We start from the raw sequence: 56,123 nt of genomic DNA on the forward strand, positions 1-56,123 counted from the left end.
GCGGCCCAGCGCCGAGCACACCGCCGCCAGTTCGGCCGAACCCAGGTACACATTGGTTTCGATACCGAGACGGTTAGGGAAGTTACGGGTCGAGGTCGACATGACGGTGGCGCCCTTGCGGATCTGCGCCTGGTTACCCATGCACAGCGAGCAGCCCGGCATTTCCATGCGGGCGCCGGTGCGGCCCAGCGTGCCGTAGTGGCCTTCGGCGGTCAGCTGCTGCGCGTCCATCTTGGTCGGCGGCGCGATCCACAGGCGCACCGGGATATCCGACTTGCCTTCCAGGACCTTCGAGGCGGCGCGGAAGTGACCGATGTTGGTCATGCACGAGCCAACGAAGACGTCGTCGATCTTCGCGCCGGCCACGTCAGCCAGGGTTTTCACATCGTCCGGATCGTTCGGGCAGGCCACGATAGGCTCGTGGATGTCGGCCAGGTCGATCTCGATGACGGCGGCGTACTCGGCGTCAGCATCCGGCGACAGCAGTTCCGGATTGGCCAGCCAGGCTTCCATCGACTTGATGCGGCGTTCCAGCGTGCGCTTGTCGTGGTAGTTGTTGGCGATCATCCACTTCATCAGCGTGATGTTCGAGGTCATGTACTCGATGATCGGCGCCTTGTCGAGGTGCACGGTGCAGCCGGCGGCCGAGCGTTCAGCCGACGCGTCCGACAGCTCGAACGCTTGCTCAACCTTCAGGTTCGGCAGGCCTTCGATTTCCAGGATGCGGCCCGAGAAGATGTTCTTCTTGCCTTTCTTGTCGACCGTCAGCAGGCCTTGCTGGATGGCGTACAGCGGAATCGCGTTGACCAGGTCGCGCAGCGTGACGCCCGGCTGCATTTCGCCCTTGAAGCGCACCAGCACCGATTCAGGCATGTCCAGCGGCATCACGCCGGTGGCGGCGGCGAACGCCACCAGGCCCGAGCCCGCAGGGAACGAGATGCCGATCGGGAAACGGGTGTGCGAGTCGCCGCCGGTGCCAACGGTGTCCGGCATCAGCAGGCGGTTCAGCCACGAGTGGATCACGCCGTCGCCCGGACGCAGCGCCACGCCGCCACGGTTTTCGATGAAGGTCGGCAGTTCGCGGTGCATCTTGACGTCCACCACTTTCGGATAAGCGGCGGTGTGGCAGAACGATTGCATCACCAGGTCGGCCGAGAAGCCGAGGCAAGCCAGGTCTTTCAGCTCGTCGCGGGTCATCGGGCCGGTGGTGTCCTGCGAGCCCACGGTGGTCATCTTCGGTTCGCAGTAGGTGCCAGGGCGGATGCCCTTGCCTTCCGGCAGGCCGCAAGCGCGGCCGACCATCTTCTGCGCCAGCGAGTAGCCCTTGCCGGTGTCGGCCGGGTTCTGCGGCAGGCGGAACAGTTCCGATGCCGGCAGGCCCAGCGCTTCACGCGCCTTGGCGGTCAGGCCGCGGCCGATGATCAGCGGAATCCGGCCGCCGGCGCGCACTTCGTCGAACAGCACGTCGGACTTGACCTTGAATTCAGCGATGACGTTGCCGTTTTTCAGCGCCTTGCCATCGTATGGGCGCAGCTCGATGACGTCGCCCATTTCCATTTGCGTCACATCGAGCTCGATCGGCAGCGCGCCGGCGTCTTCCATGGTGTTGTAGAAGATCGGGGCGATCTTGGTGCCCAGGCAAACGCCGCCGAAACGCTTGTTCGGGATGAACGGGATGTCTTCGCCGGTGAACCACAGCACCGAGTTGGTGGCCGACTTGCGCGACGAGCCGGTGCCCACCACGTCGCCCACGTAGGCGACCAGGTTGCCCTTGGCTTTCAGCGCTTCGATCTGTTTCAGCGGGCCGACTTTGCCCGGCTCTTCAGGATTGATGCCTGGACGCGGATTCTTCAGCATCGCCAGCGCGTGCATCGGGATGTCCGGGCGGGTGGTGGCGTCCGGGGCCGGCGAAAGATCGTCGGTGTTGGTTTCGCCGGACACCTTGAACACGGTCAGGGTCAGGCTTTGCGGCACCTCGGGACGCGAGGTGAACCACTCGGCGTCGGCCCACGATTGCAGCACGGCCTTGGCGCGGGCGTTGCCGTTGTCGGCCAGTTCCTTGACGTCGTGGAAGTAATCAAACATCAGCAGGGTTTTCTTCAGGCCTTCGGCGGCCACGTCGCCCACCACGTCATCGGCCAGCAGGTCGATCATCGGCTTGATGTTGAAGCCGCCCAGCATGGTGCCCAGCAGCTTGGTCGCCAGTTCGCGCGATACCAGCGGCGAGCTTTCCGCGCCCTTGGCCACGGCGGTCAGGAAGGCGGCTTTCACCTTGGCGGCATCATCCACGCCGGCAGGAACGCGGTTGGTGATCAGGTCGACCAGGAATTCTTCTTCACCGGCTGGCGGGTTCTTCAGGAGTTCGACCAGGTCGGCAGTCTGGGCGGCCGACAACGGCAGCGGAGGGATACCAAGGGTTGCACGTTCGGCAACGTGGGCGCGGTAAGCAGCTAGCATGAGAGTTCTCGTCAGGGTTGATTGCAGGGCAGGCAAGATCGACCGCCTGTTCTGACCGCTATTGTACACCAACAACTCTTATATAAGACATATAATAGGAGACGTTGGGTATTTTTTGCCACAGAGACACAAATTCAGCCCGGTTCAGGCGCCAGCCAGACCAGGTTCCACAGGTGGCCGTCGGGGTCCTCGAAGCCCTGGTCGTACATAAAACCATGATCTTCGGGCGGATGCGGAATGCGCGCGCCGCCGGCGACGGCCCTGGCGATCAGGCTATCAACCTCTTCCCTGCTCTCGCAGCTCAGGCAGATGATCACTTCGTTGCCCTTCTTGGCCTGCGCCAGCGGCTTGTCGATCAGCGAGCGGAAGAAGTCTTCGGTCAGCAGCATGACGTAGATGCTGCCCTCGACCACGGCCATGTAAGCCGAGCTATCGCCGCTGAAGCGGCCATCGAGGGTAAAGCCCAGGCCGGTAAAAAAGGCCTTGGAACGCTCCAGGTCCTTGACCGCCAGGTTGAAGATGATCCGCTTGTTCATCATGCCTCCATCGATGTGCCGACACCTAAAAATACTACGCAAATGGCGGTTAATAAACCCAAACCTGCGATTACATCGAGCAATCCGGCAAAATTGGGCATTGAAGGCAACGCTATTATCCTGAAACACACCAGCACGAAAGCGTACACCAGCAGCAGGACCCGCGACTGCGGGCTGGGGCGGCGCAATGCGCGGATCGCCACGCCGACTGTCGCCAGCGTGCCGCCCACAACAATGCCGAAGAACAGTACGCCGTCGCCGACGCAGCGCAGGAAGTTGCCGTTGTCGCAAACCACCAGCACCGGCAACAAGCCAGCCAACAAAGCCACCAGCACCATGCAGGCCAACATGAGCCAATGGATCGTCAGCAACAGCCAGGTTGCCGCATTGCGTACCTTCACCGGTGGCCATCTGCTCATGGTTTCATCCTGAAATTGACGCCAGCGCGGCTGGCCCTATGGCCGATTGACGTGCTTGCGTGAGTTGGTAGACTGCGGGTCCTTAATCATCGCACAGGATATTGAATGCAGAAAGTGAGCATCGCCCGATTGTTGTCCATAGCCCTGACGGCAGCGCTGTTCAGCGGCGCGGGGACGCCGGCCGCGCACGCCGCAGAACCGGAATTCGCCATCCGCAACGCCATGCGTCCGGGCGCGACAGCGCCGCACTGCCCGGCGCGCGGCGAAACGCCGGACGGCTGCACCTTCCACACGCTGCAAGATGGCGCGAACCGCGCGCGCCTGCCGCTCACCGGCGGCGCGTCCTGGACCGCCCATGCCTCCGAGCCGGCGCTGGTGACGATCCGCCACGGCGGCGAGGAAGCCGGCGCCGACGGCGTGCGCTACCAGCTGTTCGACATCGTCCCAACCAGGCCCGAAGACGCCGATATCACCGTCACCTTCGACAAGCTGACCGCAGCGCCGGCGAAGGTGGTCGAACGCCGCCGCGTGACTGTGATGAAGCACAGCCACGCGAGCTGGCACGAGCACTAGCCGCAGGCAGGCCGTGGATTGCGCGGCGCGCAATTGAGAATTGTCGCCAGCAGCCTGCCAGCGTTGCCGCATCGCGCCTACACTGGCCGCTGACAAACCACTCCCAAGGAGGCAGCATGAGTTCCACCAGCGCAGCGCGTCCGCCGCTCCCACCATTCACCCGCGAATCGGCCACCGAGAAAGTCCGCCTGGCGGAAGACGGCTGGAACTCGCGCAATCCGGAAAAGGTCAGCCTGGCCTACACGCCGGACAGCAGCTGGCGCAACCGCGCCGAATTCGCTACCGGCCGTCACGCCATCGTGCAATTCCTCGCGCGCAAATGGGCGCGCGAGCTGGATTACCGGCTGATCAAGGAATTGTGGGCGTTCGAGGGCAACCGCATCGCCGTCCGCTACGCCTATGAATGGCATGACGACTCCGGCAACTGGTTCCGCTCCTACGGCAACGAAAACTGGGAGTTCGACGGGCAAGGCCTGATGCAGCGCCGCTTCGCCTGCATCAACGACCTGCCCATCGCCGAAGCTGACCGCAAGTTCCACTGGCCGCTGGGCCGGCGCCCGGATGACCATCCCGGCCTGAGCGAACTGGGCCTGTGAACCACTCAGCATTCTGATTACATGGCGCCGGGGAATTGACACCATATGGCGGAATCCCGATACTCGGACTCACACCAAGACGGAGATCCGCCATTGAACCAGTTTGAACCGATCCTGCTGGCCCTGACGCTGACGCTGGCCGGCGCCAGCAGCGCCGCGTACGCTGCGCACGCGGCGCCCGGCCTCTGGCGCTTTACCTTCGACGCTGCACAGCAGGCGGCCGGCGGCACGCTGGTGCGGCCCGACATGCAATACAGCAGCGCGCGCGGCTTCGGCTTTGAACCGGGCGCCGCCGTGCGTATCGCGGCCGACAACGGCCGCCCCGCCTACCTCACCAGCGACAGGCCATTCTTCTTTTCGGCCGACCTCCCGGAGGGCAACTACAACGTCACCGTCACCCTCGGCGGCGCGCAGGCGGCCACCACCACCGTCAAGGCCGAACTGCGGCGGCTGATGCTGGAACAGGTTGCCACTGCCCCCGGCGCCACCGTCACCCGCAGCTTCACCGTCAACATCCGCACGCCGCGCATCCCCGCCGTTGGCGGCATCGCGGCCGGCCGCGTCCAGCTCAAGGAGCCGCGCGAAACGGTGCAGGAAGCCTGGGCCTGGGACAAGCGGCTGACACTGGAATTCAACGGCGAGCGCCCCGCCATCCGCGCGATCGACATCACGCCGGTGCAGGCCCCAACCATCTTCGTGCTGGGCGACTCCACCGTCTGCGACCAGCCGGGCGAACCGTACAACAGTTGGGGCCAGATGCTGCCGCGCTTTTTAAAGCCCGGTGTAGCCGTGGCCAACCATGGCGAATCGGGCGAGACTTACCGCGACTCGCTGGCGCGCCGCCGGCTGGACAAAATCCTCAGCGCCATGCGGCCGGGCGACACGGTGCTGATGCAGTTCGGCCACAACGACCAGAAGCAGATCAAGGACGGCAAAGGCGGCCCCTTCACCACCTACAAGGACGAAATCCGCGCCCACGTCGAGGCCATCCGCGCCCATGGCGGCACGCCGGTGATTATCTCGCCGATGGAGCGCCGCCGCTTCGACGACAGCGGCAAGATCGTGCCGTCGCTGGCCGACTACGCCGAGGCCGCGCGCCAGTCCGCGCAGGAATTGCAGGCGGCCTTCATCGACCTCAACGCGATGAGCAAGCCCTTCTATGAAGCGCTGGGACCGGAACTGTCGCAGCACGCCTTTGCCGAACGCGAACCGGGCCGCATCGACAACACGCACCACAGCAATTACGGCAGCTACGAGCTGGCGCAGGCGGTGCTGACCGGCATGCGCAAGGCCGGCGTGCCGGCGGCCGCGCTGATTGCCGACGGCTACGGCAACTTCGAGCCGTCGCGCCCTGATCCGGTGGCGGCCTTTGCCGTGCCGCCGAGTCCGCAATTCAGCAACGACACACCGCTCGGCGACGATAACGTCGGCCAGCGCGGCCAGCCATGATGGCGCCGAAGCGCGCGTGGCGACCGGTGGCGCTGGCCGCCGCCCTGCTGGCGTGCGGCGACGCCGCGCTGGCTGCGGTGCGGCTGCCGGCCATTTTATCGGACCACATGGTGCTGCTGCGCGCCCCGCAAGTGCGGGTGTGGGGCTGGGCCGATCCGCAGGAGGCGGTGCGGGTGGAGATCGGCGGCCTCAGGGGCGCGGCGCAGGCGGACAGCCAGGGCCGCTGGTCGGTGCTGCTGGATACCACGGCATTGCCGCGCCAGCCGCTGACCATGACCGTGCACGGCCGCGACAACACGCTGACCGTCAACGACGTGCTGGCCGGCGAAGTATGGCTGGGTTCCGGCCAGTCGAATATGGAAAAGGCGCTGGTTGAGCAGCGCGGCAGGCGCGCCGCCGACAACTTCCGCGAGGAGATCGCGGCGGCCGACTATCCCGAATTGCGGCTGTTCCTGGTGCCGAAAAACGTGCCGCGCAACCGGCCGCGGACGTCGATGGGCGCTGGGTGATATGCAGCCCGGAGTCGATCGCAGCGACCGAGTTTTCCGCCACCGCCTACTACTTCGGCCGGCGCTTGCATCAGGCGTTGCAAACGCCGGTCGGCATGATCGCGTCCAGCTACGGCGGAACGCGCATCGAGCCGTGGACCGAGGCTGGCGCCGCCACCACGGCGATCCCCGCCGCGCCGCAAGGCCATGCCGATGACGGCCAGAAGGAGCCGCAGGCGGGCGGCTTGTACAACGCCATGATCGCGCCGCTGACGCCGTACGCGATACGCGGCGTCATCTGGTATCAGGGCGAGTCGAATGTGATCGGCGGCGAGCAGATGGCGCTGTACGCCACCAAGATGGAGGACCTGGTGCGAAGCTGGCGCCAGCAATGGGGCGCGCAATTGCCGTTCTACTATGTGCAGGTGGCGCCGCATTCCTACAGCGTTATACGCAAGGCGCGCGTGCCTGATCCGCACACGCTGCCGGAATTGTGGGAAGCGCAGGCTGACGCCCGGCGCATTCCGGGCAGCGCCATGATCGTCACCACCGATCTGGCGGACGACCTGGCTGATATCCATCCGCGCGACAAAACGCAGGTCGGGCGGCGGCTGGCCAACCTGGCGTTGCGCAAGACCTACGGCCAGGCTGGCGCCGAAGTCGATAGCCCGAGCTACCGTGGCATGGAGATCCGTGGCGCGACCTTGACGCTGTCCTTCGACCACGCCGCCGGACTGCGTACACGCGACGGCAAGCCGCCCAGCCATTTCGAACTGGCCGGGGCCGACGGCGTCTACCATCCGGCGCAGGCCACGCTGCGGGGCGAGCAGGTACAACTGGCCAGCGCCGCCGTGGCCGCGCCGGTGGCCGCGCGTTTCGCCTGGCATGAAGATGCGCAACCCAATCTGATCAACAGTGCCGGCCTGCCAGCAGTGCCCTTCCGCACGCAGCGCCCCGCCGCGCCACCGCGCTGAAGCGCGCCCTGCTCAGGCAGGCGCGGCTTACGATGCCGCCGGCCCGGCTGCTGGCGCCGGGCGCGCTGTTTAGTTCAGTTCGCCATTATGGATCACGCCGGAGCATCGATCCAGATGGTTTTGACTTCGGTGTACTGGTCGTGCGCCCACTGCGACTTGTCGCGGCCGCCGAAGCCGGACTCCTTGTAGCCGCCGAACGGCGTCGTCACGTCGCCCTCGCAGAAGCAATTGACGGTGACCACGCCGGCGCGGATAGCCCGCGATAGCTTCAGCGCGTTGCGCAGGTCGTCCGTGTATACCGAGGCGGGTGTTCTGGCATTCGCGGATCGGCTTGCCGCTGTCCAGGCTTTCCATCACGGCCAGTTCATGCGCGTGCTGTTCCAGCAGGCCGGTGAAGCGCAGCAGCGTGTGCTTGCGCTCGTTCGGCGACAGCCGCGGCCAGCGGCCATCCTCATCGGCCGCCTTGGCGTTGGCCACGGCGACATCCACGTCTTCCGGACCGCAGGCGGCGATGTGGGTCAGCACCTTGCCGGTGGCCGGGTTGGTGGTCTCGAAGGTTTTGCCCGATAGCGCCGCCGCGGGACCGCACTGTTCGACCGGGTCGGCCGCTCGGTCAGGCTGACCGCGGCCGGGTCGATCTTCTTCGAGGCGGCGCAGCTGTCCTTCCTGAATATCGCCCAGGCTGCCGCGCGGGTGCGCAAGGACTACGGCGGAAATTCGCGCCTCACGGTGGTGGTGTGCTGCTCGCCGGCGTTTTCGGCGCTATGGATGTCGCACCGGCTGCCGAGCTTTTTCAGCGCCAATCCGGACATCGACCTCGACCTGGTGACGACGCAGAACTTCCTGTCGCTGGAACCGGGCATGCATCCGGACATCTTCATCACCAAGATGCCGCGCGTGCGCGACGGCTATGTCAGCCTGCCGCTATTCCACGACCGCATCTATCCGGTGTGCACGCCGGCCTATCTGGCCGCGCATCCCGACCTCCGCACGCTGGAGGGATTGCGCAACGGTGTGCTGCTCAACCTGAGCCCGTACGGCCGGTCGCAGGTGGCCGAGCACGTGGACTGGGCGGTATGGCTGGCGATCCACCGGCTCGACATCGAAGAGCGCCCGCAGCACGGCGCGCACTACTTCAACGCCAACGACTACAACCTGCTGATCCAGATGGTGCTGAGCGACCTGGGCGTGGCGCTGGGCTTCGACCAATTGGTGAGTCCGCTGATTGAAAAAGGCTGCTGACGCGCCCGGTCGAGCAGGAACTGGTGCTGGAGGACACGCACCATTACTTCGCCTGCCGCGAGGACAAGACGGAAGACAACGCCATGCAACGCTTCCGCCGCTGGTTCTTCGAGCAAAGCGGCATAGCGGACGGCAACGCCCGCGCTAACTGAAACCGGACGCGGCGCTGACGCTAAACCGTACCGCCGTGCCGCGCTCCCCTTCCCGTCCGATACTGAGCACGCCGCTCAGGGCCGCCACGCGTTCGCGCATGCCGACTATGCCCCAATGGCCGGCGACGCCCGCTTCGGCCACGTCCGCCGCAATGCCGACACCGTTATCGACGATGGCCACCACGATCCCGCCGGCGCGCACCTCGAGTGTGGCCGCAATCGCGCTGGCGCCCGAATGGCGCGCCGCGTTGACGACGGCCTCCTTGATGACCTGGCAAATCTCGCACGCGACATAGGGACGGATGCGCTCGACGCCATCCGACACGCGCAGCGTCAGCCGGCCTTGCAGCAGCGGCTCCATCGCCGCCAGCTGGTCGCGCAGCGCCGCCACCGCCTGGCTGGCGCTCTGGTTGTCGCGCAAGCCCATCACCTCGTCGCGGGTATGGTCGATCAGGCGGTCGGCGCGGTCCAGCGCCTCTTCCAGTATGCGCTTTTCCTGGCTCTCCGGCGGCAGCCGCTTGAGGATGGTGCTGCAACGCAGGATCAACGCATACACGCCTTGCAGCAGGTTATCGTGCAGATTGCGGGCGATGCGCTCGCGCTCATCGAGCCGCGCCGCCAGCCTTTCGGCCGAGCGCGCCTCTACCGCCGCGATGCGCCAGCGGTGCAGGGCCAGCGCGGCCAGCAGCACCAGCGCCGCCACGGCTGCGCGGAACCACGTGGTCTGCCACAGCTGCGGCAAAATCTCGATCTGCTGCGTCGCGCCTTGATTATTCCAGACGCCGTCCTCATTGGCGGCGATCACCTGGAACACATACTGGCCCGGCGCCAGATTGGTATAGCGGGCGATGCGCTCGCCACCCGGCTCCTGCCAGCCGCTGTCGACGCCACTGAGCTTGTACCTGATCTTGACCTTTTCCGGAATCGACAGCGCCGTTGCCGCATACCGGATCTCGACCGCGGTGGTTCCCGGCGCCAGGCGCAGCACGCCGCGCGGCTGGAACTGCCGGTCGCCGGCGCGGATCGATTGCACCATCACATGCGGCGCCAGCGCGTTGCGGCGCACGTGCAGCGGGTCGATCCATCCGACCTGCGTGTTGGTGGCATAGAACACCCTGCCGTCATTCCCCGCCACCAGGCTTGGCAGCGGACGGATCTGCGCCGCGTTGCCGCGCACGCCGTCGGTCAGGTTGAACACCTCCCACTTCAGCGGCTGCTGCGGCTGCGCCCAGAAACGCGCCAGCTCGTCCCTGGTAATATGGAACACGCCATCGGCGCCATGCGCCCACAGGTCGCCGCGCCGGTCCAGCGCCAGGCCGGACACGCCAAGCAGCGCCTTCATCTGCTCGGGCTGGAATGCCCTGCTGCCCTGCGGCCCGACCCAGGCCATGCCCAACTCGCCGCCCGCCAGCAGATGGCCATCCACTTCCAGCAGACTGAGCACATGGCCGATATCGACCGCGCTGGTCGGCAGAGCGCGCAGCACGCCGCCCACCAGTTCACCGATGCGGTTCTTGGTAAAGCCCATGAAGACGCGCCCGGCTTTGTTGACATACAGAAAGATCGGCGTGGCGTCCTTGCCCATCATGGCGGTATCGAAATGCTGCCACGCGCCGCCGGCGAAACGGTACAGGCCGGAGCGAACCAGCGATACCCACACCACGCCATCCTTGCCGACCACCAGCGACTGCACCCCGCCCCTGCCGACGGCCTCCGCCGGCAACGCCCAGCGCGTCATGCCCTGGCGCGTCAGGTGGAACAGGCCGGTGGCCGAGCCGGCCCACAGGCTGCCGGCGTTTCGCGCCATAGCGCGGCAACTTCGGGCAGGTTCCATTGCGTGGTGAAGCCGGTGTCGGTCAGGCGCAGCACGCTGCCGGCGGCCTGTCCGGCCACCAGCATGCTGTCGTCCAGCCCCTGCTGGACGTAGAAGTTGAACATGGTTCCCGGCAGGGCGATCTCGTGAATGCGCTGCGCGCGGTAGCGCTCGACACCGTTGAAGGTGCACAGCCACAAATTGTCTTCGCGGTCGAGGTAGGCGCTGACCACCACGCTCTTGTCGGTACGGCCGCTTTCAAACGAGCGCGCCACTTCATAGCGTCCGTTCTTTCCGGGACGCAGCAGGACCAGGCCCTTGTCCTCGCCCAGCCAGCCCCATACCGTCGACAGCGGGCCGTTATAAATCCCCTCGTAAATGGAGCCGACCTTGTCGAGCACCACCTTTTTCGGCTTGCCGTATTCAAACTGGACCAGCGAGTGATCCGGGGCGGTCACGGTCAGCTTGCCGTCGACCAGTTCCGGCCGCCCGCGCACCAGGATGTCGCTGACGTATTCATAGCGGCTCACCGCGCGCGGACGCGCATACAGTTCCGTGTCGGTCGATACCCAGGTGGTGCCCTGATGGTCCACCACAACGTCGCTGAAAGGACCGCTTGGGAAAGACGGGTCTGCCGTCCTGCGCCATACGCCGCCCTCCAGAACCGATGCGCCGGACGACGTTCCGGCGTGCAGCCGGCCGTCCTCGTCAAACCACGCGCCCTGTATCACGCCCGGCGGCAGGCCGCCGCCGACGTCGTAGTGCTGTGCCGCGTCGCGGCTGAACACCGACAGGCCGCCAAACTGGTACATGACGATCAGCCGCCCGCGCGCCGCCACCACGCTAGCTACATTATGCGAGCGCAAGGGATAGCCGTAGACCGCGTCGACGCGCTGGAACTGTTCGCCGTCAAAACGGAACAAGCCGTTGGGCGAGGCAAACCACAGCATGCCATCGTCGCCCTGCGTGATGCGCCATGCGCCGGTCGGCGCGCCCTCGATGGGCGACCATGCGCGCCGTTCGAAGCCGACGTTGGGTTCGGGTGCGGCAGCGCCTGCAAGCGTCCAGTAGCACAACGCCATCAACAATAATACAACCCGCCGCCCTGCCATCTGCCTGCTTCCCATTCAACGCTCACGGTTGAGCATACACGGCAGCGGCGAGATTGTCAGCCCTCGGCCGCGACAAATACCCGCCTCCAGCCCATAAGGCCAGCTTATACGGTGATAAATTCTCCAACGTCCACAGCAGGGTGCGCCGCCATATACTGACAGTCATCCTTTAACGAGAACCTTCCATGACATTTATCGCCTCTCCACGACGCAATTGGCTGCGCGGCGTCGCCGGCCTGTCCCTCGGCGGCGTCAGCCTGGCCGCACCGCTACGCGGCATCGCCGCCGGCGCCACAGACCAATGGACGCGCATGGCCGCCAACTACGATATCGCACCCGATTTCATCAATCTGGAGAACGCCTACTACGGCATCATGCCGACGCCGGTGGCCGAGGACTTCAAGCGCAATATCGATTACCTGAACCGGCACAACTCGCACTACCTGCGCAGCAACTTCGACCGCGCCGGCATTGAGGCCATCCGCGCCGCACTGGCTGCCCACGCCGGGGTGGCCGTCAGCGAGATCGCCATCACGCGTGGCGCCACCGAGTCGCTGCAAAATCTGATCATCAACTACAAGCCGCTGAAGCCGGGCGAGACGGTCATGTTCGGCAACCTCGATTACGACACCATGATCGACGCCATGAACGATCTGGCGCGCCGGCGCGGCGCGCAGGTCGCCACGGTGCAGATTCCGGAGCCGGCCAGCAGGCAGGCGGTGATCGACACCTACGAGCAGGCACTGAACAGGCATCCGCGCACGCGCCTGCTGCTGCTGACGCACATCAGCCATCGCACCGGGCTGGCAATTCCGGTGGCGGAGATCGTCGCCATGGCCAAGCGGCGCAAGGTGGACGTGATTGTCGATATCGCCCAGTCGTGGGGCCAACTGGACTTCCGCATTCCCGACCTGGGCGCGGACTTCGTTGGCGCCAACCTGCACAAATGGATAGGCGCACCGCTGGGACTGGGCTTCCTTTACATCCGCGAGGCGCGCTTGCAGGACATCGATATCCAGCTCGGCAACACCATCTTCCCGGCCACCGACATCCGCGCGCGCGTCAACGCCGGCACCGTCAACGCCGCCAGCGTGATGACCATTCCAGCCGCGCTCAAATATCACGCCCAGGTGCCGCTGGCCGAACGCGGCGCCCGCCTGCGGACGCTGCGCGACTACTGGGTGCAGCGCGTGCTCGACGTGCCCGGCGTGCAGATCCTCACGCCCGAGGACCCGGCCATGTACGGCGCCGTCACCTCCTTCCGCCTGCGCGGCAAGACCAGTTTCGAGGACAACGTGGCGCTTGCCCGGCGGCTCATGGATGAATACGGCATCTTCACCGTGGCGCGCAGCGGCCCGGTCGGCGGCGCCTGCATTCGCGTCACGCCGGCCTTCTTCACCCGCACCGCCGACCTGGACAAGCTGGTCGCCGCGATCCGCGCCATGGCCGCATCGTGAGCATCGGCCCACGCCACGCAGTCAACGCTGCGACGCTGACTTGCGTACGCGGCGCCAGCCGATGATACTGGCCGTGACGCTCAACAGCAGCCCGCCGATGCTGAGCACTGTCAGCACAAGCTCGCGCGGCCAACCCGGCGTCAGCAACGCCGGAACATCCCAGCTGTGCAGGAAGTTAAACAGCCAGCGTCCGGCCCTTTGCATGCGGTCGAGGCTGAGTTCGACCTGGCCGGTTTGCATGTCGAGGTAAATCCAGGTCGCGCCGGGATCAGCAAACGCTACACGCAGCGCGGGCAGGCGGCGTTCATAGCCGCCGTACATCGACGCTTGCTCGCGCGCGTAGTAAAACGCGTCGTGCCGTTCCAGCCGCTCGACAGCGGCGACCGGATAGGCCACCGAACGCGCGGCGGCAGCGATCAGCCGTGGCTCGGGCCATTGCTTGCGAACTTGCAGGACACCGTCGCTTTCCGTCACGATGCGAACTTCCTTGCTCCCATTGCGCGCCAGCACGTAAGGTTCGCCATCAAGCACGCGCCATTCCAGCTCGCGCGCGCTGAAAGACTGGGCGGCAAGCAGTCGCAGCATGCTCGGCACCGGGCCCGTGATGCGCGACTGCGCCGGTGTTGCGCCTTGCAAGGCTTGTATATCCGGCCGCATTGCCGGATCGAATATGCGCAGCGGATTCATCGACATCAATCCGCTAAACATCCACGTGCACAGCACTAGTCCGAATCCCAGCCCGAGCAGATGGTGCCAGCGCATCGCGGCGTCCCGGTACGGCGTGCGCGCACCATTCTTGTAGCGGCCAGAAAAACGCCAGCGCCAGATGCCGTTCAGCAGCCCGGTCGCGGCCGAGAACACGCCAACGGCCGACAGGCCGATCACCGTCCAGCTCCACACCGGGTCGGTCGGCTGGTCGCGCAGCATGTACAGCCAGTGCAGCCAGGCGCCAACGAAATTCCAGTAGCGTTCGGCACGCGGCGCGTCCAGCACAACCTGGCCGGTGGCGCTGGATACATACACGCGGGTGGCGTCGGCATCGTCCAGTTCGACCACATGCAGCGGCCGATGCGGATTGAGGCCGCGCCCGTGCGTCCAGCGGTCCTCCTGCACCAGCCCGGCATAGTGCGCCTCGGCGCCCGGCCGGAACATCTGCGCCGCAGCCAGCGCCGTCGCCACGTCGGCGCGCGGCAAGGCCGGGCCGGTGGTCGCAGCCACGGATCGCAGCGCTCCGCTGGCCAGGGCGTCGATACGCGTGAGACCGCCGCCGCTGTCGTGCAGCACATACTGCGGCCGGCCGGCGATTGTGGTCAGCGTGATGCCCTCGACCACGCCCGGCGACGCGGCGAGCCGCAACGCCTGCGCCGGCTCGAGATAGCTGCCGGCCGCTGCCAGCACAGGCAAGGACGACAGCCGCTCCGACGGCGTCAGCTTAGGATAGCCGACGAACAGCATCACCACCCCACTGACGAACCACGCGGCCATCAGCAGGCACATGGCGATGCCGGTCCAGCGGTGCAACAGAAACACATAACGGCGCATCTCTTGCCCTTGCGATCAGAAACGGTGGTTCAAGGTCAGATCGGTGCGGCGGTCCTGTCCGTACAGCCACTGTGTAGGCGTGTAGTACGCGGTGGTGAAGTAGCGCTTGTCGAACAGGTTTGCCACCCGCAACGTCAAGCTGGTATTGACAGCCATCTTCCAGCGCAGCGACGCATCCGTTACCGAGTAGGACGGCAACCGGATGATGTTGGCGTTATCGGCATAGCTCGCGTCCACATAGCGCAGCCCGGCGCTGCCGGTCCAGCCGGCCGCAATGTCATGGTGCAGCCACAGGTTGGCCAGCCGCTTCGGCACATTCGGCGGCGTTTTGCCGGAACGCGACACCGCCACGCCGCCGGACGATTCGCTAAAGTCGTCAAACCGGGCGCGCAACGCGGACAGGTTGGCTTCCACGCTCCACCCCGGCGCCAGCACGGCGCTGCCGGTCGCCTCGATGCCGCGCGAACTCCGCTGCCCAACCTGAATGCTTTGCGCCGGATTGGTCGAATCGCGGGTCAGCAAGTTGTGCTTGGCGATGTCGTAGACGGCCAGGGTCCATTCGGCATCGCCGCCGTCGAATGTCTGCTTCAGGCCGAGTTCCACCTGACGTCCGGTTGCGCTGTCGAACTTGCTGTTGGCCGGCGACAGGAATAGCTGCGAGCTGATCGGATCGGCGGCGCGCGCGTACTGCCCGTACAACGCCAGCGCCGGCGTCAGCTGATAAACCGTGCCGAGCCGCCAGCCGATATTGGTGAACGTGCGGTCATAGGCCTGCTTACGGGCGACCAAGTCGTCACGCCGCACTTGTGCATGGTCATAGCGCAGGCCCGCCAGCAGGGACCAGCGCTCACTCAGCGACAGGCGGTTTTCAGCGAACAGCGCGTATTGGCGCGCATGGCTGGCATAGCGCGGAATGGTCGGAATCGCGCTGCTGAACTGGCCGGGGAGCGGGTTGTAGGGATCAACCGAAGGTGCGTCGCCGACGTAGGTGTTATTGGTATGCGTGAATTTGGTTGAGTTGAAATCGAAGCCGACAGAGAACTGATTCGCCAGACCCAACAGCGTGCCCCGGAAGGCCGCGTCGGTGGTATTGCCGGTCTGCGACTGGTCGTGATAAATCTCGGTGGCCTCGGAGCGGTCGACCAGCTGCGTCAGCGGATTGTAGACATATGCCTCCACCTCGCGCCAGTGGCGATCGCTGGAAATATCATAAAAACGGCTGCGCACAGTCGTGCTCTCGTTCGGCTGCCAATTGAGCAGCAGATCGGCCCAGCGGTCGTCGTATTGAATCACGCTGTCGGCGACATTGTAGTTCTGGCGTTCGATCGCCGGGTCCGGCTTGCCGTTAATTAACGGCGTGCCGAAGTAGCGCATCGGCTGCTGCCGCCCTCTGGCCAGGCTCAGGCGCACGTTCAGGCGCGGCGAGATATCGAGACGCAGCGCGCCGGAGAAATTGCGGTTGCTGTAGTCCCCGCGCTCCACCCAGCCATCCGAACGGTCGCTGCTGGCATCGACGCGATACGACCAGCGCTCATCGATGGCGCCGCCACTGCCGACGGCGAAGCGGCGGCTGTTCTCGCTGCCGATGCCAGCTTGTACCTCGGTCTGGATCGCGCCACGCGTCGGCTGCTTGGGCACCACATTGACCACCGCGCCGATGGCGCCGTCACCGTAGATCACCGAAGCCGGGCCGCGCATGACTTCGATGCGCTCGATGGCCCAGGTGTCGAACGGATACGTCAGCGACGCGCCGCCGTACTGGCGCATGCCATCGTACAACCGCATCACCGACACGCTGTCGGTAAATCCGCGCGCCGACAGCGCCGAGCCGCCGTTGCCGGGATGGCCCATGGTGCTGATGCCCGGCGCGCGGGTGATGGCGTCGTTCAGGCTGACATCGCCGCGCGCCATCAATTGCGCGCTGGTGACGACATCGATGCTGGCCGGCGTTTCAAAGCGGCTCAGATCGAGATTGGAGCCGGTCGACGTCTGTGTGTGCAGCCCGCCGGTATCGGCGCGTGACGTCACTGTCACGGTCGGCAACGAGACGTCTGCGGTTGCGGGCGCCGGCAGTACGGCAGGCGGAGTGGCCGCGGCGGCCGCGCTGCCTTGCGCGGCGGCGATTATCAACGCAACGGCGCATGCGCCGGGCTTAGCGGCCAGGCGGAATGGGTGGTTCTTCATATTGGGACAGACCTTTGTATTCCTGTCCGCCGTCAACGGCGGACCTGTGGCCCGAATGCGCGGACAAGCGCCCTGCTCCACCAGGAACAACGCGGCGTTACGGCACTCGGGGAACGATGATGCGTGCCGCAGACAAGCTGCGGACGCAAGCGGAAATACTCAGGCCAGCGGCGGGCCACGCGGATGCGCAGCCACCCACGAGAATAGCGGCGCCGGCGCATGGTAGAACAGCGGCGGGTGCTGGCTGGACAGCGGAGAAATCGCCAATGCCAACGGCGCCGGCGGCAGCACGGGCAGATCGGTCTGCACACGGCAATAAGGGCAGTCGTCCATCATGACGACCTGTTTGAGCGGCGCGTCGGAGTCCGGCGCGGCGGCAAATTTGCTCACGCCGCCGACCGAACACAGTTGCAGCAGAACCGCACTGGGATCGCGCTGCGGCGCAAACGCACGCGACAACGAAGGCATCAATGCCACCAGCAACATGGCCGCACACAGCAGCCATGTCACACGGGTTCGTCGTTGTCGCGTCATAAACATGCGGTCATTCTACGCCTTCCCGCACATTATGCCAAACAGCTTGCTCAGTCCAACCCGCCACGGAAGCGACGCATGCCCAACGCCGCCACCAGCGTGGACAGCAGCACCAGCAGCGCCGCCTCGCCCCACGATACCGTCATGGCGGCGGCGCGCGGCGTGAAGGCCGGCAGCCTGGAAAAGTCCGCCGTGCCGAACGGCTTGTCCGTGAACAGGTAGCCGTAGTAGAAGCGCCGGACTTCGCCATGGAAGGCGGCGATGCGGTCCTGATACGCCAGCTGCGCCGGCAGGTCGGTATCGGCCAGCCGGTGCAGCAGGCTCTGCGCCGCCACGCCCGGCAATATCCAGCCCAGCCTGTCGCTCCACTGCTGGCGCGCCAGCAAACCCTGACGGTAGGCTGCCACCTGCCCGGCCACCGCCTCGTCGCCGAGCTGGTGGAAGGCGTAGTACCACTTGTAGTGGAAGCCCTGCGGCAGCGGCGCCGAGTTACGCCATTCCGGATGGCTGGCGTAGAACTTGCGCATGGTTTCCTCGCGCGGCACCTCCCACGCGCCGTGGACGATCTGGCGCTGCGTCAGCATCAAGTCCACGCCCTGCCCGACCGGAATGGCGCGCACCAGCGCGACATTGGCCAGCGTAGGCAGCACCAGCACCAGCAGCGCCCACACGCCCATCAGCGCGGTCGCGTTGGCGACCGAGCGCCAGCGCCGCGTGGCCACCAGCGCCGAAACGCCGAACCAGAAGCCCAGGTAGGCTGCGCTCACCACCAATGCCGCCAGCACCACCACCATCGGCGTGCCCGAGCACAGCGCGCCCGCGCACAGCGGCAGGGTCAGGCAAAGCAGCAGCAAGACGTAGCGCAGGCCGAGGCGGCGACGCCACAAGCGGCGCGTGTCCGGCATGGCCTGCAACAGCCGCAGGCGGCCGGACTCGCGCTCGGCCGACACCGCATCGTGCAGCAGCGCGATCGCGAACAGCGGCGCCATGTAAATCAGCACGAAAGCGAAGTCGAAGCGTCCCGGCAACGCCACTTCCGGATTGAAGCTTTCGCCTTCGTACAACTGCGCCTGCAAGCCGAGCGCGCGCACGCGCAGCACATACGGCGCCACGTCGCGCAGGCCCAGGGCCATGAACGCCGCTGACGACGGCGGGTCCCAGGTGTTGAAGAAGGTGTAATAAGCCGGGCTGCCCGCGCTCGCGCTGTGCGGATAGCGCGCCGCCAGCGCGGCCACGTCCTGCGCGTGCAGCGGCGCCAGCCGCGCGATCGTCTCGCGCTGGCGCGCCGTCTCATGCAAGCCGGACCAGACCGCCAGCGCCGTCAGCGACAGCAACAACAGCAAGGCCGCCACCGACAGGCGCGAACGTGCGATCAGGCGCCATTCAAATTTCAGCCACGTCATCGCACGGCCCTCCCCAACCGGCCGCACAGCAGCCAGACCAACGCGCCGACGGCGGCCAGCCATGCCAGCAGCACCGCGCCGGCGGCAGCCGCTGCCGCCAGCGCTTCGCCCAGCGGCGCGGGTTGATAATCAAACGCCGGGAACGCCCGCCAGTGCTCATGCGAAACGCGGTTTTCCTTGCCGGCCGTGGTGTCGTCCGTATAGCTGATTTTTTCGATCTGCACGCGGTTTAGTCCTTGGATCAGTGCGTAACGGTAGTCCTCCCCTTGTTCGAGGAAGGCGCGATAGTTGACCAGGTCGGTGCCGGCCGCCGTCATCGACAGCCGGCGCAGCGCCAGCGTCGGGCTGATCCAGCCGAAGGCGTCGACCAGGCCGGTCTGGCGCGCCTGCAATGCAAAGGTAGCCGCCGCGTAGCGGTTGAACAGTTCGCTGGACATGCGTTCGCCTTCCATGCTGAGTACACCCTTGTAGTTGACCGGAAGGTCTTCCACCCGCGTTACGCCGTACTGGCGCAGCAGGTTCTCGCGGAACTGTTTGAATTTTGGATCGTCCGGATTGTGGGCGTCGCCAAGGGCAATGTATTCGCGTTGCACATTGATGGCGTCCTCAAAGCGGGTCGGCAGTGCAATGGCGGAATTGACCATGTCCGGCACCCAGCGCGGCAGCAGGATCACCGTCACCGCCCACACCGTCAGCAGCACCAGCAAGGCGTCGCGCGCGCGCGCCGCCAGCATCGACACCATGACCACCATCAGCGCCCACAGCGCCAGCCAGGCGGCGTAACCCGCCGCCAGCACGGCGGCCAGTTGCCACGCGGCGTCGGTGGTCGCGCTCAGCCACGACAGCGCGGCCAGCGCCGGCAGCAACCCCAGCCCGCCAAACGCCGACAAAGCCATCAACTTGCCGAGCACCACCTGGCCGCTGCGCACGCCCTGCGCGAGAAGAATGCGCAAGGTGCCGGATTCCCGCTCGCGCGCGATGGCGCCGTGGCCGACGAACACCAGCAGCAGCGGCGCCAGTATCTGCAGCATGAAGGCCGGCGTCAGCTGGCCGAAGCGCACCAGCATCGAGGCCTGGCGCACGTCGCCGAAATTGGCGCTGTTCTGGCGGTGGCCTTCGAGGAACAGCGTGTTGCCGGTGAAGACATCGATGCCGGGATCGAAGGCCGCCAGCGGATTAAGCGGCCGGAACAGGAAATGGCCATAGTGCACCATGCGGTGCGGATGGCGGTCCGGCTGCGCGTCGAATTCATGGTTGGCGCGGGCCTGGTAGCGGACCCGGTCCGCCTCGGCCGCGCGCTGATGCTCGTGCGCCGTCAGCGCCGCCACGCAGGCCAGCACGATCAGCAGCAACAGGCCGGCCGTGGCCGCGCGGTCGCGGAACAGCGCGCGCCACTCTTCCCTGGCGATACGGAATGCTGCGCTCATGCGGCCTGTCCTCCGTAGCGGTGGTGCAGCGCGCGCACGTCGAAGCGCTCGCTGCCTTCGGCGGCCACCTCCTCCAGCAAGCGGCCGGCGTCGAGGAAGCCGATGCGGTCGGCCACGTCGGCGGCGCTCAACAGGTCGTGGGTGACCATCAGGATCGCCACGCCCTGCCCGCGCAACACCCCCAGCAGGCGGTTGAACTCGGCCGTGGCCTGCGGATCGAGGCCGGAGGTCGGCTCATCGAGCAGCAGCGCCGGCACATTGCGCGCCAGCGCCAGGCCGATGGCGACCTTCTGCCGCATGCCCTTCGAGAAGCCCGCCACGCGGCGGTCGAACGCGCTCTCCGCCAGGCCGGCGGCGGCCAGCGCGCGGTCGATCGCTTCGCGGTCTTCCGCCTCGCCGGCGAGGTGTAGCAAATAGGCGACGTTCTCGCGGGCGCTCAGGTGTTCATAGAGCGCGACGTTTTCCGGAATGTAGGCCAGGCGCCGGCGCGCCTCGGCCGGCTGGCCGACCGGATCGACGCCGGCCACGCGCACCTGGCCTTCGTCCGGCGCGACAAAGCCCAGAAACAGGCTCAACGTGGTGGTCTTGCCGGCGCCGTTGGCGCCCAGCAGCGCATAGATTTCCCCTGCGCCGATATGCAGGTCGAGGCCATGCAGGATGGTCTTGTCGCGGTAGCCGGCGACAACGGCGGAGGCGGATAGCACGGGACTGGGACTACGCTTGCTCAATCGATTCTCCTGGTGATGGACGAAAGCATTTTAAATGCAATTGACTTGCAAATTGAAAATGATAATGCAATAATCCGGCCAGATCAATAACGCAATTGAATTGCATTTAAAATGACACCGAAAGCATTCCCGCTGGTTTGCGTCCTCGCGGCCACCACCGCCGCTATCGCGGCCGAAACGGCGCCCGTGAGCGTCGAGGTCAAAGGCAGCAAGGAGGACGACGAGCGCGCCGCAGCCGGCATCGCCGGCAGGCTGCTGCCGTCCGCCGTCACTAGCATCACGGCCGAGGAGATCGCCACCATCAACGTCGGCCGCGACATGTCCAACATCTTCCGCCGCGTGCCGGGCGTGGTGGCCAACAACATCGACCAGGGCGACACCGGCAACGGCTTCCGCATGCGCGGCTTCGCCACCCAGGGCACGCACGGCGCCGACACCGCCGTGTATATCGATGGCGTGCCGCAGAATATTCCATCGAGCCAGGGCGGCGCCGGCCACGGCCCGGTATTCCTCGAATGGCTGACGCCGGAGATGGTGGATACCGTCGATGTCGTCAAGGGGCCGGTATCAGCGCTGTTCGGCGACCAGAACCGCGCCGGCGCGGTGGCCATCGACACCCGTGAAGGCGGCGCCGCGACCCAGTCCAGCGCGGCGGTGACGGCGGAAAGCTATGGCGGACGGCGCGGCTCGCTGGTGCTTTCCGGCGAATACGGCAAGATCCGCTCGCTGCTGGTGGCCGACCGCTACATCAGCGCCGGCTTCCGCCACGGCGCCCGCAACGCCCGCACCAATGTCTTCGAAAAGCTGTCGACGCGCATCGGCGATGGCCTGTACAGCCTGCGCGCCAGCTACTACCAGTCCGACTACGCCGGCGCCGGCTACCTGTTGCTGCCGTCGCTGGAGTCCGGCCTCGACCCGCACGCGACGCAGTTCAACCTGCCCGGCTTCGGCGCGGCCAGGCGCAGTTCGCTGGTGTTCAACCGCGGGCCGGCCAGCGGCGACGCCGGCTGGTTTGCCACCGCCTATGCGGAAGACTTCGAGCGCAGCCGCGCCATCACCACCAGCGCCACGCAACACACCTACGGCTACGACAACCGCCGCATCTTCGGCGGCCGCTTCGGCAATAGCTGGACGCTGGATGACACCGCCGTGCTGACCGTAGGCGCGGAGGTGCGCAAGGACCGGGGCGACGCTTACCGGCGCCAGTACCAATACCTGCTGCCCACCAGCCGCTACATCAACAACCAGAATATCGACCTGCTGACCTATGGCGTGTTCGGCCAGGCGCAGTACCGCATCCTGCCTTCGCTGAAGCTGCACGGCGGCGCGCGCTACGACCGCTTCGACTACGAGCTGCGCAACCTCAAGCTGCCGGCCGCCTCGGCCACGTATCGCAGCCAGGTGTTCACGCCCAAGGGCGGCGTGATCTGGTCGGCGGCGCCGGCGCTGGAAATCTACGCCAACGTGGCCGAAGGCTTCCGCTCGCCAGCCGCCGAGCAGATCAGCGCCAGCGGCTCGCTCGGACCGCTGGGCGCCGCCGGCGGCGTGGTCAACGCCGGCATCAGGCCGAGCAAGGTGCGCTCGCACGACCTGGGCTTCAACGCGCGGCCGGCCGCCGGCTGGACCGTTGCCGGCGCCGTCTACGCCATCCGCAACGACGACGAAATCATCAACACCGCGCCCGATGTCTACGTCGCCTCCGGCCAGACCACGCGCCGCGGCTACGAGCTGGACACGCACTACCAATGGTCGCGCGCCGTCAGCGCCTACCTCAACTATGGCCGCATCCTGCGCGCGCAGCTGGACAATCCGGCGCCCGGCGCCGGCGCGTTGCTGTCGGTCCCGGCCCACACCTGGAAGGCCGGCGCGCAGTATCGCGGCCAGCTCGGCGACGGCCGGCTGACGCTCAACGCCGACGGCTATGCCACCGCGGGCAATCCCTACTACATGGGATCGCCGTCAACGCGGCGCGACATGCCGACCTACGTGCGCTACGACCTGAAGGCCACCTACGACCACGGCAAATACCAGGCGGCGCTGTTCTTCACCTTGCAGCCGCACGAATTCGCCAGCGACATCGCCTACGGCACCACCGCCGGCCTGCTGGTGACCACCTTGCCGCGCACGCAAGGCGGCGTGTCGCTGCGCTACTTCTTCTGACGCCGGGCGAAAAAGACCCCGAATGATCGGGGCTTTTGAGGATATCAGGATTTCACCGCGGCCGCGCGGGCCTGCTCGATCCAGCTATCGAACAACTGCTGGTGGAACTTGATCCAGCCTTCCGTGTGGCGGGCGATGTCTTCCTGCGAATTCTCGCCGTCGCGCATGCGCTCGTTTTGCGCGTTGATGTCGGCGATCGGCAGGCGCATCACTTCAAACAGCTTGACCGCCGCCGGGTTCTTCTCGGCCCACGCGCGGTTGACCACGATGCGCGTGGTGTTGACGGCAAAACCGTAGTCGCTGCCGTCGGCCATGCTGGTATTGGTCTTGTCCGGATTGGACGAGAACGGCACTTGCAGCCACACCACGTCCTTGCCCGGCACCAGCACGCCGCTGACCCAGTACGGCGTCCACGTGTAGTACAGCACCGGCTCGCCGCGCTTGTAGCGGCCGATGGTGTCGGCCATCAGCGCCGCGTAGCTGCCCTGCACGTGCTTGACGGTGGCGCGCAGCTGGTAGGCGTCCATGTGGTTTTCGATCATCGCCTCGCAGCCCCAGCCCGGATTGCAGCCGGTCAGGTCGGCCTTGCCGTCGCCGTCATGGTCGAACAGCTTGGCCAGGCCGGGATCGCGCAGTTGCTCGATGTTGGTGATGTTATAGCGCTCGGCAGTGGCCTTGTCGATCAGGTAGCCCTGCGCGGCCGGGCCGGCGTATTCGCCCACGCGCATCAGCTTGGCGTCGCCGCCGGCGTTGTTGTAATAATCCTTGTGCAGCGGGTCCCAGTGCACCGCCAGGAAGGTGGCGTCGCCGTTGGCGATGGCGATGTGCGCGGTCGGATACTCGACCTCCTTCACCGGCTGCGGCTCGTAGCCGAGCTTTTCCAGCGCGCGGTCCACCAGCATGGTCTGGAAGGTTTCCTCCGCCAGCGAGCTTTGCAGCGCCTGCACCTTGATGCCCTTGCCGGGCAAGGCGGCGTCCGGCGTCTGCGCCATGGCGACGCCGGTGCTCAGGGCCAATGCGGCCAGCGCCAGCGCGGCAATCCAATGCAGCTTGCGTTGCGATTTATACGTTGCTTTAAAATTTTCAATACGTTGCATAAGCAGCCTTTCTTGTTATTGTGCGGTGATGGTTTTGCCGGGCGCGGCCGCTTCGCCGCGCGCCGTGCCGCCGCGCACCAGGCGCAGCACGATGCCGGCCGGGCCGGTTTCGTACCAGTGGCGCACGCCGCGGCGCGGCTGGCCCATCGCTTGCGTCAGGCGGTCCAGCGTGATGGCCAGCAGCACGATGCCCAGGCCGCCAACGGTGGCCAGGCCCATGTCCAGGCGGCCGATACCGCGCAGCACCATCTGGCCCAGGCCGCCCACCGCGATCATCGAGGCGATCACCACCATCGACAGCGACAGCATCAGCGACTGGTTGATACCGGCCATGATCGACGGCATCGCCAGCGGCAGTTGCACGCGGGTCAGCAGCTGCCATGGCGAGGCGCCGTAGGCGCGCGCCGCCTCGATCAGGTCCGGGCGCACCTGGCGGATACCGAGGTTGGTCAGGCGCACCAGCGGCGGCAGCGCGAAGATGATGGTGACGATCACGCCGGGGGCGTTGCCGATACCGAACAGCATCACCACCGGCACCAGGTAGACGAAGGCCGGCGTGGTCTGCATGGCGTCCAGCGCCGGGCGCAGAATGTTTTGCGCGCGGTCGCTGCTGGCCAGGAAAATCCCCAGCGGCAGGCCGATCAGCAGGCAGAAGGCCAGCGAGGTCAGCACCAGCGACAGCGTGGTCATCGCTTCGGGCCACACGCCCAGCATCGACACCACCAGCAGCGCCACCACGGTGCCGATGGCCAGCGCGCGGCTGGTGAACTGCCAGGCCAGCAGGCCGATGATGGCGATCACCGTCAGCGACGGCGCCGCCAGCAGCACGTCGCTGACGCCGTTCAGGGTGGCGTCGATCGGCGAACGCACGGCCTGGAAGAACGGGCGGAAATGCGCGACCACCCAGCCCAGGCCCTGGTTGATCCAGGATTCCAGCGGCAAGGCGCCGTCGAAGATCTGCGTCAACTGGTGCAGGCCGCCCGCGTGTTCCGGCGTCGCGGCCGGCTTGGCGGCGTCCAGCCAGGAAGTGTCGCTTGGCGGCGCCGGCAGCCACGGATTGACCGGTGCGGTCTGGGCTGGCGCTACAACCGGTTCGATTGCGGTAACGTCATTCGGATTCATGCGTGTCCTTTCTGTGCGTGTTGTTCGGCGATAGGCGGCGTGGTCGGGTCCAGGAACTTCAGCAGCGTGGTGCGGCTGATGGCGCCGTGGAAGCTGCCGTCATTGGCCACCACCGGCACCGCGTAGGGCAGTTGCGCGACCTGGCCGAACAGGCCCGACACCGGCTCCTCGGCGTTAATCGACTGCACCTCCGGCAGGAAGGCGTGGGCCAGGCCCAGCGGGCCGGTGTGGCCGTCCAGCGCCTCGCGCAGCGAATCGGCCGATACCATGCCGAGGAATTTGCGCTTCGGATCGACCACATAGGCGTAGCTGCGGTCCTGGTCTTCCAGCATCGTCAGCGCGGCGCGCGCGCCACGGTTCGGCGATTCCGACACCACGATCTGGCTCTTGCGGGCGATATCGCTGGCCTTGAACACGGCCGCCGCATCGACGCCGCGCACGAAGTTGCGCACATACTCGTTGGCCGGCTTGCGCAGGATTTCCTCCGGCGTGCCCACTTGCACCACGTGGCCGTCCTTCATGATGGCGATGCGGTCGCCGATGCGCATGGCTTCGTCCAGATCGTGCGAGATGAAGACGATGGTGCGGCGCTTGATCTGTTGCAGGCGCAGGATTTCCGATTGCATCTCGGTGCGCATGATCGGGTCCAGCGCCGAGAACGCCTCGTCCATCAGCAGGATCGACGGATCGCAGGCCAGCGCCCGCGCCAGGCCCACGCGTTGCTGCATGCCGCCGGACAGTTCATCCGGATAGCTGCCGGCGTAGGCCGCCAGGCCCACTTGCTCCAGCGCCTGGCGCGCCAGCGCGTGGCGCTCGTTCTTCGGCATACCGGCCAGTTCCATGCCGAAGGCGGTGTTGTCGAGCACGGTAATTTGCGGCAGCAGCGCGAACGACTGGAACACCATGCTGATGTCCTTGCGGCGCAAGGCGCGCAACTGGGCGTCGGGCAGCGTGTTGATGTCGTTGCCGTCGATGAGGATGCGGCCGTCGGTCGGTTCGATCAGGCGGTTGAGCATGCGCACCAGGGTCGACTTGCCCGAACCGGACAGGCCCATGATGACGAAGACTTCGCCTGCTTCAATCGTAAAGGTGGCGTCGAACACACCGATCGTGCATGCAGTTTTAGCCAGGATGTCTTGTTTGCTGGCGCCCTGGCGGACAAGCGCCAGCGCCTCTTCGGGCTGATCGCCGAAAACTTTAAAGACATGGTCGATGATAATTTGTTTTGCCACGTTGTGGTTCTCCTTCGATTTGACGAATGGAACGACACCCTGCCGGCCGTGGGCCGGCGATGGGAATCAGCGAATCCTGAGCCGTCGGCGATACCACGGCGCAGCCAGGCGCACGCGAGCGACGAAACAGGGGAGACACGGAACCGGCGGGCATATGCCGGTATGCCAGGTCATGTGCGTACTAAAAGAGGCTGGGTCACAGGACTTTTAGCTACGCAAAAGGGTGTGGGCGCAAGGCCCGGTGCAGAGATTACTGCGATATCTGTTGTAAATTTACGTCAAGTATAGCTTAAAAATGCAATAAAGTCCAGTGGCTTTCCAATTTGAAATGTGCTAGCTATGTTCGTTGGCGCACTTATGGAATCAATTTTCACCGTAATTGGCAAGCTCTTCCGGCGTTCCGGAAGGGAATTTTTGTTTGATAAATTCAAGAAATGCCGAGACCCGGCTACTCAGCAGCCGGCGCGATGGGTACAGCGCCCACAAGGCGATTTCGGGTCCCTCGATATCGCCCCAGTGCTGCAGCTTGCCGGCCGCGAGATCCTGGCTGACCAGCGACACCGGCAGCATGGCGACACCGGCGCCGGCGCGGACCGCGTCGCGCACCATCAGCATTGACGACAAGTGCAGCACCGGCTTTACGGCAAGCCCCGTGACGCCGCTGCCGGTACGCATCTGCCAGACGGCATTCACGCCGCTGGCGCCACGCACCACCGCCGGAACGGCTGCGTCGCCGGTCGGCCGCGGCAGTTGCGGCGCGGCCACCACGGCCAGGCGGTCGCGCAGAAATATCCTGCCGACCAGCGTGTCGTCCGGGGCGGGATTGACGCGGATGACGAGGTCGTAGCCCTCCTCCACCATATCGACGGCGCGATCCTCGGTGGTCACTTCAAGCTGCACCTGCGGATACGCCAGCGCGAACTCGGCCGCCAGCCTGCCCATCGCCGTCTGCGAAAACAGCAGGGGCGCGCTGATGCGCAGCCGGCCGCGCGGCGCCGCCCCGCCGGCGCTGATGGCGGCGGCCGCCTCGTCTATCTCGTTCAGCAAGGCGCCTGTGCGTTCGTGCAGCGCCCGGCCCTCTTCGGTCAGCTTGAGGCTGCGCGCGCCCCGCTCCAGCAGCCGAACGCCCAGGCTGGTTTCCAGCTCGGCCACGCGGCGCGACAGGGTGGCCTTGGGACGGTCGGTGGCGCGGGCGGCTTTGCCGAAGCCGCCATGCCGGACCACCAGGTTGAAATCAGACAGTGCATGCAGATCCATGTGTTCCACCAGTGAGACGTAGTGTCTCAATATATCATCTTTCGGACCACCATCGGAACATCTACCATGGAGTCATCTGTCAACCACAACCCAAAGGAGCAACATCATGACTATTCTCGTTACTGGCGCCACCGGCCGCGTAGGCCAGCAAGTCGTCCAACAACTCGTGCAGCGCGGCGCCGCCGTGCGTGTGCTGGTGCGCGATCCATCCAAGGCCGCCTTCCCCGCCGGCGTCGAAGTGGTACAAGGCGAGCTGCTCGATGTCGATGCGTTGCGCGCCGCCTTTGCCGGCGTCAACACGCTGTTCCTGCTCAACGCCGTGGCCGGCGACGAGTTCACCCAGGCGCTGATTACGCTGAATGTGGCGCGCGCCTCGGGCGTCGAGCGCGTGGTCTATTTGTCGGTGCTGCACAGCGACCGATTCGTCAACGTGCCGCATTTCGCGGTCAAGCTGGGCGCCGAGCGCATGATTGAGCAGATGGGTTTCAGCGCGACGATACTGCGGCCGGCTTATTTCATCGACAACGAGTTGATGGTCAAGGACGTCATCCTGAACCACGGCGTGTACCCGATGCCGATCGGCGGCAAGGGCATCGCCATGGTCGACGTGCGCGATATTGCCGAAGTCGCCGCCATCGAGCTGATCCGCCGCGCCGAGGCGCCCGGCAAGTTGCCGAGCCAGATCATCAACCTGGTCGGCCCCGATGTGCTGACCGGCGCCGGCGTCGCGGCGATCTGGAGTGCGGTGCTGGCGCGCCCGGTGGTCTACGGCGGCGACGATCCCAGCGGCTTCGAGCAGAATCTGGCGACCTTCATGCCGAAGTGGATGGCCTACGAAATGCGCCTGATGGCAGAACGCTATGTCAGCGACGGCATGCTGCCGGAAGCCGGCGACGCCGAGCGCCTGAGCGCGCTGCTGGGCCGCCCGCTGCACTCGTATCGCGCCTTCGCCGCAGCAGTGGCTGCCGGGTAAGGCAAGGCGGCGGAGCGCGCGGGTTTATCCAAAAGCGCACGCTCCGCTGCGCACTGTCAATTCAATTACTGAATACTGGCATACCTGCTTTGGTTTGATCCGGCATCGATGCACGCCTATGATTATTTGGCGTCCCTAGCAAACGTAGAGTTGCAGATGGGTATATAAAAACATAAAGGAGTCAATCGTGGAACAAGTACATACCGCTCAGGCTGCCGGCGCGGCGCCAGCCAGGACCAACAAGCGCTGGCTGATCCTGGCCATGCTGTTCGCCATCACCACCATCAACTATGCCGACCGCGCGACGATTTCGATTGCCGGCCCGGAGATCAAGAAAGAACTCGGCCTGTCGGCGGTCCAGATGGGCTTTGTGTTCTCCGCCTTTGCCTGGTCCTACGTGCTGGCGCAACTACCGGGCGGCTGGCTGCTGGACCGCTTCGGCTCCAAGATCACTTATTTCTTCAGCATTTTCCTGTGGTCGCTGTTCACGCTGTTCACCGGCGCCGCCGGCTTCTTTACCGGCGCCGCCGCTGTCGGCGTCCTGTTCGCCTTGCGCCTGCTGGTCGGCGCGGCGGAAGCGCCCTCCTTCCCCGGCAACAGCCGCATCGCGTCCGCCTGGTTCCCGACGCAGGAACGCGGCCTGGCCGCCGCAGTCTTCAATTCGGCGCAATACTTCGCCACCGTGCTGTTCGCCCCGATCATGGGCTGGCTGGTGCACGCGCTCGGCTGGCACAGCGTGTTCTACGTCATGGGCGCGCTGGGCGTGCTCATGGCCTTCGTCTGGCTGAAGACCATCTACGGCCCGAAAGACCATCCCGGCATCAACGCCGCCGAGCTGCAATACATCCAGGAAGGCGGCGCGCTGGTCGATCTGGAAGGCAGCGCCCGCGTCGCCCAGCCGAAGCAAGTCGACACCTTCGCCTGCATCAAGGAACTGCTGGGCAACCGCATGCTGCTGGGCGTGTATATCGGCCAATACTGCATCACCACGCTGACCTATTTCTTCCTGACCTGGTTCCCTGTCTACCTGGTGCAGGAACGCCATATGACGATACTGAAGGCCGGCTTTGTGGCCTCGCTGCCGGCCATCGCCGGCTTCCTCGGCGGCATCACCGGCGGCTGGATGTCGGACCGCCTGGCCAAGCGCGGCTATTCGCTGTCGGTGTCGCGCAAGCTGCCGATTGTGCTGGGCATGGTGATGTCGATGAGCATGATCGCCTGTAACTACATCGAAACCGATGCGCTGGTGATCGCCGTCATGTCGCTGGCCTTCTTCGGCAAGGGCATCGGCGCGCTGGGCTGGGCGGTGGTGTCGGACACCTCGCCGAAAGAAGCCGGCGGCCTCAGCGGAGCGCTGTTCAACACCTTCGGCAATACGGCCGGCATCACCACGCCGATCGTGATCGGCTACATCGTCGACGCCACCGGCTCGTTCTCCGGCGCGCTGGTGTACGTCGGCGCCAATGCCGCGCTGGCGATCGCCTGCTATCTGTTCGTGGTCGGCGACATCAAGCGCGTCAAGCTGGTGAAGTCGCTGGCCAACTAACCTATCCACCATCAACCTACCGAGGCCCCCTATGAACACCCATGTCACCAACGCCCCCGTCGTCACCGACCTGCGCGTCGTGCCCGTGGCCGGCCAGGACAGCATGCTGCTGAATCTGAGCGGCGCGCACGGTCCATGGTTCACCCGCAACATCGTCATTCTCAAGGACAGCGCCGGCAACACCGGCCTGGGCGAAGTGCCTGGCGGCGAAAAAATCCGCCAGACCATCGAGGACGCGCGCGGCTTCATCATCGGCAAGACCCTGGGCGACTACAACAGCATCCTGAACGAAATGCGCACCGCGTTCGCCGACCGCGATGCCGGCGGCCGCGGCTTGCAGACCTTCGACCTGCGCACCACCATTCACGCCGTGACCGCCGTGGAATCGGCGCTGCTGGACCTGCTGGGCCAGTTCATGAACGTGCCGGTCGCCGCGCTGCTGGGCGAAGGCGTGCAGCGCAAGGCAGTCGAAATGCTGGGCTATCTGTTCTACGTCGGCGACCGCAACAAGACCAACCTGAGCTACCGCAGCGAGCCGGACGCCGACAACGCCTGGTTCCGCCTGCGCAATGAAGAAGCGCTGACGCCGGAAGCCGTGGTGCGCCTGTGCGAGGCCGCGCGCGAACGTTACGGTTTCAACGACTTCAAGCTGAAAGGCGGCGTGCTGTCGGCCGATGAGGAAATGGAAGCCATCATCGCCATGCACGAACGTTTCCCGGAAGCACGCATCACGCTGGACCCGAACGGCGCCTGGTCGCTGCAAGAAGCGATCCGCGTGTGCCGCGACAAGCACGGCATCCTGGCCTACGCGGAAGACCCTTGCGGCGCCGAGAACGGCTTCTCGGGCCGCGAAGTGCTGGCCGAATTCCGCCGCGCCACCGGCCTGCCGACCGCCACCAACATGATCGCCACCGACTGGCGCCAGATGGCGCACTCGATCTCGCTGCAATCGGTCGATATTCCGCTGGCCGACCCGCACTTCTGGACCATGCAGGGATCGGTGCGCGTGGCGCAGCTGTGCCAGATGTTCGGCCTGACCTGGGGTTCGCATTCGAACAACCACTTCGACATCTCGCTGGCCATGTTCACCCACGTCGGCGCCGCCGCGCCGGGCAAGGTCACCGCCATCGACACCCACTGGATCTGGCAGGACGGCCAGCGCCTGACCAGGGAGCCGCTGAAGATCGAAGGCGGCCTGGTGCACATCCCGGCCCGGCCGGGCCTCGGCATCGAACTGGACGAGGCGGAACTGGAAAAAGCCCATCAGGCCTACAAGAACATGGGCCTGGGCGCGCGCGACGACGCCGTCGCCATGCAATTCCTGGTGCCGGGCTGGAAGTTCGACAACAAGCGCCCTTGCCTGGTGCGCTGAGCGGCGCTAGCGCCCGGCCTGGAACGTTGGCAGGATTTCGCGGATGAACAATTGCAGAATTGGATTCTCGTTATTGCGCCGGTACGTGCACACCGTGTTGACCGGTTCGGTATCGATGCGCCGGTACACGATGCCGTCGAATTGCAGCCGGGCGCAGGCCTCCGACACCAGCGCCGCGCCGATGCCGGCGCTGACCAGGGCCAGCATGGTGTGCACCTGGCCGATATGCTCGACCACGTCCGGAACCACGCCCTCGCGCTCGAACCGCGCGCTCAGCATCTGGTAGAACGGCCGCGCCTCGTAGGGCGAATACATGATGAAGTGACGCTGGTGCAGGCAGGCCAGCGTCGGCTGTTCGGGCCAGGTGTCGGCCTCGCCCTCGGGCACCGCCAGCAGCATGCCTTCGGTCTTGATCGGCAGGCTGATTAAATCGCTCTGCAACACATGCGAGCGCATCAGGGCCATATCCAGCTGGCCGGCATTCAGCGCCTCCACCTGCGAGGTGCTGACCAATTCCTTCAACGTCAATGCAATGCTCGGAGTGCGCTCGCGCAGGCGGCGCACCACTTCCGGCAGCAAGGTGTAGCCGGACGCCGACGTAAACCCGATCGCCAGGCTGCCCTGCTCGCCCCTGGCGACACGCCGCGCCATCAGGCCGGCCTCTTCCGACAGGCGCAGGATGCGCGCGGCCTCGGGCAGAAACGCCTTGCCGGCCGCAGTCAGGCGCACCACGCGGCTGCTGCGGTCCAGCAGCTGCGCGCCGACATTATGTTCAAGCAATTGGATTTGCCGGCTCAAAGGCGGCTGTGTCATGTTCAGGCGCTCGGCGGCGCGGCTGAAGTGCAGCTCCTCGGCAACTGCGACAAAACAACGCAGCTGACTGATTTCAAACATGGCCTGAGACTTTCACAAGAAGAAACCGCGCCTCGCGGAGGTGGTCTATTATATCCAACCGGCCACTGGCCTACGCTACTTCTGTCTGTGGTATACCATGCGGTATCACACCAGACCACAGGATGCAGATGAACGACAAGGACTTGCAGGACCTGGAACACGCAGTCAGGCTTCTGACCGCGACGCCGGTCCTGATCCGCATGAGCAACGCGGTAGGCTCCACGCTGGAAGCCGGCATGAAAAAGCTGCCCGGCAAGGTGCGCGACGGCATACAGGACGCGACCCACAAGGGCTTGACCAAAGCCATGGAATGGACCGGCAAATCGCTCGACGGCCAGGTGCGGGACGCCAGCACCAGGAGCCATCTGCTGGCTGCCGCCACCAGCGGCGCCATCGGCGGCTTTTTCGGCTTTGCCGGACTGGCGGTGGAAATTCCGGCCACCACGCTGCTGATGATGCGCTCCATCCTCGACATCGCGCGCAGCGAGGGGCATGACATTGCCGATCCGGCAATCCAGCTCGAATGCCTGAGCGTGTTCAGCCACGGCAGCAGCTCCAGCCAGGCCGACGACGCGGTCGACACCAGCTACTACGCGGCGCGGGTCGCGCTGGCCGAGACCATGGCGGAAACCGCCAAGGCGCTGAGCAAAATCGCCGCCGACAAGGCAGCGCAAGGCATCTCCGCCTCCACCGCCGGCCAGTGGCTGGCCCGCTTCATCGACGCGGTGGCCAGCCGGTTCGGCGTCGTCATCACCGAGAAAGCCGCATTGCAGGCGGCACCGCTGCTGGGCGCCCTCACCGGCGCCACCATCAACAGCTTGTTCATGGACTTCTACCAGGATGTGGCGCGCGGCCACTTCACCGTGCTGCGCCTGGAGGCGGCATACGGCCAGGACGCGGTCAAAGCGGAATTCAAGGCGCTGCACGCTAAACTGATCGGCGCAAGCGCTTAGGTGTTCTAGCTCACAATTGACCTGACACACGACGTTCGATTGATGGCCAGCGGCTTCCGCCCCAAAGCCGCCAGTCGTTATTCGAATTTAAAGACCTTCGGGCAAACCGCTGTTACCATCAAGCTTTGTAATACGCCATTTATTTTTGTCATGCTGCTCAAATTTGATTTCGTAGTCAAAGTCAGAGCTGACGACTAAAAGGCACACGCAAAATTTACGGCTTGGGTCGCTCTCAAAATTCCACAGTTGCCGCCCTAAGTCGTTTAGATTGTCGAATAACTGGCCCTCGTTGAGAGTCGAAATCAACGTGACTCCTGATGAGGCGCTGTAGGAGGCATTGGAGCCATACTGGTTATCTGCGCATACGAATCGCCAATAGGCACGTTCCCACAGAGGATTTATTCGTTGCATCGCCGCGATGAATTCCTTCGCCAATGAAATTACTACTGGGGATGCTCCGTCAAAATTCATAAAACCTATTCTTTAAAAGTTATCACTGACTGCAACTGGCCGGAAGCGGGATACTCAAGCTCTCTTCGCATCTTCATACGGACGTAGTTCTTCAGTGCTTGGCAGATACTGAAGCGCATCGCCACCAAGACTATAGAACTCGATTCCACTCAGTAGTCCACCACTCTCAAATATAAATGCGCCACTTACCTCATCACCTTCGCCTATTAAGTAGTCGCCCAAAATATTGACACCTGGCAGCGGCAGCGGCTGTCCCTTGATTTGGAAATTGATACTGGCACATCCGCATGGACATTTCCATGTGGTGACTTCTGCCAGGTCAACCTGCTGAAGAAACGCCGACGCCTCAGCATTGCCGTGTTCAAGCATCCAGCGAGCTAAGCGATGCTCATCGGGTGTCAGTACCCGATTTCCTGTTGGTTGGTCCATTAACTGAACTTAGCTTTCGTGATATCTAGTATGAGCGTCTGCTGTTGGCCGATTACCGCCGATACGCCCCAGCTCGGCATTAGCTTGTTAACGTACCATCTGGCATGCCTGTTTGTATCCCCCACGGCAGGAGGCTTCGTAGAGGCGCCGTGCAGTGGCACTGTCTTTGCGCACTCCGGTCCCCAAGTGATAAAGGTATGCGAGGTCGCCACACGCCTGCGCAGAGCCGGAGTCGCAGGCCTTTTGGAGCCATGTCGCGCCTAGAGCAGCATTTGCGGCTACGTCCTTGCCCATTACGTACACAATGCCGAGGTCACGGCAAGCGACAATATCGCCGGCCCCGCAGCTTTTTCGATATAGTGCAAGTCCCGCAGCAGTATCTACTGGAACACCGATGCCTCTTAGTAGAAAGTCGCCGAGATTTGCACAAGCCAGCATGTCGTTGCCATCGCACCCTTTCCGATACAAAGCCGCTGCCTTCTGATAATCGGGCAAGGTTCCAACGCCGCGCCCGTACAGCGCCCCCAGGTTAGTACACGCACGGGCGTAGTTTCTGTCGCATGCCATCGAATAGCGTGGGAGTGCGGAAACTGCATCCCCCACTTCGTATTCCAAGTAAGTCCCGGCCTTGTAGCAGGCTTCCGGCGCTCCTTTGGCGCATTGAGATTCGAACTTGTCCTGCTCGGACGCAATGCACGAACCTGCGGAAACTATAAAAAGCGCGGCCAACAGTTTTCTGTGCGAGTTTGCCCTCGTCAGATGCAAGTGCTGAATGCATTCAGGCAGTATAAGTGGAAGCATATTATTTCTGCATAGTCGATGATAGTCCGCTCCTGGCCGAATACAGTCTTACTTTACTGCCACTAAATCGAAGCGACCGGCAATCAGTTCAATACAACCGAAGTCACCATCAAGCGTAAGGCGATCATTCTCCAATAGGTAGGTTTCAATCTCGCCTAACGACTGTGTGCCATCGGCTGCCATTAATCCTGAACGCAAGCTCAATCTAAGAAGTCGCAATTCAACAGACGCGCCATCAAGCGCAATCGCATCAATCCTGGCATTCTCACCTTCAACCGTGCGTAGACTTAATCCCGCATAGGTCTGAATCGCCCCGGGTTTGAAGGAGGCTCCAACATTTGAGAAAATGGAGCCACCATGAAAAAATCAGTCCGATATTCCCCCGAAGTGATGGAGCGCGCCGTGCGCATGGTCCAAGAGGCCGGCAGCGAGTACGAGTCGCAGTGGGCGGCCATCACGTCCATCGCAGCCAAGATAGGCTGTACCTCCGAAACTCTGCGCCGTTGGGTGCGCCAGCGTGAGCGTGACACGGGCCAGCGTGAAGGCACCACAACGGCCGAAAGCGAGCGCCTCAAGGCGCTGGAGCGCGAGAACAAGGAGCTACGCAAGGCGAATGAAATCCTGCGTCTGGCGAGCGCGTTTTTCGCCCAGGCGGAGCTCGACCGTCGCTTCAAATCGTGAGACAGTTCATCGACCAGCACCGCCAAGCGTATGGGGTCGAGTCGATTTGCAAAGTCCTGCAAGTCGCCCCGTCCGGCTACTGGCGTTACGCCGCGCAGCGGTGCAATCCCGCTTTGCGCAGCAATCGTGCGAAGAGTGACGAGGTGCTGGCCTCTCAAATTGAACGCGTCTGGCAAGCCAACATGCAGGTCTATGGTGCCGAAAAGGTCTGGCGCCAACTGCGGCGCGAAGGCACCGAAGTTGCCCGCTGCACCGTTGAGCGCTTGATGCGCCGCGCCGGCCTGCGCGGCGTGATGCGGGGCAAGGTCGTGAAGACCACGATCGGCAATGCGGCCGCACCTTGCCCGCTGGACCGGGTCAACCGCCAGTTCAAGGCACAACGACCCAATCAACTGTGGGTGTCCGACTTCACCTACGTCTCGACTTGGCAAGGCTTTGTCTATGTGGCCTTTGTGATTGATGTCTTTGCCCGGCGTATCGTGGGCTGGCGCGTCAGCAGCTCCATGCGCACCGACTTCGTTCTGGATGCCTTGGAACAGGCGCTGTACGCACGCCAACCAGAACGTGATGACGCCTTGATTCATCATAGCGACAGGGGCTCGCAATACGTCTCCATTCGCTACAGTGAGCGCCTGGCAGAAGCTGGAGTTGAGCCTTCTGTGGGAAGTAAGGGCGACAGTTATGATAATGCGTTGGCCGAGACCATTAACGGGCTGTACAAGGCAGAACTGATACATCGCCGTGCTCCCTGGAAGACGCGCGCGGCCGTCGAGCTGGCGACGCTAGAGTGGGTGACCTGGTTCAATCATCATCGGTTGCTCAAACCGCTTGGCTATATACCGCCGGCCGAAGCTGAGGCAAACTACTACCGACAACTTTCCGAGCAGGTTATTTCGCCTGACTCACACCAATCGGCCTCCTAAATTTCCGGGGTGATTCAGTCAGACTTTGATCCAGCTCGATGCTGAGCAAATGACCTTCTAAAATTTTTTGAAACTCCACCGATACTCCGTATTAGTTTTCAACGTCCGATGCTGGCCGGTAGCGGCCTGTCAGAACTCTAACTCATCTGACAGTTCGTGTCAGGTCAAGTCTGAGTTAGTACAGCTTAGGCTACAATCGCGGTTTTCCCCGGAGTCGCGGAAATGTTTTTCCAGCTGCGATGCATCGCTTGTTTCGCTTTCACCTTATGCCTGTCGTTGCCCGCGTCCGCCGCGCCTGACGCGCCGCTCGAACTGCGCATCGCCGTGGTGAGCGATGGCCGCGCCGATTATTTCGTGCGCCTGCTGGAAGAGTCGCTGAAGCTGATCCACCAGCCCTACCGTATCCAGTACGTGAAGGATATTCCCGCGCGCCGCATGTGGTGGATGCTGGGCAGAGGCGACATCAACCTCTTCTACGGCATGCAATCGAAGGAAAAGGATAACGACAAGCAGCTGGTCCCAGTGCGTAACGCGCTGACAAACGGCCTGATCGGGCAGCGCGTGCTGTTGATACGCCACGCCGATGAAAAAACCTTCGCCGGCGTCCGCTCGGTGGACGATTTGAAGCGCACCGGCCTGATCGCCGGATTTGGCGCCGGCTGGGGCGATACCAAAGTGTGGCAAACCGCCGGCTTGCCCATGTACCAGCATACCGCGCCATGGAATACGGTGTACGCGATGGTGGCGGCCGGCAATCGCCACGTCGATTATCTGCCGCGCGGCGTCATCGAAGTGCTCAAGGAGGCGCGCGCCCACCCTGAACTGGCGGTTGAGCAACACCTGCTATTCGAATACCAGGCCGACTTTGGCTTCTACCTGAGTCCATCGGTCGCCCGCTATCGTCCGATTCTTGAACGGGCCTTGAAGGCGGCGGAAACCAGCGGACTCAAAGCACGCCTGATCGACGAAGCGTTCGGCGCCGACATCAAGGCCCTGAATCTGCACCGCCGCTTGCGCCTGCGACTCGCAGGCGAGCAGGCGTCCGTGGCGCCCCTGTCGCACGGGCATTGACACCAACTCGCGCGCCAGGCGCTAAAATGGCCGCTGTTTTTTAAAGACCTAAAACTGATGATCGACAAACATGACAGCGCCCGCCACCCGACTCTGCTTGCAGCGGCCGCGCTCGTGCTGGCGCTCCATGCCGATATTTCCTTCGCACAGGTATCCGTGCCGTCGCCGCCCAAGCTCGAAACCGTAACAGCGCAGCGCGGCGACCTGCAACAGATCGTCAACGCGACCGGGAAATTGCAGTTCCGCCGCTACGCGGACGTGAATGTCCAAGTTGCCGGCCAAATAAAGGACGTGCTGGTTGCCGTAGGGGACGCGGTGAAGGACGGGCAACTGTTGATGGAAATCTCGCCCGCGGTCCGCGCTCAACAGGTGGAAAGCAGCCGTGCCCAAATGGCGCGGTTGCGGGCCGAACTGGCTGACCAACAGGCGCAGACCGACTTTGCCGAATCGCAGTTCAAGCGCCAAACCCAACTCAAGGCACAAAATGCCACCCGAGAAGAAAGCTTCGAGTCGAGCCGCATGAATCTGTCTTCGGCGCGCGCCCGGATGGACTCGATCAACGCGCAGATCCGGCAGTTGGAAGCGACACTGAAAGCCGACGAGGAAAGCAGCCTGCACAAGCAAGTGCTGGCGCCGCTGTCGGGCACCGTCGTAGCGCTGAATGCGCGCGCCGGGCAAACGGTGAGCGTCGGCCAGGCCGGCGCGCCCTTGATGCGCATTGCGGATCTGTCGCAAATGACGGTGCGGGCGCGCGTGGCGGAAGTGGATGTCACGCGGCTCAAGCGCGGCATGACGGCCAACTTCCAGACGCCCGGCTATCCCGGCCGTACCTGGTCAGGCAAACTGCGCCAGGTGATTCCGGTCCCGGCCGAAGGTACTGGCGAGCAAGGCAAGCAGACTTTCTACAATGTGCTGTTCGAAGTCGACAATCCGGAACAGGAACTCATGAGCGGCATGACGACACAGGTACAGTTTATCGTCGCGCAGGCCAAGGATGCGGTGCTGCTGCCGGCCGACTTGCTGGGCCAGCGCGATGCGGCCGGCATGTATCTGCTCAATGTGGTCGACCGCGACCAGCGCATCGTGGCGCGCAAAGTGAAAATCGGCTTGCGCGCCGGACAGCAGGTACAGGTGCTATCCGGCCTTGCGGCGGGCGAGCAAGTGCTGGCTGGCCCGGCGCCGACATCGGCGCTTCCGCCCGAGTCCGATGCGCCAGCGGGTAGGCCATGAAGCAAGCGATTGCGCGCAACAGGCCGCGACTGGCCAACACTGCACCAACGCGGATGCTGGCGGGCTGCCTTGCCGGCGTGTTGCTGGCCGGGTGCACGCACACCAGGCCCATTGCAGAGCCAGCGCCGGCAGTCCCATTGCCTGCCAACTGGTCGCAAGCGGGGACGGCAGGTAGCCAGGCATGGCCGGACAGCCACTGGTGGCAGCGCTTCGGTAGCGACGAACTGAGCCAGTTGGTGCGCGAGGGTCAGCACAGCAACCTGGAGCTGGCTGCGGCGATGTCGCGGGTGCGCCAGGCGGCGGCGCAGGCGCGCATTGCCGGGGTCGCGCTACTGCCCTCCGTCGATGCTTCGGCCGGCGCCAGCCGCGACCTGCCGCTCGGCGGCAATCACAACGCCAATGTCTCGTCGAGCGGCGTGCTGCAGGTATCGTACGAGCTCGATTTTTGGGGCAAGAACGCGGCCAGCGCGGCCGCAGCCGAGGCAGCGCTCAGGGCCAATTTCTACGATCGTCAAACCGTGGCCCTGACCGTAACCAGCGGCATCGTCTCAACTTATCTGCAACTGCTGTCCCTGCACGACCGACTCGAAGTGGCGCGTGAGAACGCCAGCACCTCGGAGCGCGTGCTGGCACTGGTCGAAGCCCAAAGCAGCGTCGGCGCCGCCACGGCGGTCGATCTGGCGCGCCAACGTTCCGCCGTCGCCAGCCAGCGCGCCGCCATTCCTGCCTTATTGCAGCAGCAGCGCGAGGCGCACGCCGCGCTGGCGATCCTGCTCGGCCAGTCGCCGCAAACCTTCAAAATCAGCGACAGCGGACTCGACACCATACGCTTGCCGGAAGTCACGGCCGGCATGCCGTCCGAACTGCTGTCGCGGCGTCCCGACATCAGCCGTTCGGAGGCGATGCTGGCAGCGGCCAGCGCCAACGTCGAAGTGGCGCGCGCGGCACTGTTCCCCAGCATTCGGCTGACGGGATCGACGGGCGCGCAAAGCAATGCCTTGCTGTCGCTGCTCAACGCCCAAAATCTGTTCGCCAATGTCGGTGCCTCGCTGGTGGCGCCGATTTTCGACGGCGGACGTTTGCGCACCGAACGCGACCTGGCCATCGAACAGAAACAGGAACTGGTCCAGGCCTACCGCTCCACCGTCCTCGCGGCCTTGGCGGAAGTGGACACGGTGTTGGGTGAGATCAGCAGCCTCGACGAGCAGCGCCGTTTGAAAGAAGTGGAACTGGAACAGTCGCGGCTGGCCTTCAATTTATCGGAAATCCGCTACAAGGAAGGCGCGGAAGACCTCATGACCGTGCTCGATACCCAGCGCAACCTGTCGGACGTGCAAAATGAGCTGGGGATGCTGAAACTCAAGCGCCTGCAGGCCACGGTATCGCTCTACAAAGCGCTCGGCGGCGGCTGGCAAGCAGCCTGAGCAAAGCGTTGCATTGGCCCGGCATACGACGCCCTTGCGCCGTGCCGGGCAACAGCGCTTCCAGCCTTGCGTAGGGTTATGAGCAGGGCTACTTGGCGAAGCTGGCGTCGAATGCCTTCTGCTTTTCCTGCAATTCGCTCTTCTCGCTGCGGTCCAGCGCGAGGTAGCCGACAACCGCGGCCAGCAGCGCGACGATAACAAATAACACAGGCGTTTTGCGCATGGTCTTCTCCATCATGGAAATGATCAATGCCGCAGCTTGCTGACGGCGACGTGGTGTACACCACAATACCATCAAACACTGCACACGCAGCGCAAGGCGCGAACTCCAGTCGTCAAAACTCACCCGATCCCAAGTATGGGTGAAGTAGCGAACACCGCGAATGCGCTCTTGGTGGCACGCTTAGGGCCATGCTTCACATGGCCCCATATTCTGCTCAGTCAGGGTAGTTGCCAAACCATCTGTTTCGAAAGGAAAAAAATTGGATCGTTTCAAAGGCAAGACCGTACTCGTCACGGGCGCCGCTTCCGGTATCGGCCTCGCAACCACACGTCGTTTTATCGCCGAGGGGGCAAACGTCACGATGCTGGACATTGATGACAGCAGCCTGGCCAAAGCGGCCGAAGAGTTTCCTCAAGAGCGCGTGCTTGTCCATGTTGGCGACACAGCCGACAGCGCGACCGCGCGCGTCGTCGTTAAAGCCACGGTGGATCGCTTCGGTGGCCTGGATACGCTCGTCAACAACGCCGGCATCGCCAGTGAAGGCGACATCACGCAGACCAGCGAAGAAGACTTCGCGCGCGTTATGGCAGTGAACGTCGCTGGTTACTTTCACATGGCCAAAGCCTCAGTGCCCGAACTGGTGAAAGCGGGCGGGTCGATTGTGATGACGTCGTCGGTTTCGGGGCTGGGCGGAGACTGGGAGATGTTCGCCTACAATACCTCGAAGGGGGCCGTCAGCAACATGGTGCGGGCGATGGCATTAGACGCGGGCAAGACCGGCGTGCGTGTCAATGCAGTTAACCCGAGTTTTACCAAAACCGGTCTGACCAGGGATATGCTGGAAGACGCCGAGCTGGTGAAAAAGTTTGAGGAGCGCATGCCGCTGGGCGCGCCCGAAGATCCAGAGGGTGTGGCTGCGGCGATAGCATTTTTAGCCAGCGACGACGCGCGGCTGATTACCGGTGTAAATCTTCCAGTCGACGCCGGTCTGATGGCGTCCAACGGGCAGCCGCCCCAATAAATACGTTATTGGACGCAAGAATTGGGCGTGATCCGCGAACAGCTTGAGCAGGCGGTCAGGTCGCCGGCGGCAGGTGATCCAGCGCAACGCGCCCAAGCGGCGCGCGACCAGCGTCGAGTCATGGAGATTACCTGGTCGCGGCGCTTGACTTCCAAACATAATCGCCACAACCTTCGCTCCCCCTCTGTTGGTTTAAAAACCGCAAAACAGTGCAATAATAAGGCATAAATAGTGCATGAAGGAGTGGCTATGGCTACGGTACAAACGCCTCAAGCTGTCGAGGCCGTCCCTATATTCAATCGCAACTTCGATAAATTCCTGGACTTCCTGAATGCCGACGCTGGTCCGTCGATTTCCCCCAAACGATTCGGTCTGGTTTTCAGGGTCGATATGCAAACGCTGGCCGCGCAGGCTCGGGTTCATAGAAATACCCTTAGCCGGGCACCGGATACCGAGTCTGTCCAATCGTATTTGCGAGAGTCGCTGCGCGTCATGCGGGCGGCGACCGATGTAGCTGACAGTATCGAGAAGGCACTCTTCTGGTTCAAGAACCAGCCACTGCCGGTGTTCGACTACAAGCCCCCCAGGACCTTGTTTCAGAAAAACGTACGGAAGCCCTTATTAAGTACCTCCAGTCGCTCGGCGCTGGATACACCGGATGATTATCGTCTCACTCGACTCGGCTGCCTACAGAGTACATCAGCCGAAGTGGTCGATATCCCCAACCTCGGGGGCTGGTGCGGGCATTCATGGCGGACGCGCCAATCGGCCTGGCATCAAGGCGCTTTATCTATCATTGAAACTGGAAACAGCGTTGGCCGAGTATCAGCAGCTCGATACGCTGTTGCCTCCAGGCCTCATGGTGAGCTATAGGGTCAGCATCGACCCCATTGCAGACTTCCGTGGCGGCTATACCGACGACTGGGACCCAATTTGGCAGGATTTTTATTGCGATTGGCGGAAGCTTTATTTCAACCACAACATTGAGCCACCGTCCTGGGCCATCGGCGACCAAGTTTTAGCAGCGGGGGCGAAAGGGATTTGTTCAACTCCGTGATCACCGGTCACGCGAACCTGGTCATTTACACCGATGCACTTGCGAGCACTGATAGCCTAAATGCCTATGACCCAAACAACGCGCTCCCGAAAAATCAACAATCTTGGGAATAAGCACCAACGAGATTATCCATATGGCCGTCAATACGTGCCGCTAGCCTTACTACTGCCGGGGCCACCTAAAAATAAAGCCCTGTAAAAACAGGGCCTTATCAGCTGAATTAATTACAACCTACAATACTTCCAGAAGAAAACTTACTCCCACTCAATGGTCGCGGGCGGCTTACCGCTGATGTCGTATACGACACGGTTAATGCCGCGGACTTCATTGATGACCCTGTTAGACACCCGGCCCAGCAGCTCATGCGGCAGATGCGCCCAGTGCGCGGTCATGAAGTCTTGCGTCTGCACGGCGCGCAGCGCCACCACGTACTCGTAAGTGCGGCCGTCGCCCATCACGCCCACCGACTTCACCGGCAGGAACACGGCAAACGCCTGCGAGGTCGCCTCGTACCAGTTCTTCGGCACGGCGTCCTGATCGAAGCCCGGCACCACCGTCGCTTCGTACGGCGTGTTGCGCAGTTCTTCGATGAAGATGGCGTCCGCCTGGCGCAGCAGGTCGGCGTATTCCTTCTTCACTTCGCCCAGGATGCGCACGCCCAGGCCCGGCCCCGGGAACGGGTGACGGTAGACCATGTCATGCGGCAGGCCCAGCGCCACGCCCAGCTTGCGCACCTCGTCCTTGAACAGTTCGCGCAGCGGCTCCAGCAATTGCAGCTTCATGTGCTCCGGCAGGCCGCCGACGTTGTGGTGCGACTTGATGGTCTGGCCCTTCTTGCCCTTGCCGGCCGACTCGATCACGTCCGGGTAGATGGTGCCCTGCGCCAGCCATTTGGCGTTGACCAGCTTGGCCGATTCCTTGTCGAATACTTCGACGAATTCGCGGCCGATGATCTTGCGCTTCTGCTCCGGATCGCTAACGCCGGCCAGGTGGCCCATGAACTGGTCTTCGGCGTCGATGCGGATGACTTTGACGCCGAGGTTCTTGGCGAACATGTCCATGACCATCTTGCCTTCGTTCAGGCGCAGCAGGCCGTGGTCGACGAACACGCAGGTCAGCTGGTCGCCGATGGCGCGGTGGATCAGCGCCGCAGCCACCGACGAGTCGACGCCGCCGGACAGGCCGAGGATCACCTCATCGCTGCCCACCTGCGCGCGGATTTTCTCGACCGCTTCCGAGATGTAGTCCGGCATGTTCCAGTCCGATTTGCAGCCGCAGATTTCGTGCACGAAACGGCTCAGCATGACCTTGCCCTGCACGGTGTGCGTCACTTCCGGGTGCCACTGCACGCCGTAGAAACTTTTCTCTTCGTTGGCCATGGCGGCAATCGGGCACGATGGCGTGTCGCCCATCAGCACGAAGCCCGGCGGCATGTCCAGCACCTTGTCGCCGTGGCTCATCCAGACCTTTTGCATGCCGTGGCCCTCGTCGGTAACAAAGTCGACGATGCCGTCCAGCAGCTTGGTGTGGTTGCGCGCGCGCACCTCGGCGTAGCCGAACTCGCGCACCTTGCCGTTCTCGACCTTGCCGCCCAGCTGCGCGGCCATGGTCTGCATGCCGTAGCAGATGCCCAGCACCGGCACGCCCAGGTCGAACACGGCGTCCGGCGCGCGCGGCGCGTCGCCTTCCAGCGTGGAACTGTGGCTGCCCGACAGGATCACGCCGGCGGCGCCGTAGTTGCGCACGAATTCGTCGCTGACGTCATACGGATACACTTCCGAGAACACGCCGGAGTCGCGCACGCGGCGCGCGATCAGCTGGGTCACTTGGGAGCCGAAATCGAGAATGAGGATTTTAGAGTGCATGGAATTTGAACCAGTTTGAATATAGAAAAACGCCGGCGTGGGCCGCCGGCGTTTGCAAGGGTCTTAGTCGCCGGAACGGTAGTTCGGCGCTTCCTTGGTGATTTGCACATCGTGCACGTGCGATTCACGCATGCCGGCCGAGGTGATCTCGACGAACTCGGCTTTATTGCGCAGCTCTTCGATGGTGGCGCAGCCGCAGTAGCCCATCGACTGGCGCACGCCGCCCACCAGCTGGAAGATGATCGCCAGCACTGAGCCCTTGTAGGCTACGCGGCCTTCAATGCCTTCGGGGACGAACTTGTCCTGCTTCATGGCGGCGTCCTGGAAGTAGCGGTCGGCCGAACCGTCCGACATCGCGCCCAGCGAGCCCATGCCGCGGTACGATTTGTACGAACGGCCCTGGTACAGGATCACTTCGCCTGGCGCCTCTTCGGTGCCGGCAAACATCGAACCCATCATCACGGTCGAGGCGCCGGCTGCCAGCGCTTTCGAGATGTCGCCCGAGAAGCGGATGCCGCCGTCGGCGATGCACGGCACGCCGGTGCCTTCCAGCGCTTCGGCGACGTTGGAGATGGCGGTGATCTGCGGCACGCCGACGCCGGCGACGATACGGGTGGTGCAGATCGAGCCTGGGCCGATGCCGACCTTGACCGCGTCAGCGCCGTACTCGACCAGCGCCTTGGCGGCGGCTGCGGTGGCGATGTTGCCGCCGATGACGTCCACGTGCGGGTACTTGGTCTTGATCCATTTCACGCGGTCGAGGATGCCTTGCGAGTGGCCGTGGGCGGTATCGACCACCAGCACGTCCACGCCAGCGGCGACCAGCAGGTCGATACGCTCTTCATCCTTGGCGCCGACGCCAACGGCGGCGCCGACCAGCAGCTTGCCCTGCGAGTCTTTCGAGGCCAGCGGGTGCTCGGTCGACTTCTGGATATCCTTGACGGTGATCAGGCCTTTCAGCTCGAACGCTTCGTTGACCACCAGCACGCGCTCCAGGCGGTGCTTGTTCATCAGGCGCTTGGCTTCGGTGGTGTCGGCTTCTTCATTGACGTACACCAGCTTTTCGCGCGGGGTCATCTTGGCGCGCACTTCGGCGTCCAGTTCCTGTTCGAAACGCAGGTCGCGGTTGGTGATGATGCCGACCACTTCCTTGCCTTCCACCACCGGGAAGCCGGAGATGCCATATTGCTCGGTCAGCTTGATTACGTCGCGGATCTTCATCGTCGGCGGAATGGTGATCGGGTCGCGCAGCACGCCGGCCTCGAAACGCTTGACGCGCGCCACTTCACGGGCCTGATCCTTCGGATTCAGGTTTTTGTGAATGATGCCGATGCCGCCTTCCTGGGCCATGGCGATCGCCAGGCGTGCCTCGGTGACCGTATCCATGGCTGCCGACAGCAGAGGAATGTTCAGGCTGATGTTGCGGGTCAGACGGGTTTTGAGGGACGTATTCGCAGGCAGAACGTTGGAGTACGCTGGGACGAGCAGCACGTCATCGAATGTGAGTGCTTTTTGAAGTAGACGCATAGCATTTCCTATAGGCGCAAAGCGGCATTATACAGGAACAACTAAAGTTTGTCGCAGACTTCCTTAAACCAGATTGTTCCATTTTTCGCCCAAATTTCGCCCACGTGTAGCGGTCGATGCACCAGCAAAACCCGTCATTAAGCTTTGAGCAATTTTCCTATCGTAACAGGCACGCCTCGCGCTTCGTCAGCTCTTGCTCATTTCCCATCTTTTTATACGGTGATTTAAAGGGTGTTTTGACGTTTATTTAAGATATGAGAATCGCACCTGAACGACGCACTTCGCTTAACGAATGTGTAGAATTGGCAACTCAAAATAACAACCTTCAGGGGGTTTGATGAAAAAACTTATTCGCGCGACGGCGCTCTCGCTCGCCGTACTCGCTGGCGTCTCTCAGGCAGCTCCGGTTGATTTTTCTTACACCGTCACCGGCGGTGCGAACAACTGGACTTACGACTTTTCTTTCACCAATAATCTGGGCGGAAATTTCGACTTGTATTTTCTCGGTGTAGAGCTTCCGAAGCCGTTCAATCCTATAGCGCCGGCGCAATACGACAATACTACTTGGCCTACTTGGAATAACGCCGACTACGGCGGCACCGATAAGATTTACAATGTAACGTGGTATAACAAGACGTACAGTTCTACGACTCCATTCCCGTCCGGCACGACTCGTCATTTCGTAGTATCCGACACTAGCGCCACAGCGCTTTCTGAAGTAAGCTGGTTTGCATTTGGAATTGACGCGGTAACGTTTGCGCCATACACCGGTGGTCCACATCTGGGCGCGAACTATAACCCCGGCTTTGAAGGCGTGAACGCGAATATTCTTGAGCCGAGTCCGATGCCTGTACCCGAGCCATCGACCTATGCGATGATATTTCTGGGAATGGGATTGATCGCCGCCGCCGCTCGGCGCAAGCGTCGGCCTTAATTGAAACGCCCTTTGGGGTTCGAGCGCTGATAATCTTATCGGCGCTTCATTCTACCATCCAGCCCGTCACTTTCCAGTCGGGACTCTCAATGCCGACGCGCACCTTGTACGCTCGGCGAGTAACCGTTGCCTCCCAGCGCGTCGTCTCCAAAGTCTTGCCAGCGGCGGCACGCCTGCCAACGCGCGTCTGCTCAACCGCCGGAAGCCGCGTCACTGCGCACATGTGTATCAGACGCAACGCATGCAATTAGCTAGTCACCAAGGAAAGACACAATTGCAAAACACAATGTGCAATGCCGCATTGCACCATATTACGTTTTCTAAAAGGCAATTGTTAAATATTGCTGCGCGGAATTGATATTGTTCTCCCACTAAGCAAATAAAATTATTAATATTGTATCGTCCTGACGGACACAACAGTCCGGCGCTGAACAGCCGGTATATAACTTGTTTTAGGGGTTTTACGATGAAACTAAAGCTACTTGCCGCCGTACTCCTGGCTGGCGCGGCATTCTCCAGCTATGCCGCCGACCAGACCATTGACATTACTGCCAATCAGACCTACTCGTTCAACAGCAACGTCCCTGGTGACGGCGTCCTCAGCGGTGGTGAGGACGTGCTCAGCTTCACGGGCCTGGGGGCTGGCGCCTACCAGGTGCTGCTGACCTTCAGCGGCAACTTCGTGTCGATCACGGGGGCGTCGCTGAATGGTCAGGCGCCGACCACGCTGTCGTATGATCCGGTGTCCAGCCTGGGCAAATTCTGGATCAACGCCAACTCGCCTTTCACGCTGACGCTGCTGGGCACCGCAACCAACCCGGCGCTGGCCTCGTACTCCGGCCAGATCACCGTGACCGCGGTACCGGAGCCAGCCACCTATGGCATGCTGCTGGGTGGTCTCGGCTTGATGGGCCTGGTTGCTCGCCGTCGTAAGCAACAGCAATAAGCAGTCCCCGCGCTCCGGTTGACAGTCGCCATGAATAATGGCGAAATCTACGCACGTCCACTGGAGCGCTTTCGATGCCTGCCCGTATAGACCTGCTGTTTGCCACCCTGCTGCTGACCGCCGCCCCGCTGGCCTCGGCCCAGTACATGTGGCTCGACGACAAAGGCGTTAAACAGTTGTCAGACCGCCCTCCTCCGCCCGGCGTTCCGGACAAACGCATCCTCAAGGCCCCCGGCAAACCGCTGTTCAATCCCTACGCCGCGACCGAGTCCGAACCGGCTGCTACGGCCGACTCAAAGCTGGCGCCCACCGTCGCCGAGCGCAATGCCGATTTCAACAAACGCCGTGCAGAGGCCGCCGAACGGTCGCGCCAGGCCGCCGCCGAAGCGCAGCAAAAGGCCGACCAGGCCGCTAATTGCGAGGCCGCCCGTAAAAACCAGATGGCGCTGGACCAGGGTGTGCGCCTGACCACCTTCGATAAAAACGGCGAACGCGGCTACCTGGATCAGGCGCAACGCGAGGATTTGCGTAAAAACACGCAAAAAGTGTTGGCCGATTGCAAATAGAGACTGATACTTTCGGCCGAGCTGCCGTATGATATCGCTATCAATATCATTCCAGTTTCATCAATGACCAAGACTCAAGCGGGCAAGAGCCGCGCCAGCGGGCGCATCACCCTGGCCATGGTGGCGGAGAAAGCCGGCGTGGCGACCATGACCGCGTCGCGCGCCATCACCCAGCCGGAAATGGTGTCGCAGGCGCTGCGCGACCGCGTGGAGAAAGCCGTTGCCGAACTCGGCTACGTGCCCAACCGCGCCGCACGCGCGCTGGCCTCATCGCAATCGAAGGTGATCGCGGTGCTGGTGCCGTCGCTGTCGAACGCGGTGTTCACCGAAGTGCTGGCCGGCATCCAGGATGCGCTGGACGCCGACGATTACCAGATCCTCATCGGCAATACCCGCTATTCCGACAAGGAAGAGGAAAAGCTGATCGGCACCTACCTGCAATCGGCGCCGGACGGCATGCTGCTGTCGGGCCTGTCGCACAGCCCGCGCGTGCAGCAGATCCTCACCACCTCGCGCGTGCCGGTGGTGTCGATGATGGACATGTCCACCGATCCCGAGCAGATGACGGTCGGCTTCTCGCAGTTCCAGGCCGGCCACGCGATGACCCGCTACCTGCTGGACAAGGGCCACAAGCGCATCGGCTTCATCGGCGCGCAGCTCGACGAGCGCACCCTGCGCCGCGCCGAGGGCTACCGCAAGGCGATGCAGGAAGCCGGCCTGGCCGATCCGCGGCTGGAAGTGATGGTCGGCGAGCCGTCCACTATCGCCCTCGGCGCCGAGCTGCTGGGCCGCATGCTGGCGCAGGCGCCCGACTGCGACGCGATTTTCTGCTGCAATGACGACCTGGCGCACGGCGCCATCTACCAGTGCCAGCGGCGCGGCATCGCCGTGCCGTCGCAATTGGCCATCTGCGGCTTCAACGACCTGCCCGCTTCGGCATGGATGAACCCGTCGCTGACGACGATCGGCACGCCGCGCTACCGCATCGGCTATGAGGCGGCGACGCTGCTGCGCGCCGTCATCAAGGGCGAACAGCCGCCGACGCGCCAGATCGATCTCGGCTTCACGCTGATGGCGCGCGAGAGCGCCTGAGCCGGGCCGCCGGCCGCCGCATACCGCTGCTGCGACGCAGCATCGATAGTTCTTTACAAATTTTTCAATCCGTCTAAACTCGCTGGAACTGTTAGCGCTATCATCGCTGGTAAAACATATGCATAAAAGCACACAACAACGCTGGGTCGTCATGGGCGTCAGCGGCTGCGGCAAGAGTTCGGTTGGCCTGCATCTGGCAGGCGCGCTGCAAGTGCCCTTCCTGGAAGGCGATACTTACCACTCTTACGCCAACGTCGCCAAAATGACGGCCGGCGTGCCGCTGACCGACGCCGACCGCGCCGACTGGCTGATGGCGCTGCATAAGGAAATCCGCGACGCGCGCCTGAGACAGAGCGGCCTGGTGCTGTCATGTTCGTCGCTGAAGCGGCGCTACCGCGACCTGCTGCGCAGCGCCGATCCCGAGCTGCGCTTCGCGCACCTGGCCGGGCCGCGCGCGCTGATCGCCGAGCGCATGGCCGCGCGCAAGGACCACTACATGCCCACCACGCTGCTCGACAGCCAGCTGGCCACGCTGGAACCGCTGCAGGATGACGAGGCCGGCGTCGTGCTGGACATCGCCGACCCGCCGGCGCGGCTGGTGCAACAGATTTTAAGTACAGGCTCTCCCCGGAACAGCAGCTAGTTCCGTTCAGGCAGCGCTAACACGCTGCCTGCTTTTACAAGCGTGATGAAGACGACCGTGAACACACAACTGACCTGGCGCGAAAAATTCAGCTACGGCATCGCCGACATGGGTTTCAATTTCTATTGGACCAACGTCGCCACCTTCCTGCTGATCTACTACACCGACGTCTTCGGCATTTCTGCCGCGGCCGCCGCGTCGATGATGTTCACCATCAAAATCATCAACGCCTTCACCGACCCGATGATCGGCGCCGCGGCCGACCGCACCAGCACCCGCTGGGGCAAGTTCCGTCCTTACCTGGTCTGGGTGCCGCTGCCGCTGGCCTGCGCCGCCTTCCTCACCTATACCACGCCGGACCTGTCGGAAGACGGCAAGATCATCTGGGCCTACGGCACCTACCTGGCCATGATGGTGTGCTACACCTGCATCAACATCCCGTACAACGCCCTGTCCGGCGTGCTGTCGTCCGACCCGCAGGAACGCTCCACGGTCAACGGCCTGCGGTTCATCTTCGCCTTCGCCGGCGGCACCATCGTCACGGCGGCCACGCCGTCGCTGGTGCACTGGCTCGGCGGCGGCAACGATAAACTGGGCTGGCAGCTGACGATGCTGGCATGGAGCGTGTTCGCCTCGCTGCTGTTCGTGCTCACCTTCCTCAACACGCGCGAACGCGTCGCCCCGCCGCCGGAGCAGAACACCAACGTCTGGCAGGACATCCGCGACCTGTCGCAGAACCGGCCGTGGGTGGCGCTGTTCTTCCTGGCGCTGATCATCATGATCACCATCACGCTGCGCACCAGCAGCGCGGCTTACTACTTCAAGTATGTGGTCGGGCGTCCGGACCTGATGGCGGGCTTCGTGCCGGCTTACATGATGGCCGCCGCCGCCGGCGCCTCGCTGACGCCGCTGATGACCCGTTTCATCGACAAGAAAAAGCTGATGATGGTCCTGATGACCATCACCGCCGTGCTGTCGTCGGCCTTCTTCTTCGTGCCGAAGGACCAGATCGGGCTGATGTTCGCGCTGCAGATCGGCATGGGCCTCGCGCTCGGTCCCAAGTCGCCGCTGGCCTTCTCGATGTACGCCGACACCGCCGACTACAACGAGTGGCGCACCGGCCGCCGCGCCACCGCCATGACCTTCGCCGCCGCCACCTTCTCGCAAAACTCGGCACCGCCGTCGCGGTGGCGGTGATCGGGGCGATTTTCACCAACCTTGGCTACGTCGCCAATGCCGCCCAGACGCAAGGCTCGCAGGCCGGCATCGTCTGGCTGATGTCCTTTATTCCGGCCATCTTCGCGCTGCTCGCGGTGGCCGTCATGTTCACGTACAACCTCGATAACAACAAGCTGCTGCAGATCCAGAAGGATCTGGAGGCACGCAAGTCCTGATGGAGATTTCTATGCTACGCCCCACCCACAACGGTGACCGCTACGAACTGACCAGCCCCACGGCCATGCCGCAGGCAGCGGGCTTCCTGTGGAATCAGAAGATGATGATCCAGATCACCTGCCGCGGCTACGCCACCGCGCAGTACATGCAGCCGGAACCGGCGAAGTATGCCTACGCCCCGAACCTGGAGGCCAAGACCTTCATGCAGCCGGAGCAGAACTACTACGCCCACCATCCTGGCCGCTTCTTCTACATCAAGGACGAGGACAGCGGCGAACTGTTCTCCGCACCGTACGAGCCGGTGCGCGCCAAGGTGGACAGCTTCACTTTCTCGGTCGGCAAAAGCAATCTGGAATGGACCGTCGAACACCTCGGCATCCGCGTCGAGCTGACGCTGGGCGTGCCGGTGGCGGACGTGGTGGAACTGTGGTCGCTGCGCGTGACCAACATCTCGGGCCGCGCGCGCAGAATCAGCGTCTACCCCTACTTCCCGATCGGCTACATGTCGTGGATGAACCAGTCCGGCGAATACCGTGCGGACCTCGGCGGCGTGGTGGCCAGCAGCGTTACGCCGTACCAGAAGGTGGCCGACTACTTCAAGCAGAAGGACTTCAAGGACAAGACCTACTTCCTGTGCGAGCAGGCGCCGGATGCATGGGATGTCCGCCAGTCCGCCTTCGAGGGCGAAGGCTCGTTGCAGCGCCCCGCCGCCATCGACGCCGACACGCTGGGCGGCAGCGACGCGCGCTATGAAACGCCCACCGCCGCCGTGCAGTACCGCCTGTCGCTGGCGGACGGCGAAGCGCGCGACTACCGCTTCCTGTTCGGCCCCGCCTTTGACGACGCCGAGATCAAGGCGGTGCGCGCCAGGTATCTGAACGCCGACGCCTTCAAGGCCACGGCCGACGCCTACGCCAGCTACATCGCCGGCGGCGAAGGCTGCCTGCGCATCGAAACGCCGGACGCGGACCTCGACAACTTCGTCAACCACTGGCTGCCGCGCCAGGTGTTCTACCACGGCGACGTCAATCGCCTCAGCACCGACCCGCAAACCCGCAACTACCTGCAAGACAACATGGGCATGAGCTTCATCAAGCCCGCCGTGATGCGCGCCGCCTTCCTGCACGCGCTGTCGCAGCAGGAAGCCAGCGGCGCCATGCCCGACGGGATTTTGCTGGCCGAAGGCGCGGAACTCAAATACATCAACCAGGTGCCGCACACCGACCATTGCGTGTGGCTGCCGGTGGCGCTCAAGGTCTATCTGGACGAAACCGGCGACTACGATATCCTCAATGAAGACGTCATCGGCAAGGAAAGCGGCGTCGCCCTCACCGTCTCCGAACGCGTGAGCAGCGCCATGGACTGGCTGCTGCAGGCGCGCGACAAGCGTGGCCTAAGCTACATCGCGCAGGGCGACTGGTGCGACCCGATGAATATGGTCGGCTACAAGGGCCGTGGCGTGTCCGGCTGGCTGACCGTGGCCACCGCCTATGCGCTCAACCTGTGGGCCGAAATCTGCGAGACGGCCGGCGCCAGCGCCTCGCTGGCGGAAAGCGCCAGGCATTTCCGCGCCGGCGCGCGCAGCGTCAACCGCGCCGCCAACGAGCACCTGTGGGACGGCGACTGGTTCGCGCGCGGCATCACCGACGATAACGTCACCTTCGGCATCCGCAAGGACAAGGAAGGCCGCATCTGGCTCAACCCGCAGGCGTGGGCGATACTGGGCGGCGCCGCCAACGCCGGCCAGCGCGCCGCGATGATCGCCCAGGTCGACGAGCAACTGGTCACGCCCTACGGCGTGCAGATGTTCGCGCCGCCGTATAGCGCCATGCGCGACGACGTCGGCCGCGTGACGCAGAAGCATCCGGGTTCGGCGGAGAACGGCGCGGTGTATAACCACGCCGCCGTGTTCTATATCTACAGCCTGTACACCGCCAATGAAGGCGACCGCGCCTACGACCTGCTGCGCCGCATGCTGCCGGGTCCGGACAAGGCAGACTACCTGCAACGCGGCCAGCTGCCGGTGTTCATCCCCAACTACTATCGCGGCGCCTGGCGCGAGTTCCCGCGCACCGCCGGCCGTTCCAGCCAGTTGTTCAACACCGGCACCGTGTCGTGGGTCTACCAGTGTTTCGTCGAGGGCCTGTGCGGCCTGAAAGGCAGCCCGGAAGGCCTGCGCATCAAGCCGCAGCTGCCGTCGCACTGGGACCGCATCAAGGTGGTGCGCAAGTTCCGGCATGCCACTTTCAACGTCGCCATCGAGCGCGCCGACGTCCACCAGATCGAGGTGTGGGACGGGGAGAATCGTTTGACTGAAAACGTTTTCACCGGTATCGTTGCGGGCGGAGCATATGCGCTGAAGGTACTTATTCCGCGCTGAAGATCAACTCAAAATTATAAGGACACTGTAATCGTATGAAGAAGCGTCTCTGGCTGTCTCTGGCACTGGCTTATCCACTCATGTTAACCGGCGCCGCCCACGCCGCCGACGCATCCAAACCCTGGCTGGACGCCACGCAGTCGCCCGACGCGCGCGCCGACCAGCTGGTGAAAGCGATGACGCTGGACGAAAAAATCCAGACCGTGTTCGCCTATTTCTCGACCGAGTTCACGCCGAAGAAACACGAGCAGCCGAAGGAAGGCCGCCCTGATTCGGCCGGCTACGTGCCGGGCATCGAACGTCTCGGCCTGCCGCCGCAGTGGCAGACCGACGCCGGCGTCGGCGTCGCCACCCAGGCCGTGTCGAAGAAGCCATACGAGCGCACTTCCCTGCCGGCCGGTATCGCCACCGCCGCCACCTGGAATCCGAAAGTGGCCTATGCCGGCGGCGCCATGATCGGCGCCGAGGCGCGCGCTTCCGGCTTCAACGTGCAGCTGGCCGGCGGCGTCAGCCTGCAACGCGAGCCGCGCAACGGCCGCAACTTCGAATACGGCGGCGAAGATCCGCTGCTGGCCGGCATCATGGTCGGCGAGCAGATTCGCGGCATCCAGTCCAACCACATCATCTCCACCGTCAAGCACTACGCGTACAACGACCAGGAGACCAACCGCAATCACGTCAACGTCATCATCGACGACAAGGCCGGCCGCATGTCGGACCTGCTGGCGATGCAGTTCGCCATCGAGCGCGGCGATCCAGGTTCGGTGATGTGCGCCTACAACCGCGTCAACGGCGACTACGCCTGCGAACACGATTACCTGCTCAACGAGGTGCTGAAGAAGGACTGGAAATACACCGGCTATGTCATGTCCGACTGGGGCGCGACCCACTCAACCATTCCGGCCGCGCTGCGCGGCCTGGATCAGCAGTCCGGCTACCCGTTCGACAAATCGGACTACTTCAACGGCCCGCTGAAGGAAGCGGTGGTCAACCGCCACGTGCCGCAGGCGCGCCTGGACGACATGGTCAAGCGCATCACCCGCACCATGTTCGCCCACGGTCTGGTCGAGCATCCGGTCAGCAAGCCGGCTTCCGCCGACGCCGGCATCGACTTTGCCGCCCACGGCAAAATCAGCCAGGCGGACGCCGAGGAAGCCATCGTCCTGCTGAAGAACGATAACAACCTGCTGCCGCTGGCGGCCACTGTGCGCAGCGTCGCCATCATCGGCGGCCACGCCGACAAAGGCGTGCTGTCGGGCGGCGGTTCGGCGCAGGTGTATCCGAAAGGCCTGTCGCCGGTGCCGAACGAAGGCCCGGCGCACTTCCCCGGCCCGATTGTCTATCACCGCTCGTCGCCCATGGGCGAACTGGCCAAGCTCACCAAGGCCAGGCTGACCTACAACGACGGCAAGGACGTCGCCGCCGCCGCCAAATTGGCCGCGGGCAGCGATGTGGTGATCGTCTTCGCCAACCAGTGGATGGCCGAGAGCTTCGACGCCGACGACCTGTCGCTGCCGAACAAGCAGGACGACCTGATCGCCGCTGTCGCCAAGGCCAATCCGAAAACCGTGGTGGTGCTACAAACCGGCAACCCGGTCGTCATGCCATGGCTGAACAACGTCGGCGCCGTGCTGGAAGCCTGGTATCCGGGCACCAACGGCGGCGCGGCGATTGCCCGCGTGCTGAACGGCGACGTCAATCCGTCCGGCCGCCTGCCAGCGACCTTCCCGGCGTCGGTGGATCAGCTGCCAC

The 56,123-nt window shown here is 63.7% G+C and carries 50 protein-coding genes, 3 pseudogenes and 1 other annotated feature (2 of these 54 running past the window's edge); of the genes and pseudogenes, 28 read left to right on the plus strand and 25 right to left on the minus strand.

Features of this window, described 5'->3' with window-relative positions; genetic code table 11:
- The 3 genes from ACRQ5J_RS16760 to ACRQ5J_RS16770 form a co-directional block, all read right to left on the minus strand.
- Nucleotides 1-2,457, minus strand: partial view of a bifunctional aconitate hydratase 2/2-methylisocitrate dehydratase gene (locus ACRQ5J_RS16760; protein ID WP_432378204.1) — the 5' portion only. Its footprint begins 129 nt before the window's first position; only the first 2,457 of its 2,586 coding nucleotides appear in the window; its start codon is at nt 2,455-2,457; its stop codon lies beyond the left edge, outside the window.
- 134 nt (nt 2,458-2,591) lie between these two features.
- The gene (locus tag ACRQ5J_RS16765; protein ID WP_432378206.1) at nt 2,592-2,993 is read right to left on the minus strand and encodes a VOC family protein; all 402 of its coding nucleotides are present in this window, start codon (nt 2,991-2,993) and stop codon (nt 2,592-2,594) included.
- Entirely contained in the window at nt 2,993-3,412 is a 420-nt protein-coding gene (locus ACRQ5J_RS16770; protein ID WP_432378207.1) for a hypothetical protein, read from the minus strand. The genes ACRQ5J_RS16765 and ACRQ5J_RS16770 overlap by 1 nt, the downstream gene beginning before the upstream one ends.
- 105 nt (nt 3,413-3,517) lie before the next feature.
- Between ACRQ5J_RS16770 and ACRQ5J_RS16775 the strand changes: the two genes are divergently transcribed.
- From ACRQ5J_RS16775 to ACRQ5J_RS16795, 5 genes are all read left to right on the plus strand, one after another.
- A complete protein-coding gene (locus tag ACRQ5J_RS16775; protein ID WP_432378208.1) occupies nt 3,518-3,985 on the plus strand; it encodes a hypothetical protein in 468 nt (155 codons plus the stop codon).
- Nucleotides 3,986-4,101: 116 nt separating this feature from the next.
- Nucleotides 4,102-4,581 (plus strand): DUF1348 family protein, encoded by a 480-nt coding sequence (locus ACRQ5J_RS16780; protein ID WP_432378209.1) that lies wholly within the window; start codon nt 4,102-4,104, stop codon nt 4,579-4,581.
- Nucleotides 4,582-4,674: 93 nt separating this feature from the next.
- Nucleotides 4,675-6,030 carry a rhamnogalacturonan acetylesterase gene (locus tag ACRQ5J_RS16785; RefSeq protein ID WP_432378211.1) on the plus strand — a complete coding sequence of 452 codons (1,356 nt, stop codon included), beginning with the start codon at nt 4,675-4,677 and terminating at the stop codon, nt 6,028-6,030.
- Nucleotides 6,030-6,539 carry a hypothetical protein gene (locus ACRQ5J_RS16790; RefSeq protein ID WP_432378212.1) on the plus strand — a complete coding sequence of 170 codons (510 nt, stop codon included), beginning with the start codon at nt 6,030-6,032 and terminating at the stop codon, nt 6,537-6,539. The genes ACRQ5J_RS16785 and ACRQ5J_RS16790 overlap by 1 nt, the downstream gene beginning before the upstream one ends.
- Complete coding sequence (locus tag ACRQ5J_RS16795) at nt 6,536-7,492, plus strand: sialate O-acetylesterase (RefSeq protein ID WP_432378213.1); 957 nt, start codon at nt 6,536-6,538, stop codon at nt 7,490-7,492. The genes ACRQ5J_RS16790 and ACRQ5J_RS16795 overlap by 4 nt, the downstream gene beginning before the upstream one ends.
- Nucleotides 7,493-7,584: 92 nt before the next feature.
- Here ACRQ5J_RS16795 and ACRQ5J_RS16800 read toward each other — a convergent pair.
- Nucleotides 7,585-7,797: pseudogene (locus ACRQ5J_RS16800) on the minus strand (aldehyde dehydrogenase family protein); the annotation flags it as partial.
- Between the two features lie 64 nt (nt 7,798-7,861).
- Nucleotides 7,862-8,017: pseudogene (locus ACRQ5J_RS16805) on the minus strand (aldehyde dehydrogenase family protein); the annotation flags it as partial.
- A 168-nt stretch (nt 8,018-8,185) separates the two neighbouring features.
- Between ACRQ5J_RS16805 and ACRQ5J_RS16810 the strand changes: the two are divergent.
- Together ACRQ5J_RS16810 and ACRQ5J_RS16815 are read left to right on the plus strand one after the other, a co-directional pair.
- The gene (locus tag ACRQ5J_RS16810; protein ID WP_432378214.1) at nt 8,186-8,734 is read left to right on the plus strand and encodes a LysR substrate-binding domain-containing protein; all 549 of its coding nucleotides are present in this window, start codon (nt 8,186-8,188) and stop codon (nt 8,732-8,734) included.
- A 23-nt stretch (nt 8,735-8,757) separates the two neighbouring features.
- Nucleotides 8,758-8,886 carry a hypothetical protein gene (locus ACRQ5J_RS16815; protein WP_432378215.1) on the plus strand — a complete coding sequence of 43 codons (129 nt, stop codon included), beginning with the start codon at nt 8,758-8,760 and terminating at the stop codon, nt 8,884-8,886.
- Here ACRQ5J_RS16815 and ACRQ5J_RS16820 read toward each other — a convergent pair.
- Nucleotides 8,879-10,693 carry a triple tyrosine motif-containing protein gene (locus ACRQ5J_RS16820; RefSeq protein WP_432378216.1) on the minus strand — a complete coding sequence of 605 codons (1,815 nt, stop codon included), beginning with the start codon at nt 10,691-10,693 and terminating at the stop codon, nt 8,879-8,881. The two genes, ACRQ5J_RS16815 and ACRQ5J_RS16820, sit on opposite strands and share 8 nt — an antisense overlap.
- Nucleotides 10,636-11,826 (minus strand): ligand-binding sensor domain-containing protein, encoded by a 1,191-nt coding sequence (locus ACRQ5J_RS16825; RefSeq protein WP_432378217.1) that lies wholly within the window; start codon nt 11,824-11,826, stop codon nt 10,636-10,638. The genes ACRQ5J_RS16820 and ACRQ5J_RS16825 overlap by 58 nt, the downstream gene beginning before the upstream one ends.
- 170 nt (nt 11,827-11,996) lie before the next feature.
- Between ACRQ5J_RS16825 and ACRQ5J_RS16830 the strand changes: the two genes are divergently transcribed.
- Nucleotides 11,997-13,268: an aminotransferase class V-fold PLP-dependent enzyme gene (locus ACRQ5J_RS16830; protein WP_432378218.1), complete on the plus strand. Its 1,272-nt coding sequence runs from the start codon at nt 11,997-11,999 to the stop codon at nt 13,266-13,268.
- A gap of 21 nt (nt 13,269-13,289) precedes the next feature.
- Here the strand turns inward: ACRQ5J_RS16830 and ACRQ5J_RS16835 are convergent, their stop codons facing one another.
- The 6 genes from ACRQ5J_RS16835 to ACRQ5J_RS16860 all read right to left on the minus strand — a co-directional run bounded on the left by ACRQ5J_RS16835 (nt 13,290) and on the right by ACRQ5J_RS16860 (nt 21,086).
- On the minus strand, nt 13,290-14,810 hold the full coding sequence (locus ACRQ5J_RS16835; protein ID WP_432378220.1) for a PepSY domain-containing protein: 1,521 nt from the start codon (nt 14,808-14,810) through the stop codon (nt 13,290-13,292).
- Between the two features lie 15 nt (nt 14,811-14,825).
- Nucleotides 14,826-16,994: a TonB-dependent receptor gene (locus ACRQ5J_RS16840; RefSeq protein WP_432378221.1), complete on the minus strand. Its 2,169-nt coding sequence runs from the start codon at nt 16,992-16,994 to the stop codon at nt 14,826-14,828.
- A gap of 159 nt (nt 16,995-17,153) precedes the next feature.
- Nucleotides 17,154-17,504 carry a DUF2946 domain-containing protein gene (locus ACRQ5J_RS16845; RefSeq protein WP_432378223.1) on the minus strand — a complete coding sequence of 117 codons (351 nt, stop codon included), beginning with the start codon at nt 17,502-17,504 and terminating at the stop codon, nt 17,154-17,156.
- Between the two features lie 74 nt (nt 17,505-17,578).
- Entirely contained in the window at nt 17,579-18,931 is a 1,353-nt protein-coding gene (locus tag ACRQ5J_RS16850) for a DUF3526 domain-containing protein (protein WP_432378224.1), read from the minus strand.
- Nucleotides 18,928-20,358 (minus strand): ABC transporter permease, encoded by a 1,431-nt coding sequence (locus ACRQ5J_RS16855; protein WP_432378226.1) that lies wholly within the window; start codon nt 20,356-20,358, stop codon nt 18,928-18,930. Before ACRQ5J_RS16855 ends, ACRQ5J_RS16850 begins: the two co-directional genes overlap by 4 nt.
- The gene (locus ACRQ5J_RS16860) at nt 20,355-21,086 is read right to left on the minus strand and encodes an ABC transporter ATP-binding protein (RefSeq protein ID WP_432378227.1); all 732 of its coding nucleotides are present in this window, start codon (nt 21,084-21,086) and stop codon (nt 20,355-20,357) included. The genes ACRQ5J_RS16855 and ACRQ5J_RS16860 overlap by 4 nt, the downstream gene beginning before the upstream one ends.
- A 111-nt stretch (nt 21,087-21,197) precedes the next feature.
- On the opposite strand from ACRQ5J_RS16860, the gene ACRQ5J_RS16865 reads away from it, so the two are divergent.
- On the plus strand, nt 21,198-23,246 hold the full coding sequence (locus ACRQ5J_RS16865) for a TonB-dependent receptor (RefSeq protein WP_432378228.1): 2,049 nt from the start codon (nt 21,198-21,200) through the stop codon (nt 23,244-23,246).
- Between the two features lie 44 nt (nt 23,247-23,290).
- Here ACRQ5J_RS16865 and proX read toward each other — a convergent pair whose 3' ends face one another.
- The 4 genes from proX to ACRQ5J_RS16885 all read right to left on the minus strand — a co-directional run bounded on the left by proX (nt 23,291) and on the right by ACRQ5J_RS16885 (nt 27,954).
- Entirely contained in the window at nt 23,291-24,343 is a 1,053-nt protein-coding gene (proX, locus tag ACRQ5J_RS16870; protein ID WP_432378229.1) for a glycine betaine/L-proline ABC transporter substrate-binding protein ProX, read from the minus strand.
- A 15-nt stretch (nt 24,344-24,358) separates the two neighbouring features.
- The gene (gene proW, locus ACRQ5J_RS16875) at nt 24,359-25,465 is read right to left on the minus strand and encodes a glycine betaine/L-proline ABC transporter permease ProW (protein ID WP_432378231.1); all 1,107 of its coding nucleotides are present in this window, start codon (nt 25,463-25,465) and stop codon (nt 24,359-24,361) included.
- Nucleotides 25,462-26,697 (minus strand): glycine betaine/L-proline ABC transporter ATP-binding protein ProV, encoded by a 1,236-nt coding sequence (proV, locus tag ACRQ5J_RS16880; RefSeq protein ID WP_432378232.1) that lies wholly within the window; start codon nt 26,695-26,697, stop codon nt 25,462-25,464. The genes proW and proV overlap by 4 nt, the downstream gene beginning before the upstream one ends.
- Nucleotides 26,698-27,060: 363 nt before the next feature.
- On the minus strand, nt 27,061-27,954 hold the full coding sequence (locus tag ACRQ5J_RS16885; RefSeq protein ID WP_432378233.1) for a LysR family transcriptional regulator: 894 nt from the start codon (nt 27,952-27,954) through the stop codon (nt 27,061-27,063).
- A 106-nt stretch (nt 27,955-28,060) separates the two neighbouring features.
- Between ACRQ5J_RS16885 and ACRQ5J_RS16890 the strand changes: the two genes are divergently transcribed.
- From ACRQ5J_RS16890 to gudD, 3 genes are all read left to right on the plus strand, one after another.
- A complete protein-coding gene (locus ACRQ5J_RS16890) occupies nt 28,061-28,927 on the plus strand; it encodes an NmrA family NAD(P)-binding protein (protein WP_432378234.1) in 867 nt (288 codons plus the stop codon).
- Between the two features lie 187 nt (nt 28,928-29,114).
- Nucleotides 29,115-30,473 (plus strand): MFS transporter, encoded by a 1,359-nt coding sequence (locus tag ACRQ5J_RS16895; protein WP_432378236.1) that lies wholly within the window; start codon nt 29,115-29,117, stop codon nt 30,471-30,473.
- Between the two features lie 31 nt (nt 30,474-30,504).
- A complete protein-coding gene (gene gudD, locus ACRQ5J_RS16900; protein WP_432378237.1) occupies nt 30,505-31,845 on the plus strand; it encodes a glucarate dehydratase in 1,341 nt (446 codons plus the stop codon).
- A 6-nt stretch (nt 31,846-31,851) separates the two neighbouring features.
- Here the strand turns inward: gudD and ACRQ5J_RS16905 are convergent, their stop codons facing one another.
- Nucleotides 31,852-32,739 (minus strand): LysR substrate-binding domain-containing protein, encoded by an 888-nt coding sequence (locus tag ACRQ5J_RS16905; protein WP_432378239.1) that lies wholly within the window; start codon nt 32,737-32,739, stop codon nt 31,852-31,854.
- Nucleotides 32,740-32,867: 128 nt separating this feature from the next.
- Here ACRQ5J_RS16905 and ACRQ5J_RS16910 point away from each other — a divergent pair, with 128 nt between their 5' ends.
- Nucleotides 32,868-33,692 (plus strand): EcsC family protein, encoded by an 825-nt coding sequence (locus tag ACRQ5J_RS16910; protein WP_432378241.1) that lies wholly within the window; start codon nt 32,868-32,870, stop codon nt 33,690-33,692.
- An 87-nt stretch (nt 33,693-33,779) separates the two neighbouring features.
- On the opposite strand, the gene ACRQ5J_RS16915 is transcribed toward ACRQ5J_RS16910, so the two are convergent.
- From ACRQ5J_RS16915 to ACRQ5J_RS16925, 3 genes are all read right to left on the minus strand, one after another.
- Nucleotides 33,780-34,163: a hypothetical protein gene (locus tag ACRQ5J_RS16915; protein WP_432378243.1), complete on the minus strand. Its 384-nt coding sequence runs from the start codon at nt 34,161-34,163 to the stop codon at nt 33,780-33,782.
- 54 nt (nt 34,164-34,217) lie between these two features.
- The gene (locus tag ACRQ5J_RS16920) at nt 34,218-34,592 is read right to left on the minus strand and encodes a hypothetical protein (RefSeq protein ID WP_432378245.1); all 375 of its coding nucleotides are present in this window, start codon (nt 34,590-34,592) and stop codon (nt 34,218-34,220) included.
- Nucleotides 34,593-34,679: 87 nt separating this feature from the next.
- A complete protein-coding gene (locus tag ACRQ5J_RS16925) occupies nt 34,680-35,393 on the minus strand; it encodes a tetratricopeptide repeat protein (protein WP_432378247.1) in 714 nt (237 codons plus the stop codon).
- A 357-nt stretch (nt 35,394-35,750) separates the two neighbouring features.
- On the opposite strand from ACRQ5J_RS16925, the gene ACRQ5J_RS16930 reads away from it, so the two are divergent.
- The 4 genes from ACRQ5J_RS16930 (at nt 35,751) to ACRQ5J_RS16945 (ending at nt 40,722) form a co-directional block, all read left to right on the plus strand.
- Nucleotides 35,751-36,997, plus strand: a protein-coding gene (locus ACRQ5J_RS16930; protein ID WP_432378249.1) for an IS3 family transposase whose coding sequence is annotated in 2 segments (ribosomal slippage) — nt 35,751-36,039 and nt 36,039-36,997 — 1,248 coding nt in all. Because the reading frame shifts where the segments join, the coding sequence is not laid out codon by codon here.
- Nucleotides 36,029-36,145, plus strand: a sequence feature (AL1L pseudoknot). (Overlaps the previous gene by 117 nt.)
- 276 nt (nt 36,998-37,273) lie before the next feature.
- Nucleotides 37,274-38,068 (plus strand): hypothetical protein, encoded by a 795-nt coding sequence (locus ACRQ5J_RS16935; protein WP_432378250.1) that lies wholly within the window; start codon nt 37,274-37,276, stop codon nt 38,066-38,068.
- Between the two features lie 57 nt (nt 38,069-38,125).
- A complete protein-coding gene (locus ACRQ5J_RS16940) occupies nt 38,126-39,298 on the plus strand; it encodes an efflux RND transporter periplasmic adaptor subunit (RefSeq protein ID WP_432378251.1) in 1,173 nt (390 codons plus the stop codon).
- Nucleotides 39,299-39,351: 53 nt separating this feature from the next.
- Nucleotides 39,352-40,722: an efflux transporter outer membrane subunit gene (locus ACRQ5J_RS16945; protein WP_432383671.1), complete on the plus strand. Its 1,371-nt coding sequence runs from the start codon at nt 39,352-39,354 to the stop codon at nt 40,720-40,722.
- An 88-nt stretch (nt 40,723-40,810) separates the two neighbouring features.
- Here the strand turns inward: ACRQ5J_RS16945 and ACRQ5J_RS16950 are convergent, their stop codons facing one another.
- On the minus strand, nt 40,811-40,945 hold the full coding sequence (locus ACRQ5J_RS16950) for a hypothetical protein (RefSeq protein ID WP_432378253.1): 135 nt from the start codon (nt 40,943-40,945) through the stop codon (nt 40,811-40,813).
- Between the two features lie 259 nt (nt 40,946-41,204).
- Between ACRQ5J_RS16950 and ACRQ5J_RS16955 the strand changes: the two genes are divergently transcribed.
- Both ACRQ5J_RS16955 and ACRQ5J_RS16960 read left to right on the plus strand, forming a co-directional pair.
- The gene (locus ACRQ5J_RS16955; protein ID WP_432378255.1) at nt 41,205-41,966 is read left to right on the plus strand and encodes an SDR family NAD(P)-dependent oxidoreductase; all 762 of its coding nucleotides are present in this window, start codon (nt 41,205-41,207) and stop codon (nt 41,964-41,966) included.
- Entirely contained in the window at nt 41,967-42,194 is a 228-nt protein-coding gene (locus ACRQ5J_RS16960) for a DUF3606 domain-containing protein (protein ID WP_432383672.1), read from the plus strand.
- On the opposite strand, the gene ACRQ5J_RS16965 is transcribed toward ACRQ5J_RS16960, so the two are convergent.
- Nucleotides 42,159-42,389 carry a hypothetical protein gene (locus ACRQ5J_RS16965; RefSeq protein WP_432378257.1) on the minus strand — a complete coding sequence of 77 codons (231 nt, stop codon included), beginning with the start codon at nt 42,387-42,389 and terminating at the stop codon, nt 42,159-42,161. The two genes, ACRQ5J_RS16960 and ACRQ5J_RS16965, sit on opposite strands and share 36 nt — an antisense overlap.
- 235 nt (nt 42,390-42,624) lie before the next feature.
- On the opposite strand from ACRQ5J_RS16965, the gene ACRQ5J_RS16970 reads away from it, so the two are divergent.
- A complete protein-coding gene (locus ACRQ5J_RS16970) occupies nt 42,625-43,023 on the plus strand; it encodes an RES family NAD+ phosphorylase (protein WP_432378258.1) in 399 nt (132 codons plus the stop codon).
- 254 nt (nt 43,024-43,277) lie between these two features.
- Here ACRQ5J_RS16970 and guaA read toward each other — a convergent pair whose 3' ends face one another.
- Together guaA and guaB are read right to left on the minus strand one after the other, a co-directional pair.
- The gene (gene guaA, locus ACRQ5J_RS16975; protein ID WP_432378260.1) at nt 43,278-44,888 is read right to left on the minus strand and encodes a glutamine-hydrolyzing GMP synthase; all 1,611 of its coding nucleotides are present in this window, start codon (nt 44,886-44,888) and stop codon (nt 43,278-43,280) included.
- 63 nt (nt 44,889-44,951) lie between these two features.
- Complete coding sequence (guaB, locus tag ACRQ5J_RS16980) at nt 44,952-46,415, minus strand: IMP dehydrogenase (RefSeq protein WP_432378262.1); 1,464 nt, start codon at nt 46,413-46,415, stop codon at nt 44,952-44,954.
- A 337-nt stretch (nt 46,416-46,752) separates the two neighbouring features.
- On the opposite strand from guaB, the gene ACRQ5J_RS16985 reads away from it, so the two are divergent.
- The 8 genes and pseudogenes from ACRQ5J_RS16985 to ACRQ5J_RS17020 form a co-directional block, all read left to right on the plus strand.
- Nucleotides 46,753-47,349: a PEP-CTERM sorting domain-containing protein gene (locus ACRQ5J_RS16985; RefSeq protein ID WP_432378263.1), complete on the plus strand. Its 597-nt coding sequence runs from the start codon at nt 46,753-46,755 to the stop codon at nt 47,347-47,349.
- A gap of 466 nt (nt 47,350-47,815) precedes the next feature.
- Nucleotides 47,816-48,295 (plus strand): FxDxF family PEP-CTERM protein, encoded by a 480-nt coding sequence (locus ACRQ5J_RS16990; protein ID WP_432378264.1) that lies wholly within the window; start codon nt 47,816-47,818, stop codon nt 48,293-48,295.
- A gap of 74 nt (nt 48,296-48,369) precedes the next feature.
- On the plus strand, nt 48,370-48,861 hold the full coding sequence (locus ACRQ5J_RS16995) for a DUF4124 domain-containing protein (RefSeq protein WP_432378265.1): 492 nt from the start codon (nt 48,370-48,372) through the stop codon (nt 48,859-48,861).
- A 63-nt stretch (nt 48,862-48,924) separates the two neighbouring features.
- Nucleotides 48,925-49,953: a LacI family DNA-binding transcriptional regulator gene (locus tag ACRQ5J_RS17000; protein WP_432378266.1), complete on the plus strand. Its 1,029-nt coding sequence runs from the start codon at nt 48,925-48,927 to the stop codon at nt 49,951-49,953.
- 118 nt (nt 49,954-50,071) lie between these two features.
- A complete protein-coding gene (locus tag ACRQ5J_RS17005) occupies nt 50,072-50,596 on the plus strand; it encodes a gluconokinase (RefSeq protein ID WP_432378268.1) in 525 nt (174 codons plus the stop codon).
- A 108-nt stretch (nt 50,597-50,704) separates the two neighbouring features.
- Nucleotides 50,705-51,990, plus strand: a pseudogene (locus ACRQ5J_RS17010) (MFS transporter).
- A gap of 11 nt (nt 51,991-52,001) precedes the next feature.
- The gene (locus tag ACRQ5J_RS17015; protein ID WP_432378269.1) at nt 52,002-54,371 is read left to right on the plus strand and encodes a GH36-type glycosyl hydrolase domain-containing protein; all 2,370 of its coding nucleotides are present in this window, start codon (nt 52,002-52,004) and stop codon (nt 54,369-54,371) included.
- 80 nt (nt 54,372-54,451) lie between these two features.
- On the plus strand, nt 54,452-56,123 hold the 5' portion of the coding sequence (locus ACRQ5J_RS17020) for a beta-glucosidase (protein WP_432378271.1). Its footprint extends 530 nt past the window's final position; 1,672 of the gene's 2,202 nt are visible here — the first part of the coding sequence; it begins with the start codon at nt 54,452-54,454; its stop codon lies beyond the right edge, outside the window.

The sequence above is a fragment of the Duganella sp. P38 genome, assembly GCF_050859475.1.
In the GTDB taxonomy this organism is placed as follows: Bacteria; Pseudomonadota; Gammaproteobacteria; order Burkholderiales; family Burkholderiaceae_D; genus Rugamonas.

What these genes read in the sequence shown, in the direction of transcription:
- ACRQ5J_RS16820 (WP_432378216.1), bottom strand. Translation starts at nt 10,693, where the DNA reads ATGGCGCGAAACGCCGGCAGCCTGTGGGCCGGCTCGGCCACCGGCCTG.
- ACRQ5J_RS16985 (WP_432378263.1), top strand. Translation starts at nt 46,753, where the DNA reads ATGAAAAAACTTATTCGCGCGACGGCGCTCTCGCTCGCCGTACTCGCT.
- ACRQ5J_RS16990 (WP_432378264.1), top strand. Translation starts at nt 47,816, where the DNA reads ATGAAACTAAAGCTACTTGCCGCCGTACTCCTGGCTGGCGCGGCATTC.
- ACRQ5J_RS16905 (WP_432378239.1), bottom strand. Translation starts at nt 32,739, where the DNA reads ATGTTTGAAATCAGTCAGCTGCGTTGTTTTGTCGCAGTTGCCGAGGAG.
- ACRQ5J_RS16840 (WP_432378221.1), bottom strand. Translation starts at nt 16,994, where the DNA reads ATGAAGAACCACCCATTCCGCCTGGCCGCTAAGCCCGGCGCATGCGCC.
- ACRQ5J_RS16855 (WP_432378226.1), bottom strand. Translation starts at nt 20,358, where the DNA reads ATGAGCGCAGCATTCCGTATCGCCAGGGAAGAGTGGCGCGCGCTGTTC.
- ACRQ5J_RS17005 (WP_432378268.1), top strand. Translation starts at nt 50,072, where the DNA reads ATGCATAAAAGCACACAACAACGCTGGGTCGTCATGGGCGTCAGCGGC.
- ACRQ5J_RS16865 (WP_432378228.1), top strand. Translation starts at nt 21,198, where the DNA reads ATGACACCGAAAGCATTCCCGCTGGTTTGCGTCCTCGCGGCCACCACC.
- proX (WP_432378229.1), bottom strand. Translation starts at nt 24,343, where the DNA reads ATGCAACGTATTGAAAATTTTAAAGCAACGTATAAATCGCAACGCAAG.
- ACRQ5J_RS16850 (WP_432378224.1), bottom strand. Translation starts at nt 18,931, where the DNA reads ATGACGTGGCTGAAATTTGAATGGCGCCTGATCGCACGTTCGCGCCTG.
- ACRQ5J_RS16910 (WP_432378241.1), top strand. Translation starts at nt 32,868, where the DNA reads ATGAACGACAAGGACTTGCAGGACCTGGAACACGCAGTCAGGCTTCTG.
- ACRQ5J_RS16940 (WP_432378251.1), top strand. Translation starts at nt 38,126, where the DNA reads ATGATCGACAAACATGACAGCGCCCGCCACCCGACTCTGCTTGCAGCG.
- ACRQ5J_RS16835 (WP_432378220.1), bottom strand. Translation starts at nt 14,810, where the DNA reads ATGCGCCGTTATGTGTTTCTGTTGCACCGCTGGACCGGCATCGCCATG.
- ACRQ5J_RS17000 (WP_432378266.1), top strand. Translation starts at nt 48,925, where the DNA reads ATGACCAAGACTCAAGCGGGCAAGAGCCGCGCCAGCGGGCGCATCACC.
- ACRQ5J_RS16885 (WP_432378233.1), bottom strand. Translation starts at nt 27,954, where the DNA reads ATGGATCTGCATGCACTGTCTGATTTCAACCTGGTGGTCCGGCATGGC.
- ACRQ5J_RS16970 (WP_432378258.1), top strand. Translation starts at nt 42,625, where the DNA reads ATGATTATCGTCTCACTCGACTCGGCTGCCTACAGAGTACATCAGCCG.
- guaA (WP_432378260.1), bottom strand. Translation starts at nt 44,888, where the DNA reads ATGCACTCTAAAATCCTCATTCTCGATTTCGGCTCCCAAGTGACCCAG.
- ACRQ5J_RS16965 (WP_432378257.1), bottom strand. Translation starts at nt 42,389, where the DNA reads ATGAACCCGAGCCTGCGCGGCCAGCGTTTGCATATCGACCCTGAAAAC.
- ACRQ5J_RS17015 (WP_432378269.1), top strand. Translation starts at nt 52,002, where the DNA reads ATGCTACGCCCCACCCACAACGGTGACCGCTACGAACTGACCAGCCCC.
- ACRQ5J_RS16890 (WP_432378234.1), top strand. Translation starts at nt 28,061, where the DNA reads ATGACTATTCTCGTTACTGGCGCCACCGGCCGCGTAGGCCAGCAAGTC.
- gudD (WP_432378237.1), top strand. Translation starts at nt 30,505, where the DNA reads ATGAACACCCATGTCACCAACGCCCCCGTCGTCACCGACCTGCGCGTC.
- ACRQ5J_RS16790 (WP_432378212.1), top strand. Translation starts at nt 6,030, where the DNA reads ATGGCGCCGAAGCGCGCGTGGCGACCGGTGGCGCTGGCCGCCGCCCTG.
- ACRQ5J_RS16920 (WP_432378245.1), bottom strand. Translation starts at nt 34,592, where the DNA reads ATGGACCAACCAACAGGAAATCGGGTACTGACACCCGATGAGCATCGC.
- ACRQ5J_RS16995 (WP_432378265.1), top strand. Translation starts at nt 48,370, where the DNA reads ATGCCTGCCCGTATAGACCTGCTGTTTGCCACCCTGCTGCTGACCGCC.
- ACRQ5J_RS16775 (WP_432378208.1), top strand. Translation starts at nt 3,518, where the DNA reads ATGCAGAAAGTGAGCATCGCCCGATTGTTGTCCATAGCCCTGACGGCA.
- ACRQ5J_RS16770 (WP_432378207.1), bottom strand. Translation starts at nt 3,412, where the DNA reads ATGAGCAGATGGCCACCGGTGAAGGTACGCAATGCGGCAACCTGGCTG.
- ACRQ5J_RS16825 (WP_432378217.1), bottom strand. Translation starts at nt 11,826, where the DNA reads ATGGGAAGCAGGCAGATGGCAGGGCGGCGGGTTGTATTATTGTTGATG.
- ACRQ5J_RS16765 (WP_432378206.1), bottom strand. Translation starts at nt 2,993, where the DNA reads ATGAACAAGCGGATCATCTTCAACCTGGCGGTCAAGGACCTGGAGCGT.
- ACRQ5J_RS16925 (WP_432378247.1), bottom strand. Translation starts at nt 35,393, where the DNA reads ATGCTTCCACTTATACTGCCTGAATGCATTCAGCACTTGCATCTGACG.
- guaB (WP_432378262.1), bottom strand. Translation starts at nt 46,415, where the DNA reads ATGCGTCTACTTCAAAAAGCACTCACATTCGATGACGTGCTGCTCGTC.
- ACRQ5J_RS16945 (WP_432383671.1), top strand. Translation starts at nt 39,352, where the DNA reads ATGCTGGCGGGCTGCCTTGCCGGCGTGTTGCTGGCCGGGTGCACGCAC.
- ACRQ5J_RS16830 (WP_432378218.1), top strand. Translation starts at nt 11,997, where the DNA reads ATGACATTTATCGCCTCTCCACGACGCAATTGGCTGCGCGGCGTCGCC.
- ACRQ5J_RS16950 (WP_432378253.1), bottom strand. Translation starts at nt 40,945, where the DNA reads ATGCGCAAAACGCCTGTGTTATTTGTTATCGTCGCGCTGCTGGCCGCG.
- ACRQ5J_RS16915 (WP_432378243.1), bottom strand. Translation starts at nt 34,163, where the DNA reads ATGAATTTTGACGGAGCATCCCCAGTAGTAATTTCATTGGCGAAGGAA.
- ACRQ5J_RS16780 (WP_432378209.1), top strand. Translation starts at nt 4,102, where the DNA reads ATGAGTTCCACCAGCGCAGCGCGTCCGCCGCTCCCACCATTCACCCGC.
- proW (WP_432378231.1), bottom strand. Translation starts at nt 25,465, where the DNA reads ATGAATCCGAATGACGTTACCGCAATCGAACCGGTTGTAGCGCCAGCC.